The organism is Streptomyces sp. NPDC048389 (genome assembly GCF_040706335.1).
GTDB lineage: Bacteria > Actinomycetota > Actinomycetes > Streptomycetales > Streptomycetaceae > Streptomyces.
In genome coordinates this window covers 56,477-113,580 of record NZ_JBEZKP010000005.1, presented here as the reverse complement: position 1 = coordinate 113,580, position 57,104 = coordinate 56,477, and the positions used below count along the sequence as shown (strand labels likewise).

General features: G+C 71.2%; 53 protein-coding genes, 1 tRNA gene and 3 pseudogenes (2 of these 57 running past the window's edge). 35 read left to right on the top strand and 22 right to left on the bottom strand.

Annotation, left to right across the window (positions count from 1 at the left end):
• On the top strand, positions 1-21 hold the end of the coding sequence (locus AB0903_RS05940; RefSeq protein ID WP_366699408.1) for a flavoprotein. Its footprint begins 510 nt before the window's first position; the window shows 21 of its 531 coding nt (coding positions 511-531); the start codon falls outside the window, past its left edge; its stop codon occupies positions 19-21.
• Between the two features lie 228 nt (positions 22-249).
• Here the strand turns inward: AB0903_RS05940 and AB0903_RS05935 are convergent, their stop codons facing one another.
• A complete protein-coding gene (locus AB0903_RS05935) occupies positions 250-624 on the bottom strand; it encodes a winged helix-turn-helix domain-containing protein (RefSeq protein ID WP_366699407.1) in 375 nt (124 codons plus the stop codon).
• 452 nt (positions 625-1,076) lie between these two features.
• Between AB0903_RS05935 and AB0903_RS05930 the strand changes: the two genes are divergently transcribed.
• From AB0903_RS05930 to AB0903_RS05870, 13 genes are all read left to right on the top strand, one after another.
• Positions 1,077-1,373 carry a hypothetical protein gene (locus AB0903_RS05930; RefSeq protein WP_366699406.1) on the top strand — a complete coding sequence of 99 codons (297 nt, stop codon included), beginning with the start codon at positions 1,077-1,079 and terminating at the stop codon, positions 1,371-1,373.
• Entirely contained in the window at positions 1,370-2,377 is a 1,008-nt protein-coding gene (locus AB0903_RS05925; protein ID WP_366699405.1) for a DUF2637 domain-containing protein, read from the top strand. Before AB0903_RS05930 ends, AB0903_RS05925 begins: the two co-directional genes overlap by 4 nt.
• Complete coding sequence (locus AB0903_RS05920; protein ID WP_366699404.1) at positions 2,374-3,027, top strand: GGDEF domain-containing protein; 654 nt, start codon at positions 2,374-2,376, stop codon at positions 3,025-3,027. Before AB0903_RS05925 ends, AB0903_RS05920 begins: the two co-directional genes overlap by 4 nt.
• Positions 3,027-3,413: an RRQRL motif-containing zinc-binding protein gene (locus AB0903_RS05915; RefSeq protein WP_366699403.1), complete on the top strand. Its 387-nt coding sequence runs from the start codon at positions 3,027-3,029 to the stop codon at positions 3,411-3,413. Before AB0903_RS05920 ends, AB0903_RS05915 begins: the two co-directional genes overlap by 1 nt.
• Positions 3,414-3,489: 76 nt before the next feature.
• Positions 3,490-5,733, top strand: coding sequence for a cell division protein FtsK (locus AB0903_RS05910; protein ID WP_366699402.1), 2,244 nt, complete (start codon positions 3,490-3,492; stop codon positions 5,731-5,733).
• Positions 5,734-5,873: 140 nt separating this feature from the next.
• Positions 5,874-6,125, top strand: a complete 252-nt coding sequence (locus AB0903_RS05905) for a hypothetical protein (protein WP_366699400.1) — start codon at positions 5,874-5,876, stop codon at positions 6,123-6,125.
• A gap of 160 nt (positions 6,126-6,285) precedes the next feature.
• On the top strand, positions 6,286-6,477 hold the full coding sequence (locus tag AB0903_RS05900; RefSeq protein ID WP_100109127.1) for a hypothetical protein: 192 nt from the start codon (positions 6,286-6,288) through the stop codon (positions 6,475-6,477).
• 11 nt (positions 6,478-6,488) lie between these two features.
• Positions 6,489-7,100 carry a hypothetical protein gene (locus tag AB0903_RS05895; protein WP_366699398.1) on the top strand — a complete coding sequence of 204 codons (612 nt, stop codon included), beginning with the start codon at positions 6,489-6,491 and terminating at the stop codon, positions 7,098-7,100.
• 2 nt (positions 7,101-7,102) lie between these two features.
• Complete coding sequence (locus tag AB0903_RS05890) at positions 7,103-7,576, top strand: hypothetical protein (RefSeq protein WP_366699396.1); 474 nt, start codon at positions 7,103-7,105, stop codon at positions 7,574-7,576.
• Positions 7,577-7,659: 83 nt separating this feature from the next.
• On the top strand, positions 7,660-8,556 hold the full coding sequence (locus tag AB0903_RS05885; protein WP_366699394.1) for a bifunctional DNA primase/polymerase: 897 nt from the start codon (positions 7,660-7,662) through the stop codon (positions 8,554-8,556).
• Entirely contained in the window at positions 8,553-9,716 is a 1,164-nt protein-coding gene (locus AB0903_RS05880) for an AAA family ATPase (protein ID WP_366699392.1), read from the top strand. Before AB0903_RS05885 ends, AB0903_RS05880 begins: the two co-directional genes overlap by 4 nt.
• Entirely contained in the window at positions 9,713-9,919 is a 207-nt protein-coding gene (locus AB0903_RS05875; RefSeq protein WP_366699390.1) for a helix-turn-helix domain-containing protein, read from the top strand. The genes AB0903_RS05880 and AB0903_RS05875 overlap by 4 nt, the downstream gene beginning before the upstream one ends.
• Positions 9,916-11,286: a site-specific integrase gene (locus AB0903_RS05870; RefSeq protein WP_366699388.1), complete on the top strand. Its 1,371-nt coding sequence runs from the start codon at positions 9,916-9,918 to the stop codon at positions 11,284-11,286. The genes AB0903_RS05875 and AB0903_RS05870 overlap by 4 nt, the downstream gene beginning before the upstream one ends.
• 185 nt (positions 11,287-11,471) lie before the next feature.
• Here AB0903_RS05870 and AB0903_RS05865 read toward each other — a convergent pair.
• Positions 11,472-11,553, bottom strand: a tRNA-Tyr gene (locus tag AB0903_RS05865).
• A 194-nt stretch (positions 11,554-11,747) separates the two neighbouring features.
• On the opposite strand from AB0903_RS05865, the gene AB0903_RS05860 reads away from it, so the two are divergent.
• The 3 genes and pseudogenes from AB0903_RS05860 (at position 11,748) to AB0903_RS05850 (ending at position 13,676) form a co-directional block, all read left to right on the top strand.
• Positions 11,748-12,236, top strand: coding sequence for a YajQ family cyclic di-GMP-binding protein (locus AB0903_RS05860; protein ID WP_366699386.1), 489 nt, complete (start codon positions 11,748-11,750; stop codon positions 12,234-12,236).
• Positions 12,237-12,501: 265 nt separating this feature from the next.
• Positions 12,502-13,008: a methylated-DNA--[protein]-cysteine S-methyltransferase gene (locus AB0903_RS05855; protein WP_366699384.1), complete on the top strand. Its 507-nt coding sequence runs from the start codon at positions 12,502-12,504 to the stop codon at positions 13,006-13,008.
• A 13-nt stretch (positions 13,009-13,021) separates the two neighbouring features.
• Positions 13,022-13,676, top strand: a pseudogene (locus AB0903_RS05850) (alpha-ketoglutarate-dependent dioxygenase AlkB).
• Positions 13,677-13,797: 121 nt separating this feature from the next.
• Here the strand turns inward: AB0903_RS05850 and AB0903_RS05845 are convergent.
• Positions 13,798-14,067, bottom strand: a complete 270-nt coding sequence (locus tag AB0903_RS05845; protein WP_366699382.1) for a GlsB/YeaQ/YmgE family stress response membrane protein — start codon at positions 14,065-14,067, stop codon at positions 13,798-13,800.
• Between the two features lie 220 nt (positions 14,068-14,287).
• Here AB0903_RS05845 and AB0903_RS05840 point away from each other — a divergent pair.
• Positions 14,288-14,626: pseudogene (locus AB0903_RS05840) on the top strand (amino acid permease); the annotation flags it as partial.
• 113 nt (positions 14,627-14,739) lie between these two features.
• Here the strand turns inward: AB0903_RS05840 and AB0903_RS05835 are convergent.
• The 12 genes from AB0903_RS05835 to AB0903_RS05780 all read right to left on the bottom strand — a co-directional run bounded on the left by AB0903_RS05835 (position 14,740) and on the right by AB0903_RS05780 (position 26,364).
• Positions 14,740-15,132, bottom strand: coding sequence for a YccF domain-containing protein (locus tag AB0903_RS05835; protein ID WP_366699380.1), 393 nt, complete (start codon positions 15,130-15,132; stop codon positions 14,740-14,742).
• Positions 15,129-15,992, bottom strand: coding sequence for a zinc metalloprotease HtpX (gene htpX, locus AB0903_RS05830; RefSeq protein ID WP_366699378.1), 864 nt, complete (start codon positions 15,990-15,992; stop codon positions 15,129-15,131). Before htpX ends, AB0903_RS05835 begins: the two co-directional genes overlap by 4 nt.
• A gap of 183 nt (positions 15,993-16,175) precedes the next feature.
• Positions 16,176-17,717: an NADH-quinone oxidoreductase subunit N gene (locus AB0903_RS05825; protein ID WP_366699376.1), complete on the bottom strand. Its 1,542-nt coding sequence runs from the start codon at positions 17,715-17,717 to the stop codon at positions 16,176-16,178.
• On the bottom strand, positions 17,714-19,282 hold the full coding sequence (locus AB0903_RS05820; protein WP_366699586.1) for an NADH-quinone oxidoreductase subunit M: 1,569 nt from the start codon (positions 19,280-19,282) through the stop codon (positions 17,714-17,716). Before AB0903_RS05820 ends, AB0903_RS05825 begins: the two co-directional genes overlap by 4 nt.
• 27 nt (positions 19,283-19,309) lie before the next feature.
• The gene (locus AB0903_RS05815) at positions 19,310-21,310 is read right to left on the bottom strand and encodes an NADH-quinone oxidoreductase subunit L (protein ID WP_366699374.1); all 2,001 of its coding nucleotides are present in this window, start codon (positions 21,308-21,310) and stop codon (positions 19,310-19,312) included.
• Positions 21,307-21,690, bottom strand: coding sequence for an NADH-quinone oxidoreductase subunit NuoK (gene nuoK, locus AB0903_RS05810; RefSeq protein ID WP_366699372.1), 384 nt, complete (start codon positions 21,688-21,690; stop codon positions 21,307-21,309). The genes AB0903_RS05815 and nuoK overlap by 4 nt, the downstream gene beginning before the upstream one ends.
• Positions 21,690-22,283 (bottom strand): NADH-quinone oxidoreductase subunit J, encoded by a 594-nt coding sequence (locus tag AB0903_RS05805; RefSeq protein WP_366699370.1) that lies wholly within the window; start codon positions 22,281-22,283, stop codon positions 21,690-21,692. The genes nuoK and AB0903_RS05805 overlap by 1 nt, the downstream gene beginning before the upstream one ends.
• Entirely contained in the window at positions 22,280-22,975 is a 696-nt protein-coding gene (locus tag AB0903_RS05800; RefSeq protein WP_366699368.1) for an NADH-quinone oxidoreductase subunit I, read from the bottom strand. The genes AB0903_RS05805 and AB0903_RS05800 overlap by 4 nt, the downstream gene beginning before the upstream one ends.
• Before the next feature lie 2 nt (positions 22,976-22,977).
• Complete coding sequence (locus AB0903_RS05795; RefSeq protein ID WP_366699366.1) at positions 22,978-23,943, bottom strand: complex I subunit 1 family protein; 966 nt, start codon at positions 23,941-23,943, stop codon at positions 22,978-22,980.
• Entirely contained in the window at positions 23,940-25,280 is a 1,341-nt protein-coding gene (locus AB0903_RS05790; protein ID WP_366699364.1) for an NADH-quinone oxidoreductase subunit C, read from the bottom strand. The genes AB0903_RS05795 and AB0903_RS05790 overlap by 4 nt, the downstream gene beginning before the upstream one ends.
• Positions 25,277-25,975, bottom strand: coding sequence for an NADH-quinone oxidoreductase subunit B family protein (locus AB0903_RS05785; protein ID WP_366699363.1), 699 nt, complete (start codon positions 25,973-25,975; stop codon positions 25,277-25,279). Before AB0903_RS05785 ends, AB0903_RS05790 begins: the two co-directional genes overlap by 4 nt.
• A complete protein-coding gene (locus AB0903_RS05780) occupies positions 25,966-26,364 on the bottom strand; it encodes an NADH-quinone oxidoreductase subunit A (RefSeq protein WP_366699361.1) in 399 nt (132 codons plus the stop codon). Before AB0903_RS05780 ends, AB0903_RS05785 begins: the two co-directional genes overlap by 10 nt.
• A 178-nt stretch (positions 26,365-26,542) precedes the next feature.
• On the opposite strand from AB0903_RS05780, the gene AB0903_RS05775 reads away from it, so the two are divergent.
• The 7 genes from AB0903_RS05775 (at position 26,543) to AB0903_RS05745 (ending at position 37,721) form a co-directional block, all read left to right on the top strand.
• On the top strand, positions 26,543-27,769 hold the full coding sequence (locus AB0903_RS05775) for a sensor domain-containing protein (protein ID WP_366699359.1): 1,227 nt from the start codon (positions 26,543-26,545) through the stop codon (positions 27,767-27,769).
• Between the two features lie 342 nt (positions 27,770-28,111).
• On the top strand, positions 28,112-29,446 hold the full coding sequence (locus tag AB0903_RS05770; protein WP_366699357.1) for a sensor domain-containing protein: 1,335 nt from the start codon (positions 28,112-28,114) through the stop codon (positions 29,444-29,446).
• A gap of 300 nt (positions 29,447-29,746) precedes the next feature.
• The gene (locus AB0903_RS05765; protein ID WP_366699584.1) at positions 29,747-30,406 is read left to right on the top strand and encodes a response regulator transcription factor; all 660 of its coding nucleotides are present in this window, start codon (positions 29,747-29,749) and stop codon (positions 30,404-30,406) included.
• A 354-nt stretch (positions 30,407-30,760) separates the two neighbouring features.
• Positions 30,761-32,707 (top strand): 2-oxoacid:acceptor oxidoreductase subunit alpha, encoded by a 1,947-nt coding sequence (locus AB0903_RS05760; protein WP_366699356.1) that lies wholly within the window; start codon positions 30,761-30,763, stop codon positions 32,705-32,707.
• Entirely contained in the window at positions 32,700-33,749 is a 1,050-nt protein-coding gene (locus AB0903_RS05755) for a 2-oxoacid:ferredoxin oxidoreductase subunit beta (protein WP_366699355.1), read from the top strand. Before AB0903_RS05760 ends, AB0903_RS05755 begins: the two co-directional genes overlap by 8 nt.
• Before the next feature lie 210 nt (positions 33,750-33,959).
• Positions 33,960-35,135, top strand: coding sequence for an EamA family transporter RarD (rarD, locus tag AB0903_RS05750; RefSeq protein WP_366699354.1), 1,176 nt, complete (start codon positions 33,960-33,962; stop codon positions 35,133-35,135).
• A 1,254-nt stretch (positions 35,136-36,389) separates the two neighbouring features.
• Positions 36,390-37,721 carry a M28 family metallopeptidase gene (locus tag AB0903_RS05745; RefSeq protein WP_366699352.1) on the top strand — a complete coding sequence of 444 codons (1,332 nt, stop codon included), beginning with the start codon at positions 36,390-36,392 and terminating at the stop codon, positions 37,719-37,721.
• Positions 37,722-37,778: 57 nt separating this feature from the next.
• Here AB0903_RS05745 and AB0903_RS05740 read toward each other — a convergent pair whose 3' ends face one another.
• A complete protein-coding gene (locus tag AB0903_RS05740; RefSeq protein ID WP_366699350.1) occupies positions 37,779-38,285 on the bottom strand; it encodes a Pycsar system effector family protein in 507 nt (168 codons plus the stop codon).
• A 231-nt stretch (positions 38,286-38,516) separates the two neighbouring features.
• Between AB0903_RS05740 and AB0903_RS05735 the strand changes: the two genes are divergently transcribed.
• From AB0903_RS05735 to AB0903_RS05705, 7 genes are all read left to right on the top strand, one after another.
• A complete protein-coding gene (locus AB0903_RS05735; RefSeq protein WP_366699348.1) occupies positions 38,517-39,206 on the top strand; it encodes a Crp/Fnr family transcriptional regulator in 690 nt (229 codons plus the stop codon).
• A 147-nt stretch (positions 39,207-39,353) separates the two neighbouring features.
• Positions 39,354-40,226, top strand: coding sequence for a hypothetical protein (locus AB0903_RS05730; RefSeq protein ID WP_366699346.1), 873 nt, complete (start codon positions 39,354-39,356; stop codon positions 40,224-40,226).
• Entirely contained in the window at positions 40,226-42,415 is a 2,190-nt protein-coding gene (locus AB0903_RS05725; protein WP_366699344.1) for a hypothetical protein, read from the top strand. The genes AB0903_RS05730 and AB0903_RS05725 overlap by 1 nt, the downstream gene beginning before the upstream one ends.
• Positions 42,412-43,785 (top strand): hypothetical protein, encoded by a 1,374-nt coding sequence (locus AB0903_RS05720; RefSeq protein ID WP_366699342.1) that lies wholly within the window; start codon positions 42,412-42,414, stop codon positions 43,783-43,785. Before AB0903_RS05725 ends, AB0903_RS05720 begins: the two co-directional genes overlap by 4 nt.
• Positions 43,782-45,233 (top strand): protein phosphatase 2C domain-containing protein, encoded by a 1,452-nt coding sequence (locus AB0903_RS05715; protein ID WP_366699340.1) that lies wholly within the window; start codon positions 43,782-43,784, stop codon positions 45,231-45,233. Before AB0903_RS05720 ends, AB0903_RS05715 begins: the two co-directional genes overlap by 4 nt.
• On the top strand, positions 45,230-46,642 hold the full coding sequence (locus tag AB0903_RS05710) for a hypothetical protein (RefSeq protein ID WP_366699338.1): 1,413 nt from the start codon (positions 45,230-45,232) through the stop codon (positions 46,640-46,642). Before AB0903_RS05715 ends, AB0903_RS05710 begins: the two co-directional genes overlap by 4 nt.
• A 42-nt stretch (positions 46,643-46,684) precedes the next feature.
• Positions 46,685-47,383 (top strand): VWA domain-containing protein, encoded by a 699-nt coding sequence (locus tag AB0903_RS05705; RefSeq protein ID WP_366699336.1) that lies wholly within the window; start codon positions 46,685-46,687, stop codon positions 47,381-47,383.
• A gap of 159 nt (positions 47,384-47,542) precedes the next feature.
• Here AB0903_RS05705 and AB0903_RS05700 read toward each other — a convergent pair.
• The 3 genes and pseudogenes from AB0903_RS05700 to AB0903_RS05690 all read right to left on the bottom strand — a co-directional run.
• Positions 47,543-47,771: pseudogene (locus AB0903_RS05700) on the bottom strand (ATP-binding cassette domain-containing protein); the annotation flags it as partial.
• 125 nt (positions 47,772-47,896) lie between these two features.
• Complete coding sequence (locus AB0903_RS05695) at positions 47,897-49,138, bottom strand: DUF2092 domain-containing protein (RefSeq protein WP_366699334.1); 1,242 nt, start codon at positions 49,136-49,138, stop codon at positions 47,897-47,899.
• A 183-nt stretch (positions 49,139-49,321) separates the two neighbouring features.
• Complete coding sequence (locus AB0903_RS05690; protein WP_366699332.1) at positions 49,322-50,332, bottom strand: polyprenyl synthetase family protein; 1,011 nt, start codon at positions 50,330-50,332, stop codon at positions 49,322-49,324.
• Between the two features lie 225 nt (positions 50,333-50,557).
• Between AB0903_RS05690 and AB0903_RS05685 the strand changes: the two genes are divergently transcribed.
• On the top strand, positions 50,558-52,537 hold the full coding sequence (locus AB0903_RS05685) for a CocE/NonD family hydrolase (RefSeq protein ID WP_366699330.1): 1,980 nt from the start codon (positions 50,558-50,560) through the stop codon (positions 52,535-52,537).
• Positions 52,538-52,733: 196 nt separating this feature from the next.
• Positions 52,734-53,960 (top strand): fumarylacetoacetase, encoded by a 1,227-nt coding sequence (gene fahA, locus AB0903_RS05680; RefSeq protein WP_366699328.1) that lies wholly within the window; start codon positions 52,734-52,736, stop codon positions 53,958-53,960.
• A 72-nt stretch (positions 53,961-54,032) separates the two neighbouring features.
• Here the strand turns inward: fahA and AB0903_RS05675 are convergent, their stop codons facing one another.
• The 3 genes from AB0903_RS05675 to AB0903_RS05665 all read right to left on the bottom strand — a co-directional run bounded on the left by AB0903_RS05675 (position 54,033) and on the right by AB0903_RS05665 (position 56,361).
• On the bottom strand, positions 54,033-54,350 hold the full coding sequence (locus tag AB0903_RS05675) for a hypothetical protein (RefSeq protein ID WP_366699326.1): 318 nt from the start codon (positions 54,348-54,350) through the stop codon (positions 54,033-54,035).
• 147 nt (positions 54,351-54,497) lie between these two features.
• Complete coding sequence (locus AB0903_RS05670) at positions 54,498-55,367, bottom strand: carbohydrate-binding protein (protein WP_366699324.1); 870 nt, start codon at positions 55,365-55,367, stop codon at positions 54,498-54,500.
• A gap of 40 nt (positions 55,368-55,407) precedes the next feature.
• Positions 55,408-56,361, bottom strand: a complete 954-nt coding sequence (locus AB0903_RS05665) for a helix-turn-helix domain-containing protein (protein WP_366699322.1) — start codon at positions 56,359-56,361, stop codon at positions 55,408-55,410.
• Positions 56,362-56,626: 265 nt separating this feature from the next.
• Here AB0903_RS05665 and AB0903_RS05660 point away from each other — a divergent pair, with 265 nt between their 5' ends.
• Positions 56,627-57,104: the 5' portion of a Uma2 family endonuclease gene (locus tag AB0903_RS05660; protein WP_366699320.1), read on the top strand. 131 nt of this gene lie beyond the right edge of the window; only the first 478 of its 609 coding nucleotides appear in the window; its start codon is at positions 56,627-56,629; its stop codon lies off the right edge, out of view.

The following is a 57,104-nucleotide window of genomic DNA, read 5'->3' as shown; positions in this document are numbered from 1 at the left end:
GCGGACCAAGCGATGACGTGACGAGTAGTCAATACGTTTGGCCTGCAACGATGATGGACCCGGACACTCTGTCCGGGTCCATCATCGTTTCCGCTCCCAAGCTGTCTCACATGTCCAAGACATTCGAGCAGCACCACGGCCGAACGGCGCTCACGCCCGCTCAGCACGCCCTGCTAACGGCGAGTCTCCGCAGGGCGCAAACCGACGTCGCCAGCCTGGCAAGGCGGGTCCACTCCGTCACCGAACGAGCTACGAGTTGCCAGCGTTCATCGCACGCTCCACACGTTCAACACGCTCAGCCAGCTGTCGGATCGTCTCGTGCATCGCGTTGATCTCAGCGGCGAGCGCGAGGAACGCCGACCCAGCACGTTGTGTGTCATCAGCTGGCTGGGCTGGGTCAATGACGAAGGTTCCTCGCCCCTGCTGAGAGATCACGAGCCCTTCCTCCCCGAGCTCGCGGTAGGCGTTCTGCACCTTGACCAGAGTCACGCCGTACTCCTTGGCCAGGTCGCGCGCTGCCCGCAACTGGTCGCCAGGGCCGAGGTCTCCGTTAACGATCTGCCGGCGGATGTCCGCAGCAATGTCCTTGGCCGTGGGGCGCGGTGTACCAGGGCTCTTCTCCATGCCCTCGAGCGTAACCGGCCTAGGTCAATTCGATTCGGCCAGGCCACTTGACGACCCAGATAGACCTAGGTAACTTCCTGCCTAGAACATGATGGACCTAGGTCAATCTCAACCGGTTCCGTCTGCCAGCTGGGGCCTGGCACGTCCGCAGCCTGCGCCCGGAGGGCCCGCTGACACGGGTCCGAAGGAAGCGCCCGTTCCTTGACAACTGAATGGGGATCACGCCGCCTCTCCTCGGCCAAGTAGGCGGCCACGCGGTCTTCCGCGTGAAGAACAGCGCACCCCCAACCCTTTCGCGGCGGCTCGCCCGCTGCGCCGGTTGCCTCCCCTGCTCGTCCCGAACGAGCAGGGCTGAGGGGAGCCGGAGGTTCGTCTCCCGACCGGGCCGGTCGTCTCTCACCAAAGCGCCACGACCGCCCGGCTTTCCTGCCCCTTCGATTCAGGAGAGCACCATGCGGACATTCATCGGCGGCCATCAGGTCGTCAGCGACACCGATTTCATCGAACTCGCCCTTGGCACTCCGGTTGAGCTGTGGCTCGGGGTGGAGGGCGAGAGCGAGATGGAGCGCGCGGCCCGCCTGGACGCGGCCCGCGACATCCTCGCCGACAACCCGAACCTGCCGGACGACGTGAGCCGGGTCGCCGCCGAGGCGATCGAGGCGTTCGCGCCGGAGCTGTTCAACGTCGTCCCGCTGCCCGCGTCGAAGGCGGCTCGCCGCCGGCCGGGCCGGAACGGGGTGGCGGCATGACCACCGCGACCGAGACGGTGCGCCCGACGGTGCCGCCGCTGACGCGTCCGGAGATGGGCCTTGCCGGTGTGGGCGCACTCGCCGCGGCCGGTGTCGGCGCGCTGGGGTTGATCTCATCGTTCGACGCCGTGTCGGCCGCCGCGCTCCGGTGGGGGTTCGGTGAGCCGTGGATGCTTCCCGTCGGTATCGACGTGGCGATCCCGGTGTTCACCGTGGCCAATCTGCTGTTGATCCGGATGGACATGGCCCTTGCCTGGGTCCGGTTCGTGCCCTGGTTCCTGACGCTGGTGACCTGCGGGCTGAACGTCGCCTCCGGGCCGGGGGCGTGGGCGAAGGTGGCTCACGGCACGATGCCGCTGCTGTGGGTGGTGTTCTCCGAGATCGGCGCCCACATCTACGCGGTGCGGATCGGAGCTGCGACCGGTCGGCGGATGGACAAGATCCGTGCCTCGCGATGGCTGCTGGCCCCGCTGTCGACGTTCGCCCTGTGGCGGCGGATGACGCTGTGGGAGATCACCTCCTACGCCGACGCTCTCGATCGGGAGCGCGAGCGGCAGCTCGCCCGTGCGGATCTACGGGAGCGGCACGGCCGCCGCTGGCGTACGCGCACCCCGCGCCGCGAGCGCGTGCTCCTCAAGCTCGGGGAGCTCACCCCCGCTGGCGAGGAACCGGCGCCCGAGGAGCCCACCCCCGAGCCTTCCCCCCCGCCGGAGCGGGAGGCGCCGAAGTCGCCGCGCAAGCGCACCACCAAAGCCAAGGCGAAGCCGGGCAAGGGGCAGCGCACCGCGGCGGAGCTGCTGGCCGAAGCACGCGAGGTCACGGCCGATTGGTCGGATGACGCGATCAACGCTGAGGCGATCCGGACCACGCTCCACTGCTCTGCAGCCAACTCCCGTGTGCTGCGGGACGCGCTGTTGAACGAGCGGGCCGACGGCCGGCGCCTGCACACCGTCGACGCCGACACCACCGAGGACAGCGACGACAGCGAGGGGGCGGCGGCATGAGCACCCTCTTAACCGCCCTGGCCACTGCCGCGCCTGTGTCGGCAGGTTGGGCGATGCACGTGCTCTGGCTGCGCCACCGTCTACGCACCGCCCGCCGCGACCCGCTGACCGGGCTGCGGACCCGTGAGGGGTTCACCCACCGCGCGACCGCGCTGCTGCGCGATGAGCGGGCGGTGGTCGTCCTCGCCGACGTCGACCACTTCAAGCAGATCAACGACCGGTACGGCCACGCGGCCGGGGACGCGCTGCTCAAGGCGACAGCGCAGCGGCTCGCCCACTACGTCGGCACCGATGGCGTGGTCGGGCGGCTCGGGGGCGACGAGTTCGCCGCCGTGGTCATCGACCGCAACGGCACTGCGGCCGACCTGCTGGCGGTGCTGCACGGCGTGCTCGCCCGCCCCGTCGACGGCCAGGCACCGAACGTGCACGCCACGGTCTCGCTCGGCTGGGTCCGCGCCGCCGACCATCCCAGCGATGACCTGTCCCGACTGCTCGGACGCGCGGATGAGGCCATGTACGCGGCCAAGCAAGCCAGGGCCGGCATCCGGCGGGCCGGGCTGGGGCGGCTGTTCGCCACGGTGGCCGGTCACCGCTCCGGACGCTGCGGCGGCGGCCGTATCGACGGCCCGCCGGTCGGGATGGCCGCCTGATGTCCCCCGCGTTCGGCAAGTGCTACGACCCGTCCGGCGTGACATGGGGGATACCGACCTTCCCGTGGAAGTTTGCCCCCGACGGCTACGCCACCCGCCGCCAGCTCCGCGCCCGCGGCCTACGCCCCGGCGGACAGCCGATCGCCGCGCAGGTGATGCGCCGCTCCCGCCACCGCAAGAACGGCGTGCTGGTCGCCTACCTGTACCGCATCGACCGGGCCAAGCCCGTCCGGCCCATGACCACGGGGAAGTCGGCCGCGCTCGCCAAGGCGATGCAAGCCCGACGCACCTGCCCCGCCTGCCAGACAGACGCCGGATACGTCATCCCGACCTCACTCGGCATGTGCGTCCCCTGCGCCTACCCCGAAGAACAGCGCGCCGCCTGAACCAACAGTCAACGGGCCCGGCCGCCCACCTCTCACAGCGCCGACCGGGCCCACCCTCCCTTGGAAGGAACTGTCAGTGAAGCACCCCGACGACGAGAACGAACTCTTCAACCGACTCGAAGCCGAGATGAGCACCGACTCCGGCGCGGATGTGGTCGACCTCGGCAAGGCCCGATCCGCCCGGAAGGAGTCGGCCGACCCGAGCGCCGACCGGTCGCCCGACGCGTCCGCCGATTCCCGCCCCGCCGGGTCGGGCAACCCGCTGCCCGACGCGTCGGCCGACTCGGAGACGGTTCGGGTCGATGTGATGGTGCCGACCGAGTCGGGTCCGGGTCTGCTGGATCGGATCAAGGGCTCCAAGCGTCTGGATGTCATCCCGGTGTGGATGAAGTCGGGCGCGGAGTTCAAGGACGCTGCCGGGTGGATCGCCGGGCACGTCGGCCACACCCTCGCCTTCCACGCGGTACGGGTGCCGTTCCTCTACGCCCCCAAGCTGATCGTGCGGGCCCCGCGCGGCGTGGTGAACACCCTCGGCAAGGTCGGCCGCTGGGCCGTGGACTCGGAGGGCGAGCCGCTGCGCCAGGCCGAGGCACGGCGGGAGAACTCCGAGCTGTACCTGAAGCTGTCCAAGCAGCGTGACCGTCGGGTCCGACTCCGCATGCTGCTCACAGCCGTGGGCGGGATCGGCGCCCTGGTCGGTGTGCTCTACCTCGTCTATGGCGCGCAGCCGTTGACGCAGATCATCGCCGCCGTCGCGGCGGTGCTCGGGTTCGGCTGGATGGGGGCGCCGGCGGACGCGCCGCTGTCGACGCGGGCGGTCATCAAGACCGAGGTGCAGAAACTCACGAGCGACATCGTGGTCAAGGCCATGGCGTCGATCGGGATCGGGCAGATCGCCTCTGCGGTTGCGAAGGGGCAGGACGGCATCAAGTTCGCCGCCCCGATCACCCGCGAGGGGCCCGGCTGGCGCGCGGACATCGACCTGCCGCTGGGCGTCACGGTCGCGGACGTCGCCGACCGCCGTGCCCGCCTCGCTTCCGGTCTGCGTCGACCGCTCGGGTGCGTGTGGCCGGACGCCGACCCGAACGAGCACGAGGGACGACTCATCCTGTGGGTCGGCGACCGGGACCTGTCCAAGACCGGCATCGTCAAGTGGCAGCTCGCCAACGCCGCGCGGCACGACGTGTTCAAGCGCATCCCGTTCGGCCTGGACCCGCGCGGCCGGGCGCAGGCGGTGCCCCTGATCCAGCACAACGTGCTCATCGGCTCCCTGCCCGGCCAGGGCAAGACCAGCTCCGTGCGCGTCCTCGCCTGCGGCGCGGCACTGGACCCGTCGGTGGAGCTGTGGCTGCACGAGAACAAGGGCACCGGTGACCTCGACTCCCTCGAATGCGTCTCGCACCGGTTCGTCTCCGGCATCGATGACGAGTCGGTGAAGTACGCGGCCGACTCGCTCAAGCTGCTGCGCGAGGAGGTCATGCGCCGTGCCAAGGCGATCAAGCAGCTGCCGCGGGACCTGTGCCCGGACAAGCGGGTCACCCGGCAGATCGCCGACAAGCGCTCGCTCAAGCTGTGGCCGCTGCTCGCCGTGTTCGACGAGTGTCAGAACCTGTTCGCCCACGGCACCTACGGCAAGCAGGCCGGCGAGGATGCCGAGTTCATCATCAAGCTCGGCCGCGCCCTCGGAGTGAGCCTGGTCCTGGCCACGCAGCGCCCTGACAAGGACTCGCTGCCCACCGGTGTCAGCGGCAACGTGTCCATCCGCTTCGCACTCAAAGTCGCAGGCCAGACCGAGAACGACATGATCCTCGGCACCAGCGCCTACAAGAACGGCGTCCGCGCCACCCAGTTCCGGCCCGAGATCGACGCCGGAAACGGCTACCTCAAGGGCGCCACCACCCTCCCGGTCGTGGTGCGCACCGCCTACCTGGACGACCCGGCAACCAACGCCATCGCCCAGCGCGCCCTTGCCCTGCGCAAGGCCGAAGGCACCCTGTCCGGCCACGCGCTCGGAGAGGACACCGACGCGGTCAAGGGTCCGTCCTACGACCTGCTCGCAGACATCGCCGCCGTCGTCCCCGAGACGGAAGAGCGGGTGTGGAACGAGCGGATCGCCGCGCGGCTCGCTGAGCTGCGGCCGGAGGTCTACGGCGGTTGGAAGGGCGAGAACGTCACCTCCGCGCTCAAGCCGCACGGTATCAAGACCCGAGACGTCGCCGGCACCACGGACGACGGAGCCCGCACCACCCGCCGCGGCATCGTCCGCGCCGACCTCACCAAAACGATTGCGGAGCGTGACCAAAACCGGGGCGCCGCATAGCCCCGTCGAGCCGCTACCGGTAGCAGGTTCGCCTGCTACCGGTAGCACCCCCGCTAGCGATCCAAACCTGGTCTCATCAGCGATCTAGTGGATAGCACCCCACCTGCGTAAACACCGGAAACCGCCCCAGGAGGGCCCCGATGACCCCCATCGCCCTTGCTGTCGCCTGCCTGTTCGTCATCACGCTCGGTTACGGCGCTATGTGTGCGGCCGCGCCGTTCGGACCCTGCCGCAAGTGCCGCGGCTTCGGCTTCGAGATGAAGACGGACCGCAAAGGACAGCTCAAGCGCGGCAAGAACTGCCACCGCTGCAAGGCCACCGGCCGCCGCATACGCATCGGCCGCTGGATCTTCAACCGCGCCCAGCGCCTGTACCGCGAAGGCACCCGCTGACCCCAGACACGAAGGGCCGACGGTGCCCGTCATGAGACGTACCCCGCTCCGAGCAGGAGCTAGGTGGGCGCACCGTCGGCCGAAGACCGCGAGCTTGCCGGCACCCGCGGTGCCCGCACCCTATCCCGCGTCATCGACCCACCGTCAAAGGAGTTTCCGCATGGCCGTCACGGTCTCGCTCGTCGCCCTGTTCGGGCTCGTCCTGTTCTTCCTGCTCCGCTCCAAGACCCTCGGCTACGGCTCCGCGTTCGTCGCCGCAGCGTTCGGGTTCTTCCTCGCCTCCACCGGCGCGGCCGGGCCCATCTCCCAGCTCACCACCGCTGTCATCGACGCCATCCAGCAGATCAACTGAGGGAGCCCGCGATGCACCAGCCCATCCTCGTCCGCCACCCGCTCGCCGTCATCGCCCCCAAGGTGGCCCCGGCCATCGCCACATCCACCGTCCTCATCCTCGGCAGGATCTGGAACGCCAACGGTGCCGAACACTCCGTCGGCAACGCCACGCTGATGGTCGTCCTCGCCACCGGAGCCGCGGCAGCCGGCGCCTGCGCATCGGTCGGTCGCTCCGGTGACGGCATCCTCGCCGGAACGTGCTTCGCCGCATCCGGCGGACTCGCCCTCGCCGGGGTCGCCGGATACGCGGACGGCCTCTCGCTCCCGCTGCTGCTGTGGGCGCTCGCCACCGCCGTCGCGTACGGGCTCGCCGCCCGCTACTGGCGCACCGACCGCCGCGACACCCTCGCGCACGAGCGGCACATGAGCGAGAAGCGCGAGGACCACAGCCACACCGAGCGCATCGAAGCCATGCGATCGCGCACACAGATCGAGGTGGCCCGCGAGGGCGCCGCCTACGCCACCGCGCTCGCCGAAGCCATGACCGCCCGCGCCATGCTCCCCGGCTTCGACCCCCTCGCCGTCAACGACGCCGGGCTTCCCCAACTCCCCACCACACACACCACATCGAAGGAGAACTGACCATGTTCGAGATCCGCGTCATCTGCGACCCGGACGACACCGACCGCGTGACCAAGACACTCGCCGCAGCGTTCACCACCGGCCCGGTGCGCCAGTACGCCACCCGCGACGGGGACCGCGCCCGGCTGTACGTCTCGGCCGACCACGGCACCGACGCCGGCCCCGAGCCGGTGTGGCCGACGCCGGAAGAGGCGTACACGCTCGCGCCCGGCATCACCAGCGAGATCGGCTGGACCGCCAACGCTGCCCGCACCCGCCCCTCCTTCACGCCGTCGGACCGCGAGTACTGGCTCCGCAAGGCCGCGCTCCTGGACCGCATCACCCTCGCCGACGAGGCCGTGGGCATGGACAGCGACGCGGGGCTCCTGGCCACCGACGCGGCCCGCCGCCTGATCGACCTGGACGGCGCTCACGACGCCGACGACCCGCGCGCCTACGTCCGCCAGCAGTACGCCCACTGGGCCAAGACCCAGTAGCTACGCCCGAGGCGGGCGCCTCTCACCACAAGACCGCGCCCGCCTCGGCTTCCTGCCCCTTCGAAGAAACAGGAGACCCCAGGATGCCTCAAGCCGAACGCCTCGCGCTGCCCCACGCCGCGCTGGACGCCGCCGCACGCGGCTGGCGCGTCTTCCCACTCCGGCCCGGCGACAAGCGCCCCGCCATCACTGACTGGGAGACACGCTCCACCATCGACCCTGCGCGCATCGCCCGGTGCTGGGCCCACGCCTCGTACAACATCGGCATCGCCACCGGCCCGTCCCGGCTGGTCGTTGTCGACCTCGACCAGCCCAAGGGAGCGGACGACACCCCGCCGACCGCGTGGGCCCTGCCCGGCGTCGCCGACGGCGCTGATGTCCTCGCAGTCCTCTGCGAGCGCCACGGCCAGCCCTTCCCGGACGACACGTTCACCGTGCGGACCTGGAGCGGTGGCATCCACCTGTACTTCACCGCGCCCGAGGGCGAGCCCCTGCGGAACACCAGCGGCGACAAGGGCAACGGCCTCGGCTGGAAGATCGACACCCGCGCGCAGGGCGGCTACGTCGTCGCGTCGGGCAGCACCTTCGGCGGTCACCCGTACGAGACCGTGCGGCAGGCACCCCCCGCCCCGCTCCCGCAGTGGCTCGCCGAACTTCTGCGTCCCGCGCCGCTGCCACCGCAGACGCCCATCGCCGTCGCGCTCCCCGCCGGCCGCCGCGGCAAGTGGCTCCGCGCCGCAGTCAACGACGAGCTGCAGCGCGTCGGCCACGCTCAGGAAGGCGAGCGGAACAGGGCCCTCTACATCGCGTCCGTCGCGCTCGGGCAGCTCGTGGCTGGGGGCGAGCTGGGCGAGCACGAGGTGACCGAGTGGCTGCGCACCGGCGCTCTTCAAGTGGGCCTGGGCGAGCGGGAAGCACGCCGCACCGTCGCTTCCGGGCTGCGGGCCGGAGCGAAGCGGCCGAGAACGGTGGCGGCATGAGCGCGTCCTCGAACCCGATTCCGCCGCTGCACCTGTACTCCGTCCCCAGCGACTCGCAGACGGCGCCAGAGGCAGCGCCGAAGCGGGAGCGACCGCGGACAGCGTGGACTGCGGACCAGCTCATGGCCGCGCACTTTCCCGAGCCGAAATGGGCCGTGCCGGGCATCCTCGCCGAAGGCGTGAGCCTGCTCGCCGGTCCTCCGAAGGTGGGCAAGTCCTGGCTGTCCCTCGGACTCGGGCTCGCAGTCGCCGCCGGAGGCCAGGCGTTCGACTCCGTACCGGTACAGGGCGGACCGGTGCTCTACCTCGCCCTGGAGGACACCCCGCGCCGGTTGCAGACCCGCATGGGCAAGCTGCTCGGGGGACAGAAGGCGCCGGCCGGGCTGACCCTCGTGACCGAGTGCCCACCCTTCCCCCAGGGTGGGGTGGAAGCCATCGCGCAGTGGCTGGACCGCAACCCGGACGCCCGCATGGTCGTCATCGACGTGTTCGCCAAGATGCGCGGCCAAGCCCCACAAGGCGTGTCCGCCTACGACGCGGATTACGTCTCCGTCAGCTACGCCAAGCGACTCGCGGACCACTACGGCATCGCCGTCGTCCTCGTGCACCACGTCCGCAAGATGGCCTCCGAGGACTTCCTCACCGAAGTCTCCGGCACCAACGGCATCGCCGGAGCCGCAGACGCCACCCTCGTCCTCAAGCGCGCCCGAGGACAGGCCGACGGCATCCTGCACGTCACCGGACGCGACGTGAACGAAGCCGAATACGCGCTCCAGTTCCAAGAAGCCTCCGGCGCCTGGCACCTGCTCGACGGCCCCGCCTCCGACCACACCATCGGAGACACCCGCGCCGCGATCCTCAAGCACGTCCGAGCCAACCCCGGCACGAAGCCGAAAGACATCGCCGAAGCGATTCCCCACGCCGATGCCGACACAGTTCGCCGGACGTGCTCCCGCATGGCGGCCGATGGGCAGCTGGCGAAGGACGGCAGCGGCCGCTACTACCCCGACACCGACACCCGGACACAGGCATCTCAAGGGGTGTCCCAGCTGTCCGACTGTCCGGTTGCTCCATCTGAGCTGGGAGAACGACCCGGACAGTCGGAAATCGAGCTGTCCGGGCTGTCCGGTTCCGCAGTCACCGACGAGGAGCCCCGATGACGACCGCCACCCGCCGCCGCAGGCCCACCGATGAGTGGCTGCCGCTCACCGACGTACTGAACGAGATCGGCATCACTCGCGCGACCTGGTACCGCTGGCGCAACCGCGGCTACGGCCCGGAGGTCCGCCGACTGCCCAACGGCCATCTGCGCGTGCGTCGCAGCGTGCTGGACGCTTTTCTGGAAGAACTGGAGATCGCGTGACCGAGTGGAGCTACACCGTGCGGATCTGGGGCATCCGCAAGCGCCCTTACCGCAAGCCGTTCCAGCTTCGGTGGCAGGTGGGTACACGTCCCCACTCCGAGTCCTTCCTGACCTCCGGTCTCGCCGAGAGCCGTCGCGCGCAGCTCATCACGGCGACCCGCGCGGGAGAGCCGTTCGACGTGGCCAGCGGGCTACCCAAGTCGATGGTGCAGAAGGAACGGGACATCTCCTGGTACCAGCACGCCCGGAACTACGTGGAATCGAAGTGGGACCACTCCCCCGCCGCGACCCGAAGGAATCTCGCCGAGGCGATGGCCACGGTCACGCTCGCCCTGGTGAAGGACACCAAGGGCATGGCCGATCACAGGACGGTCCGACGGGCGCTCTACAGCTGGGCGTTCAACGTCAAGCGGTGGGACGAGGAACTGCCGGCCGACGTGAAAAGCATCCTCGCTTGGATCGAGCGAAAGTCGGTTCCGACGTCGTCCCTCTCCGACCGGTTGCTCGTCCGCAAAGCCTTGGACGCCTGCGCGCGGAGGCTCGATGGCAAGGCTGCGGCCGGAACGGTCATCGCGCGGAAGCGGGCCATCTTCCACCAAGCGCTGAGCCTCGCCGTTGATGCCGAGCTGCTGACCGAGAATCCCATTCCGTCAGTCCGCTGGAAGGCCCCTGAGCGAGTGGAAGAGGAGGTGGACCCCGCGTGCGTTCCGGACCCGGCGCACGCCGCCGCCCTCTTGGCCGGCGTCCGGGCGCAGGGAACCCGAGGACGTCACCTGGAAGCGTTCTTCGGCTGCATCTACTACGCCGCGTCTCGCCCCGGCGAGACGGTCGGGCTCAAGCTGCGGGACTGCGAACTGCCACGGCGAGGCTGGGGCATGCTGCGGCTGAACGAGAGCCGAGCGCGCTCGGGCACGGCCTGGACGGACAGCGGTGAGGCTCACGACCAGCGAGGGTTGAAGCACCGGTCACGCAAGGCGGTTCGGTACGTGCCGATACCGCCGGAGCTGGTGGCCCTGCTGCGCTGGCACGTCATCCAGTTCGGCACGGCGCCCGACGGTCGACTGTTCCGCACGGCCCGCGGTGGGATGGTGCAGGAAAGCGGCTACGGCGAGGTCTGGGGCCGCGCACGCGCGGACGTGCTCGCCCCTGGCGAGCTGGCTTCGAGGCTCGCTAAGCGACCCTATGACCTTCGCCACGCAGCTGTCTCCACATGGCTCAGCTCCGGGGTGGAGCCGCAGCTCGTAGCCGAGCGCGCCGGCCACAGCGTCGCGGTGCTGTTCCGGGTGTACGCCAAGTTCCTTAAGGGCGGGGACGAGGCGGCCAATGCCAAGATTTCTGCCCGACTGCGGACGGGCGGCCCGTCCTGACGGCTCCGGCTCACATCGTCCATAACCGCAGGTGAGCCGCTGAGATCCCGTCCACGTCTCGTCCACAACAGCTGGTAGAGAGTGTGTGAGAACGAGACAGAGCGAGACAGTGCGCTGCCGTTGTCCCACTTACACAGAACGGCCCCTGATCGCGTTTCCGCAGATCAGGGGCCGTATCTATCGCGTGGCGGCGCCAGGATTCGAACCTGGGTAGGCTAAGCCGACGGATTTACAGTCCGCTCCCATTGGCCACTCGGGCACACCGCCATGGGATGTCGCCGATGGAGGAACCGCCGTGGGCGGTGCTCCGTGGCAACGACGTAAACGATACCTGATGTGCGCGGGTGCTTCGCCACCGGATTGATCAGCACCCCGGGCGGGCGGGGGTGGCTAGGCTTGGCCGAGCGGCTCGGGATGTCCCGGCCGCGCCTCCACGCACCCGATACAAGGAGCCACAGGACATGGCCGACTCCAGTTTCGACATCGTCTCGAAGGTCGAGCGGCAGGAGGTCGACAACGCCCTCAACCAGGCCGCCAAGGAGATCTCCCAGCGCTACGACTTCAAGAACGTCGGTGCCTCGATCTCCTGGTCCGGCGAGAAGATCCTGATGCAGGCGAACTCCGAGGACCGCGTCAACGCGATCCTGGACGTCTTCCAGACCAAGCTGGTGAAGCGCGGCATCTCGCTGAAGGCGCTGGACACCGGCGAGCCTCAGCTCTCCGGCAAGGAGTACAAGATCTTCGCCTCGATCGAGGAGGGCATCTCGCAGGAGAACGCCAAGAAGGTGGCGAAGATCATCCGCGACGAGGGCCCGAAGGGCGTCAAGGCGCAGGTACAGGGCGACGAGCTGCGCGTCAGCTCGAAGAGCCGCGACGATCTGCAGGCCGTCCAGGCACTGCTCAAGGGGCAGGACTTCGACTTCGCGCTGCAGTTCGTGAATTACCGCTGACGTCTGCGGGCGCGCCGGGGGCTACCGGGGGCGGAGCGGCTGGTCCGCTCCGCCCCCGTTCCCGTGCTTCCGGCGGTGCGGGAGCCGGGGGCAGGCCGGGGCGGGGGCCGGGGGCAGGCCGGGGCGGGGGCCGGCCCGTGACCGGCGGTGATGTCCGAATTCCGCCAGCCCAGGCGGGGCCCGGAGTCGCAGACTTGCAGGAGCGGCGCGGACGCGACGTCCCGGTGCCGGAACAGTGCCGAACACCGCAAGGAGCACGTGAGCCATGACGAGTGTGTACGAGACGGTCGACAGCCCGCTCGGCGAGCTGCTGCTGGTCGGCCGGGCATCGGCCACGGCGACGGGCGGCACGGCGCTGGCCTCGCTGTCACTGCCCGGGCAGAAGGGCGGGGCAGTCGTCCAGGACGGCTGGCGACGCGATCCCGGGGCCTTCGAGGAGATCGGACGCCAGTTGACGGCGTACTTCGCGGGACGACTGACCCGTTTCGACATCGAGTACGCCGACGCCGGCACCGCATTCCAGCGCGGCGTCTGGAAGGCGGTCGATGACGTTCCCTACGGGCGGACGACGACCTACCGGGAGATCGCCGAGGCCGTCGGCACCTCCGCGGTGGGGGTGCGGGCCGTAGGGACGGCGATCGGGCGCAATCCGCTGCTCGTCGTGCGGCCCTGCCACCGGGTGATCGGCGCGGACGGTGCGCTGCGGGGGTACGCGGGCGGGCTGGAGTCCAAAGCACGGCTCCTCGGGCTGGAGGGGGTGCTGGTGCCGTGACGGATTCGGTCACATGAGCGGAGCGCTGTTCCCCCGGGAGCGGGCCGTCGTCTCCCCGGGGGACCGTGCATGTGCCCGGCTGGCTGCCGGGCGAGCGTCGGCGTGAGCTGGTGGTCGCCTGCCGTGCATGGGCACGCGGGCCGGTACCGATCCGGCACACGGTACTGCCCGGCGGCGGTGTGATGTCGGTGCGGACGGTCTGCGTGGGCTGGCACTGGCGGCCGTACGGATACTCCCGTACGGCGGACGATGTGAACGGCGCGCCGGTCGCCGGGTTTCCCGAGTGGCTGGCGGAACTGGGACGCGAGGCGCTGATCGAGGCGTACGGGGAACATCAGGGGTACGCCCCCGACACCGCATTGATCAACTTCTATGACGGCGCGGCCCGGATGGGGATGCACCAGGACAGGGACGAGCGGTCCTCAGCACCGGTCGTCTCCTTGAGCATTGGCGACTCCTGTGTGTTCCGCTTCGACAACGCGGAGACCAGGGGCCGCCCGTACAGGGATGTGGAGCTGGCGTCCGGCGATCTGTTCGTATTCGGTGGCGCCTCCCGCTTCGCGTATCACGGCGTGATGAAGGTGCTTCCCGGAACCGGCGACCCCGCGAGCGGGATGAGCGGCGGTCGACTGAACATCACGCTGCGGGAGACCGGGCTGGCGGGCTGACCCTCTCGCCGCGGGTCGGCCGGGGCCTGACTCGGTTCGGCCCGGTCGGGCCTGACTCGGCCCGGTCGACGCCGCGGGGCGCCACTGCGGGGCGCGGGCTGCGGGGCGCGGCGCTGCGGGGTCAGCGCGAGCGGGAGTGGCCGAACAGGATCCGGTAGCCGATGAGCAGGACGAGCGCGCCACCGATGGCCGCGATCCATGTCGGGCCGTCGTAGAACTGGTTGGCGATCTCGCGGTCCAGGTAGCGGGCGGATATCCAGCCGCCGAGGAACGCACCGGCGACGCCGATGAGAGTGGTGCCGACCAGACCGCCCGGGTCGCGCCCGGGCAGCAGGATCTTGGCTATGGCCCCGGCCAGCAGCCCGAGAACGATCCAGCCGATGATGGTCATGCCGTGAACCTGCCCTTCGTACGGTGTTGTTGTCCAAGACGCTACCCAGCCCGGCCGTGGTTGCGGTGATCAGTAGGCTGCGGCACATGACACGGGAGTTGCGACGATCGCTCGGGGTCCCGGACGCGGTGGTGATCGGTCTGGGTCGATGATCGGAGCCGGGATCTTCACCGCCGCCCCTGGGGCCGACGGCGAAGGCAGCCGGATCCGGTCTGCTGCTCGGGCCCAGGTGCCGCACCGCGCGGAGGTCGCTGTGGGGGCCGTCGTCGCGGTGGTGGCGGCGACCGTGGACCTGCGCGAGGCGATCGGCTTCTCGTCGTTCGGAGTGCTCGTGTAGTACACAATCGCCAACGCTTCCGCCTGGACGCAGAGTTCCGGACCGCGGGGCGATACACCCGTTCGGGTGTCGCGGACCGTGAAGGTGACGGTCGGCTTCGGGATGGCGGGGCGCCTGGCCTTGGCGTTCTCGCTGCCGCTGTCGTCCGTACTCGTCGGTGCAGGCGTGCTGGCGCTGGGTGCGGCGGTGTACGCGACGCGGATACACCGTCGCGGCCGCTGACCCGCGTCAGGCGCCGCCGGACCGACTCGGCGCCGACGGGCGTGATGGCCGGACCGCTCGGCAACCAGGCCCGACCCGTCAGGGGGTGGGACGTAGACGTGTCGTCGGGTACGTCAGCGCGCGGCGAACGGCTGGTCCGTACGGACGATCTCCTTGCCCAGCGGCATCAGCGAGACCGGGATCAGCTTGAAGTTGGCGATACCGAAGGGGATGCCGATGATCGTGAAGCAGAGAGCGATGCCCGTGACGATGTGGCCGAGCGCGAGCCACCAGCCGGCGAGGACCACCCACAGAACGTTGCCCACCAGCGAGGGGGCACCGGAGTCACGGCGCTCCACCGTCGTGTAGCCGAACGGCCAGAGGGCGTAGACACCGATCCTGAACGACGCCAGGCCGAACGGGATGCCGATGACGGTGATGCAGAGAATCACTCCTGCCAGCAGGTATCCCAGGAACAGCCAGAAGCCGCTCAGAACCAGCCATATGACGTTCAGAATTGTCTTCACGGACGAGGACCTGCCATCTGCTCGAGTCGGGCGATTCGTTCCGCCATGGGCGGATGGGTGGAGAACATCTTGGAGAGCCCGCGGCCGGGACCGAACGGGTTGGCGATCATCATGTGGCTCGCCGTCTCGAGCCGCGGCTCCGGGGGCAGCGGGAGCTGTTTCGTACCGGCGTCGAGTTTACGGAGAGCGCTGGCCAGTGCCAGTGGGTCGCCGGTCAGCTGGGAACCGGACGCGTCCGCCTCGTACTCCCTGGAGCGGCTGACGGCGAGTTGGATGACGGAGGCAGCCAACGGACCGAGGAGCATGATCAGCAGCATACCGACGAGGCCGGGCCCGTCGTCGTCGTCCGAGCGGCCGATGGGGATCAGCCAGGCGAAGTTCACCATGAACATCACCACGGAGGCGAGGGCGCCGGCTACCGACGAGATGAGGATGTCGCGGTTGTAGACATGGCTCAGTTCGTGGCCGATGACACCGCGCAACTCACGCTCGTCGAGGATCCGGAGGATGCCCTCGGTGCAGCAGACCGCCGCGTTGCGCGGATTGCGGCCGGTCGCGAACGCGTTGGGTGCCTGGGTGGGCGAGATGTAGAGGCGCGGCATGGGCTGGCGGGCAGCCGTGGAGAGCTCACGGACCGTGCGGTACAGCGCCGGGGCCTCGAACTCGCTGACCGGGCGGGCGCGCATGGCGCGAAGGGCCAGCTTGTCGCTGTTCCAGTAGGCGTACGCGTTGGTGCCGAGGGCCACGACGAGCGCGACGAGCAGTCCCGTCCGGCCGAAGAAGCTGCCGATGACGAGGATCAGTGCGGACAGTCCCCCGAGGAGTACGGCGGTCTTCAGCCCATTGTGCCGGCGGTGCACGGTACGCCCTCCAAATGGTGCGGCAGGGGACCCTTGGCGTGGTGGTGCTCCACTCTTCAGTGGACCCTTCTGTACTGGTCAACGCCAGGCGAAGGACACTGGTTCCCTTGCACGCCCGGGCCCCGGCACGGCCGCTCGGGTGAGCCTTCGGGCGTCGGCTCCCCCGGTCTTCGGCCCCGCCGCTCAGAACAGGCTGTTCGCGGCGAAGCGCAGGACCAATTGGGGGTAGCCGGACAGGACGACGCCGGCGACGGCGGTCAGGACCACGGCTGCGGTCACCGGGGCGGGGACACGCCTGCGGGCGGGCTCGACCGCTTCCGTCGGGACGGGCTCCCGTGCCTCCGCCGCGTGCGGGGCGCGGAAGAGGACCGCCGTCCACTTCAGGTAGTAGTAGAGGGCGATCACGACGTTGACGCCCATGACGACCGCCAGCCAGCCGAGACCCGCGTCCACGGCGGCGGAGAACACCATCACCTTGGCGAAGAGACCGATGATGCCCGGAGGCAGCCCGGCGAGGCAGAGCAGGAAGAAGCTGAGGGCCAGGGCGGTGAGAGGACGGGTCGCGTACAGCCCGCGGTAGTCGGAGATCCGGTTCAGCGGACGGGTACGGGCCACCACGGAGGCCACGGCGAAGGCGCCCAGGTTCACGACGGCGTACATCAGGGCGTACGCGACGGTGGCGCCGATCTGGTCGTCACTCGAGTACGCGGCGGCCGCGATCGGCACCAGCAGATATCCGGCCTGGCCCACGGAGGACCAGGCCAGCAGGCGTACGGCGCTGTACGCGCGGTCCGCGGACTGACGCAGCGCGGCGACGTTGCCGGCGGTCATGGTGAGGGCCGCCAGTACCGCGAGCGCGGGACCCCAGATGTCGGCGTATCCGGGGAACGCGATGACGGTCACCAGGATGAGACCCGTGAACCCGACGGCCTTCCCGACGACGGAGAGGTAGCCCGCGATCGGCAGGGGCGCGCCCACGTACGTGTCGGGCACCCAGAAGTGGAAGGGAACCGCCGCCGTTTTGAAGGCGAAGCCGACGAGGGTCAGCGCGACGCCCGCCTTGGCGAGCGTGTCCAGCTGGCCGGGCACGTCCTCGAGGCCGGCGGCGATCTGTGTGAGGTGGAGCGTGCCCGTCGCGGCGTACACGAAGCTGACACCGAGGAGTGTCACGGCCGTCGCAGTGACGGATGAGAGGAAGAACTTGAGGGCGGATTCGCTGGAGAGCCGGTCGCCACGCCTCAGGCCCACCAGTGCGAAGGCAGGCAGGGAAGCGACTTCGAGAGCGACGACGAGGGTGGCGAGGTCGCGGGAGGCGGGCAGCAGCGCCGCACCAGCCGCCGACGACAGCAGCAGGAACCAGAACTCGCCCGCCGGAAGCTTGTCCCGGGTGTCGGTGAGAGACAGCAGCGCGGTCAGCAGCGCCCCGCCGAGCACCAAGAACTGGATCACCAGTGTGAAGTGGTCGGCGGTGTAGCTGCAGACCTCCGGATTGCCGGTCAGACAGAACGTCGAACGGTCGCCCTGGCGCAGCGGTACGAGCGCGACGACGGAGGCGAGGAGCCCGGTGATGGCGACCGCCCCGAGCAGGGGCTTGCGCCGGTCGTCGAGGAAGAGGTCGGCCACGAGGCAGACCAGGGCGGCGGCCGCGACGATCGTGGGCGGCGCGATCGCCGCCCAGTCGACGGACTGGACGAGGCTGGTGACGCTCTCGGCTGCCACGGTCACGACTTGCCTCCTGCGAGGAGCTTCTGCACGGCCGGATCGGTGAGGCCGAGGAGGACCGCGGGCCACAGCCCGGCGATGACGGTGAGCGCCACCAGCGGGGTCCAGGCGGCGAACTCGTACGCACGGACGTCGGCGAACGGCTCGGGGCGCTGCTCGTCAGGACCCGGCTGAACCCGGGCACCCATGCACACACGGCGCACGACGACGAGGAGATACGCGGCCGTGAGCAGGGTGCCGAAGGCGCCGATCGCCATGAACGTGAGGAACGCCGGCCGGCTGAGCCCGGCGGCCGGGTCGAACGCCCCGAACAGGGCGAGCATCTCGCCCCAGAAACCGGCGAGCCCCGGCAATCCGAGCGAGGCGACCGCCGCGAAGGCGAGCAGCCCGCCGAGGCGCGGGGCGCGGCCGTACAGCGCGGCTCCCGTGGCACCTGCGAGGGTGTCGAGATCCGCGGTGCCGTAGCGGTCCTTGACCGCTCCGACCAGGAAGAACAGCAGGCCGGTGATGAGACCGTGGGCGATGTTGGCGAAGAGGGCGCCGTTCACACCGGTCGGTGTCATGGTCGCGATGCCGAGGAGCACGAACCCCATGTGGCCGACGGACGAGTAGGCGATCAGACGTTTCAGGTCACCGCCCGCGCCACGGCGGGCGAGGGCGAGGCAGGCGAGGGAGCCGTAGATGATGCCGACGACGGCGAAGGCGGCGAGGTAGGGCGCGAAGGTCCGCATACCGTCGGGCGCAATCGGCAGGACGATACGGACGAATCCGTATGTACCCATCTTCAGCAGCACGCCGGCGAGGAGGACCGAGCCGACGGTCGGCGCGGCGGTGTGGGCATCGGGCAGCCAGGTGTGCAGGGGCCACATCGGCGTCTTCACCGCAAGGCCGAGACCGATCGCCAGAACGGCGATGACCTGCACGGATGCAGTCAGCCCCCGGCCGTTGTCAGTGGCGAGTGCCACCATGTCGAATGTGCCGGCCGTCAGCCCGATGAGCAGGAGGCCGAGCAGCATGACCACGGAACCGAGCAGTGTGTAGAGGATGAACTTCCAGGCGGCCGGCTGCCTTGCCTCGCCGCCCCAGCGGGCGATGAGGAAGTACATCGGGATGAGCACCATCTCGAAGGCCAGGAAGAACAGCAGCAGGTCGAGGACGGCGAAGGTGGCCAGAGTGCCGGACTCGAGGACGAGCAGCAGCGCCACGAAGCCCTTCGGGGACGGGCCCGTGGGCATGTTGAAGTAGCTGTAGAGCGCGCAGAGGAAGGTCAGCAGCGCCGTAAGGACCAGAAGGGGGAGCGAGATGCCGTCGATGCCGAGGTGGATCCGCACGTCGAGTGCCGGGATCCAGCTGATGTCCGTCGTGGCCTGCATCGTCGACGGCCGGTCATGGTCGAAGCCGAGTGCGAGGACCACCACGGCCAGCAGGACCGCGCCGGTCACGGTCACACCGTGGCGCAGGACCGCCTGGTCGGGGCCGCTGCCGCGCAGCCCGGGAGGGGCGGGCAGCAGGGCGGCGGCAGCCCCGATGAGCGGGCCGACGACGGCGAACGCGAGAAGGAACTGCATCACGGACGCGCTGATATCGATCACGGCTCACGATCCGGCGTTGACGTTGGAAAGGACGACGGCGGCGATCGCCAGGACGACCGATCCGGCGAGCAGCACACTCAGATAGGTCTGGACGTTCCCGGTCTGGGCCCGCCGGACGGCCGTGCCGAGCCAGCGCGTGCCGGTGCCGGAGCCGCGTACGTAGGCGTCGACGACCTCGCGGTCCAGGAAACGGACGAGTTGGGCGCCTGCCCGGACGGGACGGACGAACAGGGCCGTGTAGAGGGCGTCGACGTGGAAGCCCGCTGCCGCGTGCCGGTGGAGCGGGCCGAGCAGCAGCCGAGCGGGGTCGGCCGGGTCGGGGGCGACCGCGATGCCGCCGTAGGCGGGGACGTGGGTGGCGATGGCTTCCGCCTCGGAGACTGCCGGTTCGGCTGCCGGGTGGGCGGCGACGGCACCGATCGGGGGACGGGCGGCGACCGCGGTGGAGTGCCGCCATGCCGCGTAGGTGACCAGCCCGCCGACGAGGGCCACACCGGTGCCCAGGACGGCGGTGGTCACGGTCGGGGTGAGCTCGTGGCCGTCGAACCAGCGGGGCAGACGGCCGGCGGTCAGTCCGAAGGCGAGCGAAGGGAGGGCGAGGACCCACAGCACGGTGGTCATGGAGAGCGGCTGGCGGCCGTGGTCCGGGGCCTCGGTGCCCCGGCCGCGGAAGGCCAGCAGCCACAGCCGGATCGCGTAGGCCGCGGTCAGCAGGGCGGTCAGCAGCGCGGCGACGAGAACGAACCAACCGGCCGCCGCGGGGGCGACGGCCGAGTCGCCGAGAGCGGTGTGCTCGGCGGCCACGAGGACGGCTTCCTTGGAGAAGAAGCCGGCGAAGGGAGGGATCGCGGCCAGCGCCAGCAGGGCGACGGTCATCGTCCAGTACGCGTCGGGGACGCGTTTGGCGAGGCCGCTCATACGGGACATGGCGGCGAGCGAGTTGGTGCCGGCGGCATGGATGATCACGCCGGCGGCGAGGAAGAGCAGCGCCTTGAACGCACCGTGGGACAGGAGGTGGAAGACGGCGGCGCCGCGGTCTCCGACCGCCAGGGCGCCGGACATGTAGCCGAGCTGCCCGATGGTCGAGTAGGCGAGGACCCGTTTGATGTCGTCCTGCGCGAGGGCGGCGAGCGCCGAGCCCACCATCGTCACGGCCGCCATCACGGCGAGCACGGTCATGGCGGCCACAGAGGCCGAGAAGAGAGGAAGGAGCCGGGCCACGAAGTAGATTCCGGCCGCGACCATGGTCGCGGCGTGGATCAGCGCGGAGACGGGGGTCGGGCCCGCCATCGCGTCGGGCAGCCAGGTGTGCAGCGGGAACTGGGCCGACTTGCCCGCCACACCGGCGAGGAGCAGGAGCGCGATGAGGGTGGGGTGCTCGATGGCGTCGGCGGCGACTGCGCCCAGGATCCCGGTGATCCGGAAGGTGCCCGCGTCGGCCGCGAGCGCGAACAGACCGATCAGAAAGGGGACATCGCCGAGCTTGGTGACCAGGAATGCCTTGAGGGAGGCGGCGCGGGCCTCGGGCGTCTCCCAGTAGTGGCCGACCAGGAAGTACGAGCAGATGCCCATGATCTCCCAGCCGACCAGCAGCACCATCAGGTCGCCGGAGTAGACGACGAGCAGCATGGCGGAGGTGAACAGCGAGACCAGCGCGGCGTACGAGGGGTAGCGCGGGTCGTCCCGCAGGTACCCCGTCGAGTAGATCTGCACACAGGAGGCGACGACCCCGACCAGGATCGCGGTGAGGACCGCGAAACCGTCGAGATGAAGCGCGAGATCGATCGGGACCGAGCCCGTCGGGGTGAGTTGTGTGGCGGCGTCGATCGCCTTGCCGCCGCCCTGGCGCACGGCGACGAGGACGGCGAGCACGGCCGCGGCCAGCGTCGGCAGCACGGCCAGCGGACGGACGAAACCGGGTGCGGTGCGACCGAGCAGCAGCCCGGCCACGGCGCCCAGGAACGGAAGGAGGGGTACGAGGACGGCGAGGGTCGCGGTGGTCACGTGGTGGCCTCGGCCTTCTCCTCGTGGTCTGCGGATGCGTCGTTGCCGTGGTCGGGGCCGTCGGATCCTTGTCCCGTTTCCGCGGTGTCGCGGAGACGGTCGACATCCGAGCTGCCGCGGTTGCGGTACACCATGAGCACGATCGCCAGGCCGATACCGATCTCCGCGGCGGCGACGGCGATCACGAAGAGGGTGAGCGCCTGCCCGGCGTGCAGGGTGTCACGCAGCCAGACGTCGAAGGCGACCAGGTTGAGGTTGACGGCGTTGAGCATCAGCTCGACCGACATCAGGACGAGGATCGCGTTGCGGCGGGCCAGCACCCCGTACAGCCCGACGCTGAAGAGGAGCGCGGCGAGCACTGCGGGATAGGCGAGGTGCATCAGCGGTTCCCCTCTCGGGACGGCCGGTCGGCCGACCGGTCCCGGACCGGCTCGTCCTTGTCCCTGCGGGACAGCACGATCGCGCCGATGAGGGCGGCGAGCAGCAGCACGGACAGTGCCTCGAACGGCAGCACCCAGTGCCGGAAGAGGATTTCACCGGCGACCTTGGTCGAGCCCTGGGCGGGCCCCTCCAGGTCGATCCAGGCGGTGCGGAAGGCGTCGACGACCACCCACACCAGGGAAGCCGCGGCCGCCGCCGCCACCGCGAGGGCGACCCACCGGTTGCCCGAATCGGCCTCCGGGGAGCGGCCGATGGGCGCCTTGGTGAGCATCAGACCGAACAGAAGGAGGACGACCACGGAACCGACGTAGATGAGGACCTGCACCCACGCGATGAACTCCGCGGTGAGCAGGAGGTACTCGACGGCGAGGCCACCGAGGGCCACGACCAGCCAGAGCGCGGCATGCACCAGTTGCCTGGTCGTGACCGTGATCACGGCCGCGCCGAGGGTCGCGATGCCCACGAGGACGAAGGCGATCTCGACTCCGGTCGGCGAGAGGAAGCCGTGCGTCGCGGCTGCGGCGAGCGTCATCCCTGACCTCCCTGTCCCGATACCGGGCCGCCCGTGTCCCCGGGACCGCTGTCGGGCGCAGGGCTGCTTCCGGGCTTCGGACCGCCGTCGGGCGCAGGGCTTCCGGCGGTCGGCGGCTCACTGCCGACCGGCGGGGTGCTCTCCGCCTGCGGAGCGCTTCCCGCCGCCTGAGCGGCAGCCAGCTTGTCCGCCGTCTTGCGAGCCGCGCCCAGCTCCTTCGGTTCCTCCGCGCCCGGGTCCAGCGCGGGCGGCGCGGGCACGGTCCACATCCACTCGCGGAGCTTGTCCCGCTCATGGGTGAGATCGCGGATGTCCGTCTCCGCGTACTCGAACTCGGGTGACCAGAAGAGCGCGTCGAAAGGACACACCTCGATGCAGATACCGCAGTACATGCAGAGGGAGAAGTCGATGGCGAACCGGTCGAGGACGTTGCGGCTGCGTTCGCGGCCACCGGGTGCCGCCGGCGGCACGGTCTCCTTGTGGGAGTCGATGTAGATGCACCAGTCGGGACACTCGCGGGCGCAGAGCATGCAGACCGTGCAGTTCTCCTCGAACAGGCCGATCACACCGCGCGAGCGGGGCGGGAGGTGGGGCTGGACGTCGGGGTACTGGGCGGTGACGGTCTTCTTCGTCATCGTGCGCAGGGTGACGGCCAGGCCCTTGGCGAGACCGGACCCTGGGATCGGGGACACGGCTAGATCACCACCTTGACGACGCCGGTGAGGGCGATCTGGGCGAGGGCGAGCGGGATGAGAACGGTCCAGGCGAGCTTCTGCAGCTGGTCCTCGCGCATCCGGGGATACGTCACCCGCAACCAGATGATGAGGAAGGCCAGCACAGCGGTCTTGAGCAGGGTCCACATCCAGCCGAGGCCGTCCGCGCCGAACGGGCCGTGCCAGCCGCCGAGGAAGAGGACGGTGGTGAGGCCGCACAGCACGACGATGCCCGCGTACTCGGCGAGGAGGAAGAGCGCGAAGCGCAGCCCCGTGTACTCGGTGTACGCGCCGAAGATGATCTCGGAGTCGGCGACGGGCATGTCGAACGGCGGGCGCTGCAGTTCGGCGAGGCCGGCGACGAAGAAGACGACGGCGCCCACGATCTGCCAGGGCAGCCACCACCACTCGAAGGCGTTCAGGATGCCGGGCAGCGAAACCGTCCCGGCCGCCATGGCGACGGAGGCGGCGGTCAGCAGCATCGGCAGCTCGTACGCGAGCAGCTGGGCGGCGGTGCGCAGGCCGCCCAGAAGGGAGAACTTGTTGGCCGACGCCCAGCCCGCCATGAGGGAGCCGAGCACACCGACGCCCATCACGGCGAGCACGAAGAAGATGCCGGCGTCGATGACCTGGCCGACGGCGCCTTCGCTCGGGCCGATCGGGATCACGACGAGGACAAGGAGGTAGGGAAGCAGCGCGACGGCGGGAGCGAGCTGGAAGACGCGGCGGTCGGCCTCGGCCGGGACCACGTCCTCCTTCTGTGCGAACTTCACGCCGTCGGCGACGAGTTGGGCCCAGCCGTGGAACCCACCGGCGTACATCGGGCCGAGGCGGCCCTGCATATGGGCCATCACCTTGTGCTCGGTCTGCCCGATGACCAGGGGGAAGACGAGGAACACGGCGAAGACCACGACGAGCCGGAGGGCGACGTCCAGTACGTCGTTCACGCGGGCTCGCCTCCGGCGGGTCGGTTCGGCTCGTCACCGGGTCCGTCGTCGGACCCGGGCTCGGGCCGGGTGGTTTCTGGTCGTGGAGCGCCACCCTCGGGTGCGGGGGCGTCGTCCGGTGCGGTGACGTCGTCCGGCCCGGGGGCGTCGCCCGGCCCGGGGGCGTCCGGTGCGGGGGCGTCGCCCGGCACAGGGGCCTCGGGCCCGGGGGCCCCGCCCCGTCCGGACCCCCCGGGTGCGGGGGCGTCGCCCGGCCCGGGGGCGTCGCCCGGTGCGGGGGCGTCCGGTTCCGGGGCCTCGGCGCCGGGCTCTGCCGGGCGGGTCTCACCGGTGGAGGCCGCGGAGCCGGGAGGGGTGTCGGTGAAGGCGGGGCGGGCGTGGTGCCACGGTGCGTCCGCGCTGCGCGGGCGCGCCTGCGTCCGCCCCGCGTCCGTCGAGCCCGACGGCCCGGCCGCCGCGTCCGCCGGCCCGGACGGAGCAGATGGCGCAGTCGGCGCGGGCGGCGTGGCGGCCTCGGTCTGGGACGCAGACCCTTCGCTCGCGCTGCGGGAACGGCGGGGAGCGGGGGGCGGGGTGGCGGCCTCCGCCTGGCTGGCCGAACCCTCGCTCGCGCTGCGGGAGCGGCGCGGGGTCGCCGGAGACTGGCTCGCCGACCCTTCGGAGACACTGCGGGTGCGGCGGGCCGGTCGTTCACCGGCGCCTGCCGCGCCTGCCGCGCCTGCACGCCCGCGCGCGGGCCGGGACGGGGCGGGCGGGAGCTGCCCCTTGAGGGGGCCCCACTCGTTCGGGTCCGGGACGCCCGGCGGCAGCATCTGGCGGCGCTTGGGCCCGCCGTGCTCGGACTCGCCCGGCTCCTTCGCGCCCGGCCACGCCTTGGCGACCCGTGCGGCCAGGACGAAGTCCTTGCGCAGCGGGTGGCCCTCGAAGCTCTCCGGCAGCAACAGCGGGGCCTGGTTCGGATGACCGGTGAAGTCGACGCCGAACATCTCGTGCGTCTCGCGTTCGTGCCAGCTCGCGCCCGCGTAGACGTCCACCGCCGACGGCAGCGAAGGCGCGGCGTGCGGAACGGTCGTACGGACCAGCAGCCGCCGGACCGCACGGCCCTCCAGCGACACGACGTGCGCGCACACGCGGAAGCCGGTGCCGGGCTCGTCCACGGCGCTGAGCCAGTCGAAGTAGGTGCAGCCCAGCTTGTCGCGGGCGGTCTCCAGCGCCACGATCCAGGACCCGGCGGGGACGTCGACCGTGAGGAGTTCGTACGTCCGCTCGGCCGTCGCTTCCTCGCCGAAGATCTCGGTGACGGCGTCGGGAAGGGTGTCGTAAGGGTGTGTGTTCACCGCTCCCCCTCCGTGCCGGGCGAGGCGGGCGGCGGCGGCGGCGGTGCGACGAGGCCGCTCTGCAATGCCGCTGTGGACGTCGTGGACTTCGTGGCCGTCGTGCGCGCGCCGGCAGCCTGGCCGGCATCGCCGCCGTGCCCGTAGCGCTCGCCCAGCGACTCGTGCGCGATCTTCTCCTGGAGCTTGAGGATGCCCTGGAGCAGTGCCTCCGGCCGGGGCGGGCAGCCGGGGACGTAGACGTCGACGGGGATGACCTGGTCGACGCCCTTGGTGACGGAGTACGAGTCCCAGTAAGGGCCGCCGCAGTTGGAGCACGCCCCGAACGAGATGACGTACTTGGGCTCGGGCATCTGCTCGTACAGCCGCTTCACCGCGGGAGCCATCTTGTCCGTCACCGTGCCGGACACGATCATCAGGTCCGCCTGGCGCGGCCCCGGCGCGAAGGGAATCACGCCGAGCCGGATGAAGTCGTGCCGGGCCATCGACGCGGCGATGAACTCGATGGCGCAGCAGGCGAGTCCGAAGTTGAAGACCCAGAGGCTGTACCGGCGGCCCCAGTTGAGGACCACCTTCATCGGTTCGGGGGCCAGCCGCGCCAGCGCGCCCAGTCGCCGCGGCTCCGGCAGGAGCTCCGGGGGCCGGGCCGGCACCTGGACCGAGTCCGGGTGGGGGTGAGGGTTCGGGGTCACGCCCATGTCAGGACCCCCTTCTTCCATGCGTAGAGCAGTCCCACGGCCAGGAAGCCGAGGAAGATGAACATCTCCACGAGGGTCGTCGCGCCGTAGCCGTCGGCGGCGAACACCGTCGCCCACGGGAAGAGGAAGATCGAGTCGATCGCGAAGATCACGTAGAGGAAGGCGTAGACGTAGTAGCGGACCTGGGTGTGCGCCCAGCCCTCGCCCACCGGGTCGACGCCGCACTCGTACGTGAGCAGTTTCTCCGGCGTCGGCGCGACCGGTCGCAGCAGCCGTCCGGCGGTGAACGCGACGGCGACGAACAGTACCCCGATCACCGCGAGCAGCCCGATGACGGAGTAGCCACGGAAGTATTCGGTCGCGAGCACGACCACGGTCGGATCCGGCACGTCCGTCCCCTCGCTCCCTGACCAGTCGCACGATCTGTACGCACGGGAGTCTAGGCCCTGCTAAAGAGAGCGTAAGCAGTCGTGTCGCGCATCGGGCGGCCCCAGTGGGGTTATCCCTACTCCGCCCCACCCATGTACCCCATGGCGTACGGCGTTCCGTCCCGGCAGGCTGGCGCTCATGACCGCGAGCATCACCGCCCCCGACGACGACCGGCCGCCTCCTGCGCGCTTCGCATTCGACCGCCACACGTGGAAGGAGATCGGGCATCTGCTCGCCAATCTGCCGGCCGCGCTGCTCGGTTTCGTCTACGTGACGCTCACCGTCACGACCAGCGCCGGACTCGCCGTCACAGCGGTCGGCCTGCCCCTGCTCGCCCTCGCGCTCATGGGTGCACGCCTGCTCGGACGGGGTGAACGGGCCCGGGCGCGTGCACTGCTCGGCGTACGGGTCGACGAGCCGAGCCCGCTGCCCGGCCGGGGTCGGGGGGACGGCCTGATCGCGTCGGTGTGGTCACGTCTGAAGGACCCGGTGGCCTGGCGCACGGTGCTGTACTCGGTCATCCGGCTGCCCTGGGGTGTCGTCACCTTCACCGTCACGACGGTGGGCCTGTTCGTGCTCTGGCCCGTGCTTCCCTTCATCGCACGCGGGCTGTCCAACGCGGACCGCGCCATGGTGCGGGGGCTGCTGTCGCCGTCCGACGAACTGGAACGACGCATCGCCGAATTGGAGTCGGACCGCGGGATCGTCGTCGACACGGCCGCGGCGGACCTGCGCCGTATCGAACGCGATCTCCACGACGGGGCGCAGGCCCGGCTCGTCGCGCTGGCGATGGGGCTCGGACTCGCGAAGGAGAAGCTCCTCGAGGACCCGGACGCGGCGGCGGTGATGGTGGACGAGGCGCACGGCGAGGTGAAACTCGCCCTCCAGGAGCTGCGTGACCTGGCAAGGGGCATCCACCCCGCCGTACTGACCGACCGCGGCCTCGACGCGGCCCTGTCGGCCGTCTCCTCCCGCTGCACGGCTCCGGTCACCGTCACGGTCGATCTGGACGAACGACCGGCAGCCGCGATCGAGGGCATCGCCTACTTCACCGTCTCCGAACTGCTCCAGAACATCAGCAAGCACGCACGCGCCACCCGCGCCTGCGTCGACGTCTGGCGCTCGCACGACCGACTGATGCTCCAGGTCGTCGACAACGGCCGGGGCGGCGCCGACACCACGGCCGGCAGCGGCCTGGCCGGCCTCACCGAACGCCTCAACGCCGTGGACGGCATCCTCGCCGTCGACTCGCCGGCGGGCGGCCCGACGACGGTCACGGCAGAGCTGCCGTGGCGCGCCCGTGAGGTCCAGGAGGCCCGGCGGGCCCACGGGCCGGGTGACGTACGCAAGACGCCCGGCGTCTGAACCCACTGCCCGCCTCGGACCCGCCCGCACCGGGACCGACGCCCGACACGCGGATACCCGACGCCCTGGCGCCGACGCCTGCCCCGCGCCGCGCCACGCGCTCACCGGTGCACCGCCGCCGCGCGCCCACGCCCGGAGCTCGGCGCGGATCGGCGAATCGGCTCCGGCCCGGCCCAGCCCGGCCCGGCCCGACCTTGCACGGTGGGGTAAACCCCCCGCCGAGACGGAGACCGCCCTCATGGTGCGGACCCCGTCGCCGCACCACGCTTGAGTCATGACAGCCCGCGTCTCAGAACAGTGCGCGTCCCACAACCAGCCCGCATCCCAGAACGGACGACCCTGATGGCCACGGATTACGGTTACGGTCCCCCGGCGGCCCGGCGGGAGCACTTCCTCCCTCCCGTCCTGCGCGCGCCCTTCGAAGGCCGCGCCTGGCGAGAGTTCGGCTACCTGGTGCTGAGCCTGCCGCTCGCCACCGCCGCCTTCGTCTTCGCCGTCACCATGACCTCGCTGGGCGCCGGACTGCTCGTCACGTTCCTGGGCATCCCGGTGTTCGCGCTCTCCCTGTCGATGCTGCGCGGCTACGGGGCACTGGAACGCGCTCGCGCCCGGGCGCTGCTCGGTGTGGACGTCGCCGGGCCGGAACCGGTTCGCGGCTCCGCGGGCGCCAGGACGAACGGCTTCTTCGCGTGGATGGCCGGCACTCTCAAGAGCGGGGCGTCGTGGCGCCACCTGTTGTACGCCCTGCTCCACTTCCCCTGGGCGGTCTTCGGGTTCTGTGTATCGGTGACCCTCTGGGCGACCGGCTGGTCGCTGCTGCTCTACCCGCTCTGGCAGTGGGTCTTCCCGATGTGGGCCGGCGTCGACGGCCTCCAGTTGTACGGGGACGGCACACGCAACCTCTATCTCGACACCCCGTTCGAGATCGCCGCGACGAGCGCCGTCGGGCTGGTGCTCACGATCACCACCCCGTGGGTGATGCGCGCTCTGACCGGTCTCGACCGGTTGCTGGTGACCGGGCTGCTCGGACCGTCCCGGCTGGCGACCCGCGTCGTGGAACTGGAGTCGGACCGCGGCGTCGTGGTGGACACGGCCGCGGCGGACCTGCGCCGTATCGAGCGCGATCTCCACGATGGGGCGCAGGCCCGGCTGGTGGCCCTGGCGATGGACCTCGGTCTCGCGAAGGAGAAGCTGGCCGAGGACCCGGAGGCAGCCGCCCGGATGGTCGACGAGGCGCACGGCGAGGTCAAGGTGGCTCTGCAGGAGCTGCGTGACCTGGCAAGGGGCATCCACCCCGCCGTACTGACCGACCGCGGCCTCGACGCGGCCCTGTCCGCCGTGGCCTCGCGGTGCGCCGTTCCCGTGACGGTGGAGGTGGACCTGGACCGACGGCCCGCGGCCGCGATCGAGGGCATCGCCTACTTCACCGTCTCCGAACTGCTCCAGAACATCAGCAAGCACGCACGCGCCACCCGCGCCTCCGTCGACGTCTGGCGCTCGCACGACCGACTGATGCTCCAGGTCGTCGACAACGGCCGGGGCGGCGCCGACACCACGGCCGGCACCGGCCTGGCCGGCCTCACCGAACGCCTCAACGCCGTGGACGGCATCCTCGCCGTCGACTCGCCGGCGGGCGGCCCGACGACGGTGACCGCCGAACTCCCCTGGCGCGGCTGACCGACGAGCACGCCTGCAAGGCCGAAGGCCGCACCCGGCCGCGACCTGCCCCGTCCGCGAACCCGGCGGCACGACCGCCACGCCGCAGCAACCCTGCCCCCCGCTCATGCGTCCCCCGAAGCGGTGACCGAAGCGGCGACCGAAGCGGCGACCGACGCAGCAACGCGGCGACCGGGAAAAACGCGGCACAGGCACGAGCGCACTCCGATCCTGCGATGCTGGAGGGCGCAGGGGTGAGAAGCGCGGAAACGCGCATCGGGGCAACAGGTCAACAGGGGGCTCAAGGCTGTGGAGGACAGGGTGCGGGTGGTCATCGCCGAGGATTCGGTACTGCTTCGGGAGGGCCTGACCCGGCTGCTGACCGACCGGGGGCACGACGTGGTCGCCGGGGTGGGGGACGCCGTGGCGCTGATCAAGACGATCGGCGATCTGGCGGCGCAGGACGCGCTGCCGGACGTGGTGGTCGCCGACGTCCGGATGCCGCCGACGCACACGGACGAGGGTGTGCGGGCGGCGGTGCAGCTCCGCCGGGAGCATCCCGGCGTCGGGGTGCTGGTCCTGTCGCAGTACGTGGAGGAGCAGTACGCCACGGAACTGCTGGCCGGCAGCACCCGGGGCGTGGGCTACCTGCTCAAGGACCGGGTGGCGGAAGTGCGGGAGTTCGTCGACGCCGTGGTGCGGGTCGCGCAGGGCGGTACTGCCCTGGACCCCGAGGTCGTCGCGCAGCTGCTGGGCCGCAGCCGCAAGCAGGATGTGCTGGCCGGGCTCACTCCCCGTGAGCGCGAAGTGCTCGGTCTGATGGCCGAGGGCCGGACGAACTCGGCGATCGCGAAGCAGCTGGTGGTGAGCGACGGGGCGGTGGAGAAGCATGTCAGCAACATCTTCCTGAAACTCGGGCTCTCGCCCAGCGACGGGGACCACCGGCGCGTACTCGCGGTGCTGACGTACCTCAATTCGTGAGCGACCTGACGGACTCGTCCGCATCGTGAGCGGCCGGGTGGACGCCACGTCCCGATCGGGGAGAGCGGCCGGGCGGCGGACACGCCGGCGGCACGCCGACATGCTGCCGGAGCCCGGTCGGCACGGCGGGCGCGGGACCCCAAGCCCGGGACCGGGAAAGGAGCGGGGCGTGTCCGTCCCGGAGGGCCCGGGGACAAGGAAAAGCGCGACGCATCAGGGCGCCACGGCGTCCCACAACGAGGTCCGACATGTGAGCGGTCCGGGGAAGGCAACACTTACGGTCGTAGGGTTGCCAGTGGGTCGGCCGGTCGGCCGGTCGGGCCCGAGGAACCGCCTCGAGGGAGGTCCAGTTCAGTGACCAGCCAGGTCAGTAGCCCGGCCGAAGAGGCCGATGAGGTCAACGGGTCCGATGAGGCCCTCGTCGGTGAGCAGCGCAGGCGCGCCGGCGAGAAGGAGATCCGCCGCCTGGACCGGGTGATCATCCGCTTCGCGGGTGACTCCGGTGACGGTATGCAGCTCACGGGTGACAGGTTCACCTCGGAGACGGCGTCGTTCGGCAACGACCTCTCCACTCTTCCGAACTTTCCAGCCGAGATCCGGGCGCCCGCCGGCACTCTGCCCGGCGTCTCCAGCTTCCAGCTGCACTTCGCCGACCACGACATCCTCACGCCGGGCGACGCGCCGAACGTCCTGGTCGCGATGAACCCGGCGGCCCTGAAGGCGAACATCGCCGATGTGCCGCGCGGCGGCGAGATCATCGTCAACACCGACGAGTTCGCCAAGCGCGCCATGGCGAAGGTCGGGTACGAGACCTCTCCGCTGGAGGACGGGTCGCTGGACGGCTACCGCGTTCATCCGGTGCCGCTGACGACGCTGACGATCGAGGCGCTGAAGGACTTCGACCTGTCCCGCAAGGAGGCCGGCCGCAGCAAGAACATGTTCGCGCTGGGGCTGCTGAGCTGGATGTACCACCGGCCCACGGAGGGTACGGAGAACTTCCTGCGGCAGAAGTTCGCCAAGAAGCCGAACATCGCCGAGGCGAACATCGCGGCCTTCCGGGCCGGATGGAACTTCGGCGAGACGACGGAGGACTTCGCGGTCTCGTACGAGGTCGCCCCGGCGAGCACGGCCTTCCCGACGGGCACGTACCGCAACATCTCGGGGAACCTGGCCCTGTCGTACGGCCTGATCGCGGCGAGCAAGCAGGCGGATCTGCCGCTCTACCTGGGCTCGTACCCGATCACCCCGGCCTCCGACATCCTGCACGAACTGGCGAAGCACAAGAACTTCGGTGTGCGGACCTTCCAGGCCGAGGACGAGATCGCCGGGATCGGCGCGGCGCTCGGTGCCGCGTTCGGTGGCTCTCTCGCCGTCACGACGACCTCGGGTCCCGGTGTGGCGCTGAAGTCGGAGACCATCGGGCTCGCGGTCTCGCTCGAGCTTCCGCTGCTGGTGGTCGACATCCAGCGCGGCGGCCCGTCGACCGGTCTGCCGACCAAGACGGAGCAGGCGGATCTGCTGCAGGCGATGTACGGCCGCAACGGTGAGGCGCCCGTGCCGGTCGTCGCGCCGCGCACCCCCGCGGACTGCTTCGACGCCGCCCTGGACGCGGCGAGGATCGCGCTGGCCTACCGCACGCCCGTGTTCCTGCTGTCCGACGGCTATCTCGCCAACGGCTCCGAGCCGTGGCGGGTCCCGGACATCGACGACCTGCCCCACCTGCGGGTGCAGTTCGCGACCGGCCCCAACCACGAACTGGCCGACGGCACCGAGGTCTTCTGGCCCTACAAGCGCGACCCGCAGACCCTCGCCCGCCCTTGGGCGGTGCCCGGCACTCCGGGCCTCGAGCACCGTGTCGGCGGCATCGAGAAGCAGGACGGCACGGGCAACATCTCCTACGACCCGGCCAACCACGACTTCATGGTCCGCACCCGCCAGGCGAAGATCGACGGTATCGAGGTGCCGGAGATCGAGGTCGACGACCCGGACGGGGCGCGGACGCTCGTCCTCGGCTGGGGTTCCACGTACGGGCCGATCACCGCGGCCGTACGCCGGCTGCGCGCCGCGGGCATCCCGATCGCCCAGGCCCATCTGCGCCACCTCAACCCGTTCCCGAAGAACCTCGGCACGGTGCTGAAGCAGTACGACAAGGTCGTCATTCCCGAGATGAACCTCGGCCAGCTCGCCACCCTCGTCCGGGCGCGGTACCTGGTCGACGCACAGTCGTTCAACCAGGTCAACGGTATGCCGTTCAAGGCGGAGCAGCTCGCCGGAGTTCTCAAGGAGGCCATCGATGAGTGAGGCGCTCAAGCTCGTGCCCAAGGCCGAGGCCAAGCAGTCGATGAAGGACTTCAAGTCCGACCAGGAAGTGCGCTGGTGCCCCGGCTGCGGCGACTACGCCGTCCTGGCCGCCGTGCAGGGCTTCATGCCCGAACTGGGGCTGGCGAAGGAGAACATCGTCTTCGTCTCGGGCATCGGCTGCTCGTCCCGCTTCCCGTACTACATGAACACCTACGGGATGCACTCCATCCACGGCCGTGCGCCCGCCATCGCGACCGGGCTCGCCTCGTCCAGGCGCGACCTGTCGGTGTGGGTCGTCACCGGGGACGGCGACGCGCTGTCCATCGGTGGAAATCATCTGATCCACGCCCTGCGCCGCAATGTCAATCTGAAGATCCTGCTGTTCAACAACCGTATCTACGGACTCACCAAGGGCCAGTACAGCCCCACCTCCGAGGTCGGCAAGATCACGAAATCGACGCCGCTGGGCTCCCTCGACGCGCCCTTCAATCCGGTGTCGCTGGCGCTGGGCGCCGAGGCGTCGTTCGTCGCCCGTACCGTCGACTCCGATCGCAAGCACCTCACGGAGGTGCTCCGCCGGGCGGCCGACCACCAGGGCACGGCGCTCGTGGAGATCTACCAGAACTGCAACATCTTCAACGACGGCGCCTTCGAGGTCCTCAAGGACAACGCGCAGGCGCAGGAGGCCGTCATCCGGCTCGAGCACGGGCAGCCGATCCGCTTCGGCGCGGACGGCGCGAAGGGCGTCGTGCGGGACCCGTCCACCGGCGACCTCCAGGTCGTCGAGGTCACGCCGGAGAACGCGTCCCGCGTCCTCGTCCACGACGCGCACTCCACGTCCCCGACCACGGCCTTCGCGCTCTCGCGGCTGGCCGACGCGGACACCCTGCACCACACCCCCATCGGTGTGCTGCGCAGCGTCGAGCGCCCCGTCTACGACACGCTCATGGCCGACCAGCTGGACGCGGCGGTCGAACGGGACGGCAAGGGCGACCTCGCCGCGCTGCTCGCCGGCAACGACACCTGGACGGTCGTCGGCTGAGACCCGGTCCAGCGGCGGTGAGGGGAGGCTCCGGCCTCCCCTCACCGCTGTCCGGGGCGATCTGGATCACTCCGGGACTGCTCCGGGACCGCTCCGGGACCGCTCCGGCACCCACCACGATCCGTCATGACCGTATGGCGATACGGGCATGACATCCGTCCTCGCCGGGCGTACCTTGAGGAAACGCGCGGGCGCAGGACGGGAGGGCCAGTGAAGTCGGAGAAAGAACAGCGGGCCGGGCTGCTGTACGGGATCGGTGCCTACGGAATGTGGGGCCTGGTCCCTCTTTTCTGGCCGTTGCTCAAGCCGTCCGGCGCCATGGAGATCCTCGCCCACCGGATGGTGTGGTCCCTGGCGCTCGTGGCCGTCGCGCTCCTGGCGCTGAGGCGCTGGGGCTGGGTGCGGGAACTGGTACGCCGGCCCCGCAAACTGGGGCTCATCGCAGTCGCCGCCACGGTGATCACCGTCAACTGGGGCCTCTACATCTGGTCCGTGAACTCGGGCCATGTCGTCGAGGCGTCCCTCGGCTACTTCATCAATCCGCTGGTCACCATCGCGATGGGCGTACTGCTCCTGAAGGAACGGCTCCGCCCCGCGCAGTGGGCGGCCGTCGGCATCGGCCTCGCCGCCGTCCTGGTGCTGGCCATCGGCTACGGGCAGCCGCCGTGGATCTCGCTGACGCTCGCGTTCTCCTTCGCCACGTACGGGCTGGTGAAGAAGAAGGTCAACATCGGCGGTCTGGAGTCACTGGCCGCGGAGACCGCCATCCAGTTCCTCCCGGCGCTGGCGTTCCTGGTCTGGCTGGGCGCGAACGGCACCGGCACCTTCGGCGGGCAGGGAGCCGGACACGCCGCCCTGCTCGCCGCGACCGGTCTGGTGACGGCCGTGCCGCTCGTCTGCTTCGGTGCGGCGGCGATACGGGTGCCGCTCTCCACCCTGGGGTTGCTGCAGTACCTGGCCCCGGTGTTCCAGTTCCTGCTCGGCGTCCTCTACTTCCACGAGGCGATGCCCGCGGAACGCTGGGCGGGCTTCGCCCTGGTGTGGCTGGCTCTGACCTGCCTGACCTGGGACGCCCTGCGCACGGCGCGCCGCAACAAGGCGGAGGCCCTGCGGCTGGCGGCCTTGGCGACGGCCTCCGGCCCGCAGCCGGCGGCGGCCACGCCCGCGGCGGCGATGCCCGAGACCGGCACCGTCAGGCAGACCGGCACCGCCACGCGAACCGGCACCACCCCGTCGCAGACCGGCGCTGTCGACGAGGCGCGCCGCATCGGGCCGCAGGCCGTTACCGCACCCCAGACCGGCACCACGCCGCTGACCGGCGCCGTAGGGCAGGAACCGGCCGCGGGCACCGGACGTGCCGCGCAGGAGGCCGGGCCGACGGCCTGACCGCCACAGCCGGCACGGTCACCGCCCCCGGTGTCCGCGCGTCGCGGAGGGCGGCTCCCACTCCCTGTGGCACCACACGGCCGGGGCAGGGGTGGCGCCCTCACCGCTCCGGAGGAAGCGGCGCCCCAGTGAAGCGGCGGACCGGGCGGGAGCCGAGCGCGTCCGCTCGTCCGGGCACGTCTGCGTGCTCGGAGCCGGTCCGGTCGGAGGTGCCACGGTCCGGCACGGTGAAGTCCCCGGACGACACGTGGCGCTTCCCGATCCGACCCCGCCCTACCAGGACCCCGGCACAGCGGACGGGACGGCCCTCCGACGCGGTTACCAGCGTCTCGTCCGTGTACGCGGCGTGCAGCCGCTCGGGGGAGTCCTCGGGGTGATCCACCAACTCCCATTCCCGCGTCGGGCTGTCGGGCTGTCGGACTGTCGGACTGTCGGACTGTCGGGCTGTCGGGCACGCGCTGCACCAGCGCGGGACGAGCCGGTGACGGGGGTGTTGCTCACGGCGTCATGCCACGCGGAGGCATCGGCGGTCACCTTGTCGGCAAGCGCCTCGGCGGCTCCGGCCCATGGGGCACTTCGGTCACGCCGTCTCTCCTTGCAAGGCGTCGGCCATGGCCTCATGAGCTGGACACCGGCTCTGACAGCGAGCCAGTGCCGTTGACCGTTGGGGTTCACCTCGAAGAGCACCCAGCGTCCGTCCGGCGTGACGGCAAAGTCCAGCGCAGTGCACCCGAGCAAGCACCGAGCGGCGAGCACGCCGAGCACGGACCGGCTCGCGGTTCTCGTACACCTGGTGGTGTTCCTCGCAGCGGCCACGCTGTGTCGCCGGTCGGGGACGGTCGATATGAGCGCAGAGAGCCGGACGCACCGCACACCCCGAAGGGTCTCGGTGCAGATGGTCCCCGCGAGCGGTCCTCGGGGTGCTGGACATCATCCCCTCTGTGAGGACGGACGGGTACTCGCCACCGGGCGTGAACAGGGCCGATGCCACCATGCCGGCACTCCGGAACCGCCGGAACGGAGTGTCGGGAGACCCGGAGGGCAAGAGTCCCGCGTGCAGCCGGTCCGTTATACGAACAGAAGTGACCGATTTCCGCCCTTGACGCTGCGTCAGACCGTCCTCGAACATCAGCACGCACAACGCACGTGCACACGCATCACGTTCGACCTCCTGCTCCAGCGCCCGGGGTCAGCAGTCCCGGGGCGTTCACGCACGTTCCGTCCTGTCCCCGTACGGAATTCCGGAGCCCCCACATGAAACTCTCCGTTCCCAGACGTGTCCCCGCGGTCGCCGTGTTCGCCCTGGCCGGGCTGCTCGCGACCGCCGCGCCCGCGGCGTCGGCCGACCCCGCCGACGTACGGCCGGCGCCGGTGTCGGCACTCGCCGCACCGGACATACCCCTCGCCAACGTCAAGGCGCACCTCGACCGGTTCCAGTCCATAGCCGGTTCCAACGGCGGCAATCGCGCCCACGGCCGACCCGGTTACAAGGCTTCGATCGACTACGTGAAGGCCCAGCTGGACGCCGCCGGATTCACCACGTCCGTCCAGCAGTTCACCTACAACGGCACCACCGGCTACAACCTGACAGCCGACTGGCCGGGCGGTGACGTGAACCAGACCGTGATGGCCGGCGCCCATCTGGACTCGGTCAGCTCCGGCGCCGGGATCAACGACAACGGCTCGGGCTCCGCCGCCGTACTGGAGGCGGCACTCGCCGTCTCCCGTGCCCAGCTGCAGCCCACCAAGCATCTGCGCTTCGGCTGGTGGGGCGCGGAGGAACTGGGCCTGGTCGGCTCCCGGTACTACGTCAACAACCTCTCCGGGACCGAGCGTTCACGCATCGCGGGCTATCTGAACTTCGACATGATCGGCTCGCCCAACCCGGGCTACTTCGTCTATGACGACGACCCGGTGATCGAGCAGACCTTCAAGGGCTACTTCGCCGGCCTCGGTGTCCCCACCGAGATCGAGACCGAGGGCGACGGCCGCTCCGACCACGCGTCGTTCAAGAACGTCGGCATACCGGTCGGCGGTCTGTTCACCGGCGCCAGCCGCACGAAGACCAGCGCCCAGGCCCAGAAGTGGGGCGGCACGGCCGGTCAGGCGTTCGACCGCTGCTACCACTCGTCGTGCGACACCACGGCCAACATCAACGACACCGCCCTTGACCGCAACAGCGACGCGATCGCCCACGCGATCTGGACGCTCTCCGCGGGCGACACGACCGAGCCGCCCGGCGACGTCTACGAGAACACCACCGACGTCGCCGTCCCCGACGCCGGGGCCGCGGTGACCTCCACGGTGACGGTCTCCGGCCGCAGCGGCAACGCCCCCGCCGCGCTCAAGGTCGGCGTGGACATCAAGCACACCTGGCGCGGCGACCTCGTGGTGGACCTGGTGGCCCCGGACGGCACGGCGTACCGGCTGAAGAGCTCGAGCGGGAGCGACTCGGCGGACAACGTCATCGCCACGTACACCGTCGACGCGTCCGCAGAGACGGCGAACGGCGCCTGGAAGCTGCGCGTCCAGGACGTGGCGCGCTACGACACGGGCTACATCGACAGCTGGAAGCTGACCTTCTAGGCACGCTCCGCACCCCGCCGTCGGCTCCTCGAAGGAACCGACGGCGGGTTCGCGATGTCAGGAGACCGCCCCGGCGACTGCGACCGCCACCAGCCCGGCTGCGGCCAGCGACAGGGACGCCTGGGTGCAACGATGTTTGTACCAAGCGATCCTGGACATGGTGACCAGCTGTCTGCTGAGCGCCGGCAACGGATCGGCGCTACGCAGCATCTGCGCCAACTCCTCCGGCTCCAGCGCGCGGACATGACCGAAGTAGATGAAGTCGGGCGTCGGATGCCGGGCCGTCCGGTCGACCCTCATGCGGGGCGTGACCGCCAGAACGGCGAACAGCGCGGCGGCCCCCAACAGGACCGCCCCCGTGGCCAGGAGGGCCGAGGAGCCGGACGGGGGGCCGCTGGACGACAGGGGCGCTCCGGAGTGGAGGGCGGCTGTCAGTGCGAGAGCCGCCGATTCGAGTGTCAGGGCGAAAGCGGCCTTGACATCCACCTTTCCCGTCCAGTCGATGAGCGCGGCGTGAATGCGCCACGCTGTCTCCTGCCCGTACCGGTCGGCCCCGTCCGTCACACGCGTATCGGGTGGCGAGGGGACCGGAGGCACTCCATCCGTATTATTCGATCGTCTGGGCGAAGAATGCGCTAAGGAATCGGACATGCGTTCCTCCATGATGGCGCCACTGCTTCTTCTTCGGTTCTATCCCGCTCCCCGCCGGATTGTCTGCCGCATTCGACACACATCAACACGCCTGCTGCATAGACTGGTTCGGCTGCGGCAAGGGTTACGGGGGAGGACCTTTTCGTGCCAGGGGAGCAATTCGAGAACGACCGCCACACGGCGTACGAGCCCTTCACTCCCGACGAACTGCTGCTCTTCCGTGGCGCCGGCCGGGTCCGTACCTGGGAGCGTGGCGACTCGCTGATGCGCGAGGGCGGCAGGCCGGACCACATCGTCCTCATACTGAGCGGACTGGCCAAGGTCACCGCCGAGTCCGACAACGGCTACACCAGCGTGCTCGCTCTGCGTGGCCCCGGTGAACTCGTCGGCGAGCTCTCCTGCCTCGACGGCACCGAGCGCTCCGCGACGGTGACCGCCCTCGAGCACCTCTCGGGAGTGGTCGTCGGCAGTGAGGCGTTCCAGCGGCTTCTGGAGCAGCACGCAACGCTGACGCTGGCCGTCCTGCGCAGCGTTGTGGCCCGGCTCAGGGATTCGGACAGCCTGCGTACCCAGCAGGGCGCCCGCTCCTCCCGTTCCATGCTCGCCCGGGTCCTGCTGGACACCGCCGTGCGGCACGGCGTGGCCGTCGACGAACCGGCCGGCGCACTCGAGGTGCGGATGAACCAGCAGGAACTCGCGGGCGCCGCAGGCGTCTCGCGAGAGTCCGTGGTGCGCTCACTGCGTGCGATGCACGCGGCCGGCCTTGTCACCACCAGGCGTGGCCGTACCTGTGTCCTCGACCTCACCGGCGTACGTCGCTGGGCCGAGGAATGACCCCGGGCGGCGTTCACGGCGCCGAATGCGTCATCTGACGCTGTACGGGCGCCCGGCTCCCGGATACCCATGACGTCGGACGCCGTGGACCACCGGCCACGGGGACGGTGGTCCACGACGTCGCACCGCGCGGAAGGACGGAATCTCATGAGGCCCAAATCCCAGCACTACTCCATACTCGTCGTCGACATCGCTGAATTCGGATGCCGTGCCAATCCCCTGCAACTCTGGCTGCGGGAAAGGCTCTACGCACTCACCGAAGCGGCATTCGCGGAAACAGGTCTCGATCACCGCAGCGCGCCTCAGCCCTCCGACCGCGGGGACGGCTTCTTCTGGCTCCTTCCCGGCACTTTCGACCGGACCGATCTCACCGGCCGGTTCGTCGAGGTCCTCAACCACCGGCTGCGGGACCACGCCAGAACCAGCAGCGAGGAGGGCGCCCTCCGGCTGCGTGTCGCGCTGCACCAGGGCGACGTCGCACGGGACGGGCACGGATGGGCGGGCGAGGAACTGAACACCGCCTGCCGGCTGGTGGACATCGCCCCGCTCCGCACGGCACTCGCCTCCGGCACCCGTGCGGGGCTCGCGCTCGCCGTCTCCGCGGAGTGGCACCGCCAGATCGTCCGGCACGACGATCCCTCGGTGGCGAGCGAGACGTTCCGCCGCGTCGCCTTCGACGCCAAGGAGATCCAAGGGGCGTCCGCCTGGATCCGGGTGCCCGGATACGACGCCCCGCCCGGTCTGACAGAGGCGGAGACCGCACCGCCCGCGGGGCCGGCCCGTACCTCCCGCCCCGCGGCGCCGGGCCGGGAGCCGTCCGGCCGGACGGCTCCCGGCCCGGGTACTGCCCCGAACCGTTCGGGCGCCGACGGCCCCGGGCCCTTCGCAGGGGCCATGTTCGACCGCGTCGGGCAGGTCTTCGCCGGTGACCAGGTGGTGCACGGCACGCAGAGCTTCCGCTGGGGTGCCGAACCGGACGAGGCCGAGGCCCCGGACCGCGGCCCGAAGGCAGGTGCCTGATGTCCGAGGAACCACCAGGCGCTGCCGGCCACGTCGCAGCCGAACCCGGGCTCGACGGCCACTGCGCACCCGACCCCCGGCAGGGTCTGCGCGAGGGCATGTCGGCCCTGCGCGGTGTGCGCGGCGCCTCCGGGGAGCGCCTCGACGTCGAACGCGACGCCGTCAGCGGCCTGCGCGTCTCGGCCGGCCAGGTGTTCGGCGGCGACAGCTACGTCTTCAACATGGCTCCCGGAGCCGCGGGGCTGCGCTCCTACAGGCTGACGGCCGAGGAACTCGACGAGGTGCAAGAGGCGTTCGTGGCCCCGGACGGTTTCGATTCCCTGGTCCGGGGGATGCGGATCCGCAGCGTCACCGTCCTCAGGGGACGGCCCGGCACGGGCAAGGAGGCCGTGGCCCGGACCGGCCTCCACCGGACAGGTCATCGCACGCTCCATCTGCTCGACCCGGACACCGATCTCACCCGGGTCGGGAGAGCCGATCTGCAGCGCGGTGCGGGCTACGTACTCGCGGGCCTCACCCAGCGCGCCGCCGACGCGCTGACCCCGTTCGAACTGAGCAGGCTGGACGCCGAACTGCGGGCATGCGACTGCCGGCTGGTCCTCACCGCCACGGTCGGCGTCCAGTTCGCCGACCCCCGCGTGCAGCAGCACGTGGTCGAAGTCCCCGGGCCGTCCGCGGGCGAGCGGATCGTCGCCGCCCACGTGGCCTGGCGGCTCGGGGTCGCCGCCGCGGCGCGCGGCCGTCGGCTGCTGGCCCGGCGTGACGTGCGGGAGCTGCTCCGGGAGGAGCTCCAAGGAGGCGGGGCGGGCGCTGCGGCCGACCTGGGCCGCGCCCTCGCCGAGGCCGCCGACGCCGTCGCAGACGACCAGGTGGCCGGCCGGGTACGTGAACGCAAGGCCCTGCAGGGTGAACGGGCCGTCGCCCACTGGCTGCAGCACATGGACAACCTGCCCCAGCAGTGCCTGGCCATCGGAATCGCGGCGTTCGGCGGCGAGGCGTACGAGATCGTCGCCAGCCTCGCCCGCGACCTGGAGGAGCGCCTGCAGGTCGCGGAGAGCCCCGACAATCCCGTACGGGCCAGAGGCGTCAGGCTCATGGGCACCAGGACGGCCCGGCTCGACGCCGTCCACGGCACGCTGGTCGACTCCGAGGTCGCCACCCGGCACGGCGGCGCGCGAGGCAAGGTCGTCCGCTTCCGGGACCCCGGCCTGGCCGTGAAGGTGCTCGAGCACATCTGGAGCGAGTACGACGAAATCCGCGAGGTGTTGCCCGGCTGGCTGCGCGACTCGGCGGCCGGCGTGCTCCCCACCGTCGGGGTACGGGCCGCCGTCGCCGCGGGAGTGCTGGCACGGCACGGCTTCGAGACGGTACGGGCCCGGATCCTGCAGCCCTGGGCCGCCGACAAGGATGCCGAGCTGCGTGACGCCGCCGCGATCGCCCTGGGTGTCGCCGCGAAGGAGTCGGGGCACGCCGCCGCCGCCTACAACCTGGTGGTCGCCTGGTCCGCCGACTCCGCGTCGGCGGAACTACAGGCAACGGCCGCACGCGCCTGGCGGGTGGTCTTCGAGCACGACGGCGACGAGCAGGCGTGGGCATGGCTGCACCACCTCGCCGGCATCGAGAAGGTTCCCGTCGTCGAGGCGCTGTGCCGCAGCCTCACCGAGTACATGGCCCTGGACGGCGGACGCTACCGGTCGGACGCCCTCGACCTCCTCGACCAGTGGGCCGTCACCGGGATGCACGGCACCCTGCGCAGGGCCGTGGGTGAACTGGCCTTCCTCTATGCGGCCGGTGACCTGATGGACTCGCCGAGAAAACCGGCGGTCCCGCACGCCACCGACGGGCCCGCCACCACACCACGGCTCTGGCCCGCTCTCCTCACCGCGACCGAGCGGGACGCGGCGCAGCGGGCCGAGATCGCCGCGTTGTGGCGCCAGACGGTCAACTCGGCCGTCAGCTACGGCGTCGCGCATGAGGTGCTCACCGACTGGGCGGCTCTCGTCGAGACCGACGCCCGTGGGCGTGCCGCCCTGGCCGCCCTTCTCGACGTCACCGCCGCCGACCGGCGGACGGAACTGATCGTCCGCCACTTGGCCGAGTCCTGGGTCAGCGGCACCGACGGCCGCGGCGCGCCGCGGTCCGGACACCACGTTCTCACCCATCTCGACGGAAAGAGCGGCACATCGTGACCGAACCACCTGCCCCCGAGCAGCAACTCTTCACCGGACCGATGCCGGTGAGCATGGGCGACCGCGGAGGTCCCGTGCGCCCCGGCCAGGTTCTCCTGTTCAGCACCGAGGACGGTGCGCTTGTCGAACTGCCCCGTAAGCCCACTGCGCTCGGGTCGCTCCGCTACCGGTTCCGTTACGAGGTCGACCTCGTGGACCGTACGGTCGGCTGGTCGGAGCCGCTGCCCAGCGGCACCGGCGGGTTTCCCTTCCAGGCATCGTTCGAGGCCCGGTGGCGGGTCACGGACGCCACCGAGGTGGTCCGCCGGGGCATCCGGTCGGTTGCCGAGGGACACTCCGCCGTGTGTGTCGCCATGCGCGACCTGCTGTGGCCGCACGCCGCGTCGTACGGCATCGAACGGCTCCAGGAGTTCGCCGACTACGTCCGTACCTCCGTGTGCGACCGTTCACATCGGCTGCCGGTGGGTCTCACCGTGGACACACTCGTCGTTCGGCTCTATCTCGACAGCCACGCCTCGGACCACCTCCGGGCGCTCAAGCAAAGGGAGTTCGACACCCAGATAGCAGCGGCCGAGCGCGATGTCGCGCTCACCACGCAGAGCGTGGAGGCCGAGCTCCAGGCCAAGCGCGAGGAGGTGCTGCTCTCGGCGGCCCGCGGCGAAGGCGGGCTGCTGCTGCACCTGATCGCACAGGACCCTTCGAAGCTGCACGAGATCATGTCGGAACTCGGCAACCGGCACGACGTGGCGGTCGAGCAGAAGGCCCAGATGCTGCGGGATCTGGTCGGAGCGGGCATGATCCAGCCGGCGGAGGCGCAGCATCTGTGGCACGAGATGCAGCGACCGGCTCCGCTCTTCGATACCGGGACCGGCGGCACCGCCGCGCTGCCGGCTCCGGCCGCGGGGGCGTCGCAGGCGCCCGCACCCCTGCCTCCGGGTGCGGGGCGGGCAACAGCCGGGCAGGCGGGACCGACGGCCGGAACACGGCCCGCGGTCCAGGGGACGCAGCCCACCCAGCACGCAGTTGTGGCGGGCATGGTGGTCCCGCCGACCGGCCCGACACCGCCGCCCCGGCCCCGCCGCCGCCCCGGCTCGGCATCTTCGGCGGCATCTCCGGCCGGTGAACCGCCCACGGTGCCGCCGCAGGTGACACCGGCGGCGGCCGGTCCGGGCGGGGCGCCCGGTACCGCGCAGAACGGGCCCGTGCGGGGCGGCGCGGCAAGTCCCGGTTCCTCCGCCGAAACGTCCCCGCCGGGCGACGGCTCCGGCGGGGACGCGGCCGCGAGCGGCGGCTCCGCCAACGTCACCGGGGCGACCCGCGTCGGGCGTCGCCGCAGCGGCGGGAGCGGCGGGCCGGGGACGGCCTCATGAGGGCGCATCAAGGCCAGCACCGTGCCGCGGGCAGGCCGCAGGAGCCGACGGACGGCACCGCCCGTCCGGGCACGGGCCGCCTTTCCCGCCGCCGGCGGCTGACGCTGACCTTCGTCGCGGTGAGCACTCTGTTCCTATCGGGGGGAAGCCTCTTGTTCGGCTGGAAAGGTCTCGGCGTCACCGCCCTGACGACCGGTGCGGTGACGGGATTCTGCTGGCGGCATCTCCGCCCCGACGTGCCGGAAGGGCTCCAGGAACACTGGCAGGGCGAGGACCGGGCACACGGCCCGGCACGGGCACCCGGGCAGAACGACCGGCACGAAGGCGGCCCCGGCCCTGCCGCTCCACGGGTCGGACCGCAGGACGATGCCGCCGACCAATACGGCGACGAGAGCCCCGGACGTCTGCCCGCCCCGTCCCCACCGCCGGGCCGGCACCCCGTCGCGCACGGGTGCGCCGAACGCGGTTTTGTCCGGCATGCCGCGCGGCCGGCCGCCCAGCACGGCGCCGCACCGCGGCAGCTCCCGCCCGGCGGTGAGCCGGCCGCCGACCGGGCGGCACCTGACGGGCCGCCCCTGCCCGCCGCTCCCGAGGACGACGGCCCACCCGTCCTGCTGAAGTCCTCCCGGGCTTCACGGGCGCCGTGGCGGCTGCCCGCCGAGCCGGCCCCGCACGGTCTGGCGGCGGACGAGGCCGTGCTCGGCGGGCTCGTGGTCCGGGCCGGGTCCGTGATCGGCCCCGGTCACCGGGGGCAGGGGAAACCGCGGCAGGACGCCTACCGCATCGGCAGGGACCGGGCCGGCCGCCACCTGGTGATCGCCGTGGCGGACGGCATGTCGGACAGCGCGCACTCGGACGTCGGCGCGCAAGTGGCCGTGTCGGCGCTGGTCAACTCTCTGCGTACGGCACTGGACTCCGGGACACCGCTGGAGCGGCTCGACCACCGCGAGGCGTTCCTCGCCGCTGCCGGGCAGATGGACGCGGTGGCCGGCCAGCGCAACTGGGACGCCGACCAGGTGCGGGCCGTCGCCGTCGCCGCGGTGGTGCCCGCTGTGCCGCACGAGAACGGCCGGCGCAGGGTGTGGCTCGCCGCGATCGCCGATGTGAGCGCCTGGCGGCTGTGCCGGGGCCGGTGGGAGCGGCTCATCGGCGAGGACAAGGGCGGGTTCGACCCGTCGGCCGTCTCCGAGTACCTGCCGCACCGCCCCGACGGTGTCTCGTGGGGGATCGCAGAGCTCGAGGCCGGCTCCGCGCTGGCGGTGACGACCGACGGAGTCGGTGACGCCCTCGCCGCCGGACCCGAGGCGCGGCGCTGGTTCGCCGAACGGTGGGCCCGCCCACCGGCCCTGGGGACGTTCCTGGGCCAGGTCGGATTCGACCAGGTGCAGATGCACGACGACCGTACGGCCGTCGTGGTCTGGTGCGGGGACAGGGGGCGGCCCGCGTGAGGACCTGGTCCGACAGCCCGTTCCGTTCCCGGGTGGAGATCGGCGACGTCCCGCAGGGCACGGTGATCGCCCGGGACAACGGCGAGTCCCGGCTGGTCTACGAGATCGCGGGCCACCCCGGCTGGCTCGCCAAGATCTACAAGCAGCCCGTCGGAGCGGCGCGTGCCTCGGATCTGCAGCGACTCGTCTATCTGCCGACCGGCATGTCCCAGGACGACCAGGCGCTGGTCGACCGCTCCCTGTGCTGGCCCACGACGCGCGTCTACGACGGCCGCGACCTCGTCGGCGTGGTGATGGCGAAGGCGCCGGACCCGTTCTACGCCCGCCTCAAGGCGCCTTCCGGCCTGCGGGACGCGGCGCCGCTCGAACTCGACTGGCTGGCCCTGCCCCGGGAGAAGTGCGAGGCTGCCGGGCTGCGACCGCCCGACACCGGGGTACGCACCCGGGCGGTGCGCGAACTGCTCACCGCCGGGGCGCTGTTCGCACGCCACGACCTGGTCTACGCGGACTGGTCGTACCGCAACACGCTGTGGGACCACCGGACCGGCCGGGTTTTCGTCATCGACATGGACTCCTGCGGCATCGGCACCAGGGACTGGGTCGAGTCGTACGGCTGGCAGGACCCGCTGTTCCCGGACCGGTCGCGGCGGCTGACCGTTTACAGCGACCGCTACAAGCTCGCCGTGATGGCGGTGCGCTGCCTCACGGCTGTCCGGCAGGACCCGTTGGCCGCGCACCGCGAGCTGGTTGCCACCACAGGTTCCGACGCGTTCACCGACGCGCTCGGAGAAGCGCTGAAGGCCACCCGCGAAACCGACCGGCCTGGACCGGCCCAGCTGCTCGCGGCACTCCGCCGGACTCGTGACACGACCGCCGAACACCGAAGCGCGCCGTCGCCGTCGCCGTCCCCGCGCGCCCCGTCGAGCAATGTGACCGGCGGCATCAAGGTCGGGCCGACCAAGGCGGCCCGCAAGGCCGCGCCCGGCTCCGACACGGCCGGTGGCGGAGCAGCCAATGTGACGGGAAAGGTCGATCTCCGTGGCCGGCTCGCCGCCCGGGCCCCGGCGGCGCCGAGCCGGAGCATGCCCCGGCCCCCCGCACCGCCTCCGTCGCCCGCACCGCCTCCGCCGGCCCCGCCCGCTCCCGAACCCGAACCGGCGGCCCCGACGGTTCAACCCCCCGCCGCCACACCGGGCCGCGGCCCGTCCGGGGCAGCGGCCCCCGCCGGATCGCCGGGTTCCGGGGCGCCGCGCTCCCGTACGGCGGCGGCCGTCGCCGCACGGGGGCCGGCGCCTGCCCGGCGCCCGCGGCCCGGCAAGGGTCTGTCCGCCCCGAAGGTCCTCACGGCCCTGACGGTCCTGATCGCCGCCCTGTACTGCATAGCCCACTTCGTCCTCGGGTGGATCTGATCCCGGGCCCGCCCGATGACGCGAACGAGAGAAGGAGACAGCATGAGCGAGTACGGCCCGGAAGCCTCGTCGACCGGTTTCAAGGCGAAGGGGCTTCCGACCTATCTGGTGCTGGACACCTCGGGGTCGATGAAGCGCCACGAGCAACTGCTCAACGCCACCCTGCTGAAGATCTACGACACCCTCTACACCAGTCCGCAGCTGTCGGAGTTCATCCACCTGTCGGTGATCTCCTTCAACACCCAGCCGCACGTCGTGACCGCGATGACGGACATCGAGACCCTGGAGACCCTGCCCACGGTCTCCTGCGAGGGCCTCACCAACGTCGGCCCGATGCTCGAACTGGTGAAGGCCCGCATCACGGAGGACGTCAGGACGATGTCCGCGGCCGGCACCGAAGTGCTGCGCCCCGTGATGTTCCTGCTGACCGACGGCATTCCGACCGACGAGCCCCGGGGTGCTTGGAAGCGGGACCTCGACGCGCTCCAGGACCGCGCCTGGAAGCCCCGGCCGAACATCATCACGTACGGGTTCGGCGATGCGAGCGAGGCGGTGCTGAGCACCATCGCCACGGCGGCGGCCTACATCGCGCAGGACAACGGGGAGCACACCGGGGCGGCGCTGTCCGAGGCCATGAGCAGTCTGCTGAACTCGCTGGTGGCGTCCGCCCGCGTACAGAGCCTCCAGGTTCCCGAGGAGGTCAAGGGGTACCGGACCCTGCCGCTGGATTTCGTGGGCTGACGCCCGAATCGGCGCCGGGCACCGCATGCGCGGGCACTCCCGCGCGGGCATGCGGGCCGCCTCGGCCCGGCGCCGTCACGTCCTTCGTGGTGCAGCGGGCCCGGGCCGCGGAACCGAACCCGGCCGCGTACGCGGCCTGCCGGCCAGATCCCGCAGGAGCAGGGTGCCCGCGCAGAGGGGCACGGGCCGGCCGAGGACGGTGGCGCGGCCGGCGGTGGGCTCGAGGCCCATCAGCATGCGGATGGCGGTGGTCCTGCCCCGACCCGTTCGGCCCGAGGAACCCGAAAACGCTGCCGGCCCCACGCCGAGGTCCAGCCGGTCGACCGCCAACTGTGTCCGCCCCGGCAGCGCTTGGAGAGAGCCCGCGCGTCTCAATGACGGCGGTCATCGGCTCTCCCCCTTGAACAGCGGCTCATCCGCCGCTGCTCCGGCCGGCCCGGTCGGACCCCTGCCCCGTCGTAGTGAGCACGACGGGGCGCGGGGCGGGAGTGCGAGCTGCCGGCCGCGGCTGTCCTACTTGGCCTCGTTCGCGGCCTTGACCAGGGCGTCCTTGGTCACGGCGCCCGCGTAGACCGTGCCGTCGTCCGTCATGAGGACGTTGACCAGGCGCGTCGTGAAGACCGTGCCGGTGCCGAACTTGCCCTCGACCTTGTCGCCGAGCGCGTCGAGGAACTGCCGGGCCTCCGCCGGGACGTCGTTCTCGCCGTCCTCGTCTCCGTTCAGGGCGCCCGCCGCGTCGCCGCCCGGGCCCTCGATCTTGGCGATGGTGGTCCAGCCCTCGCCGATCACGTCGAGACCGCCCAGGTCCTCGAGGTCCTTGAACTCCTCGGGGACCTGCTCCGGGGCCTGCTCGTGCGCCGTGTCGTCGGCCTCCGTCACCTTGGCGCCCTTGGGCGGGGTGAAGTCGAAGGTCGAGGCGGCCGGCCGGGAGAAGTCGACCTTGGTGAAGCCCGCGTCGATCACCGCCTTGCCGCCGCTGCTCGGCGTGAGCGTGAACTTGAGCGGAACGCCGTGCTCCGCGTCCACCGCGACGGTGACGGAACCGATCGTCGAGCCTGCCTGCTTGGGCTTGACGACCAGCTTGTACGCGTCGCGGCCGGCGACCTGGGAGGTGCCCCCGACGGTGATGGACGTGGTGTCTCCGGCGGCCTTCAGCACCTCGTCGGCGAGGTCTCCCGGCGTGGCCGGGAAGTCCTTCGGCAGATCCTCGGGGACCGGGACGTCCTTGCCGTCCTTGCCGTCGCGCTGTCCGGCATCCGTGGCGTGGTAGACCTCGTTCGAGGCGCTGTCGTAGCCCCACACCTCGTCACCGTTGTGGATGAGGCTGTACTCGGAGGAGTCCTGGAGGATGGACACCTTCTGCCGGTCGGGGCCGTCGGCGGCGACCCGCAGAGTGTGGGTGCCGGTGGCGAGTTCGGTCAGCTTGCCCTCGGGAGCGGCCGACGAGCCGCCGCCGTCCTCACCGCCGAGCGCGCCGGCGAGACCGCCGAGCGACGGCAGCCCGAGGTCGGTGCTGATCTTCACCGTGCCGGAGAACTGCTCGGTGTCCGACGCGGCCATCTTCTCGATGAGTTCCTGCGCACTGATCTTCGGCAGATCCGGGTCACCGGAGGCAGCGAGCGCCGGGACGAGCCCGATGGTCGCCGCCGCCACTGTGGCCACCGCGACCGGGACGAGGTAGCGGGCGGCCCTGCGGGGGCGCGCTGCGAGGTCCTCGGCCCCTTCGGTGGTCTGTGTGCTGTCGTTCGGTGCCATGGTGTGCCCTACCTCCGTGGGTGTCAGGGGTGGTGCAATCCATATGACCAAATGTGCGGTCCACAAGCGTCAGACCGCGGGCGCAACTTGACGTACCTCTCTGGGATGAGAGACCGAGTCGGCAACTCCCCCGTCCCGTAGGGGACGAGAGCGCTCAGCACGATGCGGTGGGCCGCAAAGGAGTCAGCCGGCGCGGTGGACCACCGCGTCGCACAGCTCCTCCAGCGCTGCCTTGGCCGAGCACTCGGGCAGCGGGGCGAGCAGCGCCCGCGCCTCCTGCGCGTACCGCACGGTGTCCCGGCGGGCCTGCTCGAGCGCCGGATGCGCGCGCAGCCGACGCAGCGCCTCCGCGTGCCGGAGGTCGTCCGTCAGGTCGCTCTCCAGGAGCTTCACGAGCTCGAGGTCCTCCGGGCGGCCCTCGGCCTCCGCCAGGGCGCGCAGCCGCAGCACCGGCAGGGTCGGCACCCCTTCACGCAGGTCGGTGCCGGGGGTCTTGCCGGACTCGTGCGAGTCGGACGCGATGTCGAGCACGTCGTCGGCGAGCTGGAAGGCGACGCCGAGCCGCTCGCCGTACTGGGTGAGGATGTCGACGACACGGTCCTGGGCGCCGGACATCATGGCGCCGAAGCGCACGGAAACGGCAACCAGCGAGCCGGTCTTGCCGGACATGACGTCGAGGTAGTGGTCCACCGGGTCGCGGCCGTCGCGGGGACCGGCGGTCTCCAGGATCTGGCCGGTCACCAGCCGCTCGAACGCCTCCGCCTGGATGCGCACGGCCTCGGGGCCGAGGTCGGCCAGGATGTGGGAGGCGCGGGCGAAAAGGAAGTCGCCGGTCAGCACCGCCACCGAGTTGTCCCAGCGGGTGTTGGCGCTGGCGACCCCGCGCCGCACGTCCGCCTCGTCCATGACGTCGTCGTGGTACAGCGTCGCGAGATGGGTGAGCTCGACGACCACGGCGGAGGGCACGATCCCCGGCGCGTACGGATCGCCGAACTGGGCGGCGAGCATCACCAGCAGCGGCCGGAACCGCTTCCCGCCCGCGCGCACCAGGTGCTGCGCGGCCTCGGTGATGAAGGGGACCTCGCTCTTCGTGGCGTCGAGCAGCCCCGCCTCGACGGCCGACAAGCCGGTCCGGACATCGGCCTCAAGAGCCTGGTCCCGCACGCTCAGCCCGAACGGCTCGACGACGGTCACGAGGGGATCTCCTGTCTGCTGACGATCACACGGATTGTCGATGTGTCGCTGGATTCACTCAAGTCAGCGTATCCGGTCGCCTTTCGATCACCATGAGCGCCTTCCCGCCGCGCCTATATGTTCGAGAACAGCATCAATGATAAGAACTGCGGCATTTGCCCGTTACCGTCGGACCACGCTTTGCCGTGCCGCCCTCTCCCCCTCACGCGCCGCCGAGGTCCCGCCATGCGCATCCGCACCGATTTCCCGTACGAGACGGTCCACGCGGATGTCCGCGTCCCCCTGCCGGACCGCACCGAGCTGCACGCGCGCGTGTGGCGGCCGGTCACCGACGAGCCGGTGCCCGCGCTGCTCGAGTACGCGCCGCACCGGCTCACCGACACGACGGCGGTGCGCGACGGCGAGCGCCACCCCTGGTACGCGGGCCACGGCTATGCCTCCGTACGGGTCGACGTGCGCGGCCACGGCAACAGCGGGGGCGTCCCGGGCGGCGAGTACGACGCGATCGAACTCGCCGACGGCGTCGCCGTGATCGAGTGGCTGTCCCGCCGGCCGTGGTGCGACGGCCGGGTCGGCATGTTCGGGATCGGCCGGGGCGGCCGGAACGCGCTGCGGATCGCGGCCCTCGCACCGGAGCCGCTGCGCGCCGTGGTCGTGGTCGACGCGACGGACGACCCGTACGAGAACGACGGCCCCTTCGTCGGCGGATGCGTCGCCGGGCAGGGCCTGCACTCGCGGGCCGCCGGGCGGCTCGCGCTCGCGGCCCGGCCTCCGGACCCGCTGCACACGGGTGACGAGTGGCTCGCGATGTGGCTGGCACGCCTGGAGTCCCTGACACCCGTCGTCCACACCTGGCTGGCCCATCAGCTGCGCGACGAGTACTGGCTGAGCGCCGGGGTCAGCGACGACACCGCCGCGGTGGCCGCGGCCGTGCTGGCGGTGAGCGGCATGCGCGACCCGAGCCGGGACACGGTCCTCAGACTGGTCGAACGGCTGCCGGCGGACCGGGTGCGGGGGCTGATCGGGCCGTGGCCGCACCAGTACCCCGACCGGGCTGGGGAGGGGGAAGGGCACGGGGAGGCGATCGGCTTCCTCCAGGAGACGCTGCGCTGGTGGGACCAGTGGCTGAAGGACAGGGACACCTCGGTGATGTCCGAGCCGCTGCTGCGCTGCCGGCTCGGAGCGGCCGACCCGGCACGGGGCCGCTGGACGGGTGAGCCGGCCTGGCCCTCCCCGCACGTCGCCGTCGTCCCCTACGCGCTGGGCGGCGGACCGGTCCTCGTCGACTCCCCGCAGCACACCGGGGCGGACGCGGGCCGCTTCCGGCCTGCCGGGCACGACGCCGACCTGCCGCCGGACCAGCGGGAGGAGGACGCGCGGTCGGTGTGCTTCGAGTTCCCCGTCGGCGAGGACCCCGTCAGCGTCCTCGGCCGGCCCCGGATCACCCTGCGGCTGTCGGCCGCGGGCCCGGACGGCTTCGCCGTGGCCCGGCTCTGCGACATCGCCCCCGACGGCGCGGCCGTGCTCGTCACCCGCGGCGCGCTGAACCTGGCGGCCCGCGAGGGTCCGGACCGTGCGGTGCCCTGGCCCGCCGGCAGCACACAGGACGTGAGCTTCGACCTGGCCGCCGCCGGCCACGTCTTCGCCCCGGGACACCGGATCCGGCTCGCCGTCTCCTCCGCGTACTGGCCCTGGATCTGGCCGCCCCCGGGCCCGGCGGGCTTCACGCTGGACCCGGCGGGCTCCCGGCTCGACCTGCCGGTCCGCGGACCGGCAGGGGAAAGCGCCGGCTTCGCGGAGCCCGAGCACTCCCGACCGCCCGCGGTCGCCGTCCCGCAGACCCTCGACGCTCCGGCCCCGCGGCTGCTGCTCGTACGCGACGTGCAGGCCGGACGCTGGACCGTGGAAGCGACACCGCACCAGGGCGGCACCCGTGTCCACCCCGACGGCCTGGAGTACACCGAGGAGTGCCACGAGACGTACACGATCGAGGAGGCCGACCCGCTGTCCGCCCGCGCCCTCGCCGAGTGGACGGTGCGGCTGCACCGGCCGCAGGAGGCGTGGGACGTCCACGTGTGGACACGCTCGGAGATCGGCCGGGAGGCGGCGGGTTTCCTCACCTCCGACGAGGTGGTGTGCCGGAGCGGCGACGAGATCGTCTTCCACCGCACCTGGAAGAGACGCATCGGCCCGCCCTCCGCCTGAACCGGGCACCGGGCACCGGGCACGGGGCACGGGGCACCGGGCACCGGGCACCGGCCGCCGGGAACACGGAACCGGCCGCCGGGAACACGGAACCGGCCGCCGGGAACACGGAACCGGGGCACCGGGCGCACTCCCGGGGCCGCCGGACCGCCACGTAACGTGTCCCCTACATCCGTGGAAAGCGAGGCAAGCACCGATGCCCGAGCAGAGCCCGCTCGATCTCGCCGAGGGCGACCCCTTCGGCCCGCACAACCTTCCGTACGGCGTCTTCACCACGGCCGGCGAACCCGAGCGCCGCAGGCTCGGTGTCCGGATCGGGAACCACGTGCTCGATGCCGGGGCCGCCGCCCACGCACTCGGCTCGCCCTACGCCGGCCTGCTGGCGCAGCCGAGCCTCAACCCGCTGCTGGCCGCCGGGCGTACGGCGTGGCGCGATGTGCGCCGGGCGCTCACGGCATGGGTGACGGTGCCGGCACACCGGCCCGACATAGAGCCTCTGCTGCACCCGTTGGACGCCGTGACGATGCACCTCCCGTACGAGGTCGCGGACTACGTCGACTTCTACGCGAGCGAGCACCACGCCACCAACGTGGGCCGGATCTTCCGCCCGGACGGTGACGCGCTCACCCCCAACTGGAAGCACCTGCCGATCGGTTACCACGGCCGGGCCGGCACGGTCGTGGTAACCGGCACCGACGTCGTACGCCCCTCGGGGCAGCGGAAGGCACCCGCCGACGCCGCGCCGGTGTTCGGCCCTTCGGTGAAGCTCGACATCGAGGCGGAGGTCGGCTTCCTCGTCGGCACCCCCTCCGAGCACGGGAGTCCGGTGGCCCTCGGGGACTTCCGCGACCACGTCTTCGGGATGTTCCTGCTCAACGACTGGTCCGCACGCGACATCCAGGCGTGGGAGTACGTGCCGCTCGGCCCGTTCCTCGGCAAGTCCTTCGCCACCTCGGTCGCCGCCTGGGTCACCCCGCTGGAGGCGCTGGACGCGGCCAGGACCGCGCCGCCCGCCCGTGACGTCCCCCTGCTGCCCTACCTCGACGACTCCGAGGCGGAGGAGCCCGACGGTTTCGACGTACGGATCTCGGTGGCGATCAACGGCCGGCTCGTCGCGGAGCCGCCGTTCGCCACGATGTACTGGACGGCCGCCCAGCAGCTGGCCCACATGACGGTGAACGGCGCCTCGCTCCGTACGGGCGACATCTACGGCTCCGGCACCGTCAGCGGCCCCGAGGTGAACCAGCGGGGCTCACTGCTGGAGCTCACCTGGAACGGCCGCGACGCCTTCGAACTCCCCGAGGGCAAGCGGACCTTCCTGGAGGACGGTGACGAGGTGACCATGACCGCGTGGGCGCCCGGACCCGACGGCGTACGGGTCGGCCTCGGCGAAGTCACCGGCCGGATCGTCCCCGCCCGCTGACCCGCCCCGTCCGGGGCCCGCTTCTCGTCGGACGGGCCCCGGACGGCGGCCGGCGTCGCGCACGGCCCGCCGTCAGCCCTCCGCGAGCCTGGCCACGAGCGCGAACGACCCGCAGGCCAGCACGACCAGCGCGAACGCCGCCTTCCACGGACGGCGCCTTCGCACCAGGTCACGGGCCGCCCCGGCGACCGGGACCACCGCGCAGACCACGCCCAGCCCACCGACCACCGCCGCGGTCCAGTAGGCCCAGGCATGCTCCCCCAGGAAGCGGAGCAACAACAGTGCGGGGACCAGAAGACCGAGGGGCCAGGTGTGGTCACCGCCGGGCTCCTTCGCCGGCTCACCGCCGGGCTCCTTCGTCCCCTCGGCCCGGATCTCCTGCTCGGTCATGGCTCCCCCTCGTCGACGGCTGTTGGTTCCGCCCCGGTAGGACGCCCCGTCGCGTGGGTGGGTTGCCCGGACACGGCAGAGGCCCGGCGCCCCCGGCTCAGGGGTGCCGGGCCTTCGCGCGGCCCCCTCAGCCGCGCCCCGCCGTGGTCACTCGGTCCGCCAGAGCGCCGGGACCGACGGCGGCTCCCAGCCCGGCTGTGCCACATGTGCCTGGAGGCACACATACGCGCTGCCTCCATAGGTGACGCGGGCTCCGGTCGCGTAGGTCGTGCCGACGGCCCATGTGCCGCCCGGTGGCGGTGTGGTGGGACCGTCGGTCGGCCCCGGTCCCGGGTCCTGCGGCACGTCGAGGACGAAGTCGAAGGCCGCCTCCTTGGCGCCGCCGCTGTCGCGCACGGCCATCAGCAGGCACGGATGGAACAGCGCGTCGGTGTTGTTGCGGGGCTCGTTCGGGAAGTAGAGCTGGGTGGTGAGCACGGGCCGGCCGGGCGCCTGTGCCTTGACGTGGAGGTGCCGCGTGCGGCCCGGGTAGAGGCCCGGGACGATCGTGGTGAGCGAGAACGCGCCCCGGGCGTCGGTGAACTGGTGGCCGCGGAAACGGAAGCCCGCGTTGTCGTAGGCGCCGTTGACGTCCGCCTGCCAGAAGTCGAGCAGCACACCGCTCAGGGGAAGACAGGCCAGTCCGAAGACATGACCGCTGACGGTCAGGCGCGTGCCCGGGGTGCCCGGATCCCGCAGCGAGGTGCGCCGTGGGGAGTTCGGTTTGAAGTAGGGGCCCTCCATCTGCGGCGGCGTCGGGTCGTCGCCGTCGTCGCACTCGGGCGTGAGGGCCGGGACCGCACCGGTCACCGAGGCGGTCCGAGCGGGCGCGGGCACGCCCATCAGGGCGATCGGGGCCGCAGCGGTCGCTGCGAGTGCCGCCCGCAGCACCGCCTTGCGGCTCGGGTGCCGGGCCGGTTCGCACTGCGTCCCGATCTCCTCGGGGTGTTCCCCGGTCGTGCCGGTGGCGCCGTCCATGCCTGCTCCTTCGTGGGGGCGTCGGGGATCGGCACCGAAGCTACGCGGACGGCCGCGGCAGGACGATGGACTGGAGCCGGTGGTCATGGTGCTTTTCTCCTCCGACGTCCCTGCCGCGCCGGAAGTCACCGGGGCTCACCCCGGTCTCCCGCCGGAAGAAGCGGCAGAAGTACGCCGGATCGGCGAGGCCCACCCGGCCGGCCACCTGCCGCACGGTGAGATCCGTCCTGGCCAGGAGCCTCTTGGCCTCGTGGGTGCGGGCTTCGCGGATCAGCCGGCCGGGGGTCCGGCCGGTGGCCGCCTTGACCGCCTCCGTGAGGTATCCGCCGCTCACCCCGATCCGTTCCGCGCAGCCGCTCACCGACCACAGCGCGGGCTCGTTGCGGGTGATCAGCCGGAGGAACTCCTCCGCGACCGCCGCCGGCCGGGTGAGCGGCGGCACGGGCGCGGGACCCGGCAACCGGGCGGCCCGCACGACGAGGATGTGCAGCAGCGCCCGCAGCACGGTCGCGAACCCGTCGGCACCGGTGCGGTACTCGTCGTCGAGATCGGCGATCAGCCGGGCGGTCCGCTCGTGGGTCGGCCCGTCGAGATCCCGCCAGGGCCGCTCGCCCAGGCGCCGGAGCAGCTCGCGGTCGCCGGGGTGGTCGAGCAGGAAGTCCTCGGTGAACAGGACGACGGAACCGGCCAGCCCTCTGACCCCTTCCCAGTGGTGCACCTGGCCCGGCGCGATCACTCCGAGGTGGGGTGGTCGCAGTTCGCAGCGGGCGAGGTCGATGACGTGGGCGCCGGTGCCGGCGGTGACGTGGACGATCTCGTAGAAGGTGTGGCGGTGCGGGAAGTCGGCCCGGGACATCGGGCCGATGGTGTCGAAGGTGCCGATGGCGAAGGGCACGGCGTTGGGCATCGGAACCTCCAGGCGGTGCATGGGCAGCACGCCCTCCCTTGGCGCCCGGCAGGGCGTCGCCCCGGGTAAGACCGTCGTACCGCGCATCGCTGCCGCTCCTCGTCGTCCGTACACCACATCAGGTCCAGACCAATTGGTGCCGTTCAGGCGGCTCAGGTCAACACGCACGCACGGTGAACACGCACGCCCGGTCAACACGCGGCTCCGGCCCAGGCAGGTCCGGCCCAGGCAGGTCCGGCCCAGGCAGGTCCGGTCAACACAGCGTGACTCGTTCACACGTGCGCAGGGTGTTGATCCGTTTGTGCCCGATACGCTGGATGTGCCCGCGAGACTCCGCTGCATGGGAGCACTGATGAGCGTGGAACCGACGGCAAGGCAGGCCGACTGGCCGGTCCCGCCCGTGGGCGGCTGGATCGCCGACGACCTGGACAGGCTTCCCCATCTGCCTCCGCACACGGAGCTGATCGACGGGAGTCTTGTCTTCGTGAGTCCGCAGACCCTTTTCCACTCGCGAGCGGTGAGCTTCTTCGAGTGGCAGCTGCAGTCGCTGGCACCGGAGGACTTCGAGGTCGTCCGGGAATTCACCATCGACGTGGACCGGCAGAACCGCCCGGAGCCCGATGTGATCGTCGTGCCGGAGCATGTGATCCAGGACGCGGAGCAGACCCGCTTCCCGGCCCAGACGGTGCTGCTGGCCGTCGAGGTCGTCTCCGCGGAGTCGCTGACCCGGGACCGGGAGACCAAGCCCGTGAAGTACGCGCGAGCCAAGATCCCCCACTACTGGCGGGTGGAGAACGTCGAGGGAAAGACGGTCGTCTACACCTTCGAGC

Excerpts from the sequence above, each read along its gene's own strand:
- AB0903_RS05935 (WP_366699407.1), bottom strand. The coding sequence starts at position 624 with ATGGAGAAGAGCCCTGGTACACCGCGCCCCACGGCCAAGGACATTGCT.
- AB0903_RS05930 (WP_366699406.1), top strand. The coding sequence starts at position 1,077 with ATGCGGACATTCATCGGCGGCCATCAGGTCGTCAGCGACACCGATTTC.
- AB0903_RS05925 (WP_366699405.1), top strand. The coding sequence starts at position 1,370 with ATGACCACCGCGACCGAGACGGTGCGCCCGACGGTGCCGCCGCTGACG.
- AB0903_RS05920 (WP_366699404.1), top strand. The coding sequence starts at position 2,374 with ATGAGCACCCTCTTAACCGCCCTGGCCACTGCCGCGCCTGTGTCGGCA.
- AB0903_RS05915 (WP_366699403.1), top strand. The coding sequence starts at position 3,027 with ATGTCCCCCGCGTTCGGCAAGTGCTACGACCCGTCCGGCGTGACATGG.
- AB0903_RS05905 (WP_366699400.1), top strand. The coding sequence starts at position 5,874 with ATGACCCCCATCGCCCTTGCTGTCGCCTGCCTGTTCGTCATCACGCTC.
- AB0903_RS05900 (WP_100109127.1), top strand. The coding sequence starts at position 6,286 with ATGGCCGTCACGGTCTCGCTCGTCGCCCTGTTCGGGCTCGTCCTGTTC.
- AB0903_RS05895 (WP_366699398.1), top strand. The coding sequence starts at position 6,489 with ATGCACCAGCCCATCCTCGTCCGCCACCCGCTCGCCGTCATCGCCCCC.
- AB0903_RS05890 (WP_366699396.1), top strand. The coding sequence starts at position 7,103 with ATGTTCGAGATCCGCGTCATCTGCGACCCGGACGACACCGACCGCGTG.
- AB0903_RS05885 (WP_366699394.1), top strand. The coding sequence starts at position 7,660 with ATGCCTCAAGCCGAACGCCTCGCGCTGCCCCACGCCGCGCTGGACGCC.
- AB0903_RS05880 (WP_366699392.1), top strand. The coding sequence starts at position 8,553 with ATGAGCGCGTCCTCGAACCCGATTCCGCCGCTGCACCTGTACTCCGTC.
- AB0903_RS05875 (WP_366699390.1), top strand. The coding sequence starts at position 9,713 with ATGACGACCGCCACCCGCCGCCGCAGGCCCACCGATGAGTGGCTGCCG.
- AB0903_RS05860 (WP_366699386.1), top strand. The coding sequence starts at position 11,748 with ATGGCCGACTCCAGTTTCGACATCGTCTCGAAGGTCGAGCGGCAGGAG.
- AB0903_RS05855 (WP_366699384.1), top strand. The coding sequence starts at position 12,502 with ATGACGAGTGTGTACGAGACGGTCGACAGCCCGCTCGGCGAGCTGCTG.
- AB0903_RS05845 (WP_366699382.1), bottom strand. The coding sequence starts at position 14,067 with ATGACCATCATCGGCTGGATCGTTCTCGGGCTGCTGGCCGGGGCCATA.
- AB0903_RS05820 (WP_366699586.1), bottom strand. The coding sequence starts at position 19,282 with ATGCAGTTCCTTCTCGCGTTCGCCGTCGTCGGCCCGCTCATCGGGGCT.
- nuoK (WP_366699372.1), bottom strand. The coding sequence starts at position 21,690 with ATGCACCTCGCCTATCCCGCAGTGCTCGCCGCGCTCCTCTTCAGCGTC.
- AB0903_RS05805 (WP_366699370.1), bottom strand. The coding sequence starts at position 22,283 with ATGACGCTCGCCGCAGCCGCGACGCACGGCTTCCTCTCGCCGACCGGA.
- AB0903_RS05785 (WP_366699363.1), bottom strand. The coding sequence starts at position 25,975 with ATGGGCGTGACCCCGAACCCTCACCCCCACCCGGACTCGGTCCAGGTG.
- AB0903_RS05775 (WP_366699359.1), top strand. The coding sequence starts at position 26,543 with ATGACCGCGAGCATCACCGCCCCCGACGACGACCGGCCGCCTCCTGCG.
- AB0903_RS05770 (WP_366699357.1), top strand. The coding sequence starts at position 28,112 with ATGGCCACGGATTACGGTTACGGTCCCCCGGCGGCCCGGCGGGAGCAC.
- AB0903_RS05755 (WP_366699355.1), top strand. The coding sequence starts at position 32,700 with ATGAGTGAGGCGCTCAAGCTCGTGCCCAAGGCCGAGGCCAAGCAGTCG.
- AB0903_RS05745 (WP_366699352.1), top strand. The coding sequence starts at position 36,390 with ATGAAACTCTCCGTTCCCAGACGTGTCCCCGCGGTCGCCGTGTTCGCC.
- AB0903_RS05730 (WP_366699346.1), top strand. The coding sequence starts at position 39,354 with ATGAGGCCCAAATCCCAGCACTACTCCATACTCGTCGTCGACATCGCT.
- AB0903_RS05725 (WP_366699344.1), top strand. The coding sequence starts at position 40,226 with ATGTCCGAGGAACCACCAGGCGCTGCCGGCCACGTCGCAGCCGAACCC.
- AB0903_RS05715 (WP_366699340.1), top strand. The coding sequence starts at position 43,782 with ATGAGGGCGCATCAAGGCCAGCACCGTGCCGCGGGCAGGCCGCAGGAG.
- AB0903_RS05705 (WP_366699336.1), top strand. The coding sequence starts at position 46,685 with ATGAGCGAGTACGGCCCGGAAGCCTCGTCGACCGGTTTCAAGGCGAAG.
- AB0903_RS05695 (WP_366699334.1), bottom strand. The coding sequence starts at position 49,138 with ATGGCACCGAACGACAGCACACAGACCACCGAAGGGGCCGAGGACCTC.
- AB0903_RS05685 (WP_366699330.1), top strand. The coding sequence starts at position 50,558 with ATGCGCATCCGCACCGATTTCCCGTACGAGACGGTCCACGCGGATGTC.
- fahA (WP_366699328.1), top strand. The coding sequence starts at position 52,734 with ATGCCCGAGCAGAGCCCGCTCGATCTCGCCGAGGGCGACCCCTTCGGC.
- AB0903_RS05675 (WP_366699326.1), bottom strand. The coding sequence starts at position 54,350 with ATGACCGAGCAGGAGATCCGGGCCGAGGGGACGAAGGAGCCCGGCGGT.
- AB0903_RS05670 (WP_366699324.1), bottom strand. The coding sequence starts at position 55,367 with ATGGACGGCGCCACCGGCACGACCGGGGAACACCCCGAGGAGATCGGG.
- AB0903_RS05665 (WP_366699322.1), bottom strand. The coding sequence starts at position 56,361 with ATGCGCGGTACGACGGTCTTACCCGGGGCGACGCCCTGCCGGGCGCCA.